Origin of the sequence: Curtobacterium sp. MCBD17_028 (assembly GCF_003234875.1) — a bacterium.
Lineage (GTDB): Bacteria > Actinomycetota > Actinomycetes > Actinomycetales > Microbacteriaceae > Curtobacterium.
This window is the reverse complement of the sequence record NZ_QKTQ01000013.1, coordinates 1-56580: the sequence shown is the minus strand read 5'-3', so window position 1 is coordinate 56580 and position 56580 is coordinate 1. Positions and strand designations below refer to the sequence as shown.

Genomic DNA, 56580 nt, shown 5'->3' with positions numbered 1-56580 from the left:
GGTGCGGTGCTCGGGAGCGCGGTGACCGCCGTCGTGCTCGCCGGTGCCGGTGGTGCCGCTGCGGCGCTCGGGGTGCTCGCCGTCGTGGCGGTGGGCGCGGTGGTCGCGGCGTCGCGGCTGCCGGTGGCCCCCGCCGAGGAGGGACGGGGGCCCGAGGACGCCGCCGGGGCCGCGCGGGTGCCGGACGCCGCCGGGGCCGCGCGGGTGCCGGACGCTCCCGGGGCCGCGCGGGTGCCGGACGCTCCCGGGGGCCAGTGGGTGCCGGACGCCGCCGGGGGCCCGCCGCCGCTGACGGGCGTCGTCGTGCACGGTGTGGCGACCGGCCGCGTGCTCGGCTACCCGACGGCGAACCTCGCGCTCGACGACCCCGACGCCCTGCCACCCGACGGCGTGTACCTCGGCCGGTTCCGTGCCGCGTCGTGGGCGACCCCGCGACCAGCGCTCGTGTCCGTGGGCGGCAACGAGACGTTCCAGGGCCGCGACCACACGGTCGAGGCGCACGTGCTGGACTTCGACGGCGACCTGTACGGCGAGCGGGTCGACCTCGTCGTCGAGCAGCTGCTCCGCCAGCAGCGCGCCTTCCCCGACGTCGACGCACTGGTCGCGGCGATGCGGGACGACGAACGGGAGGCCCGGCACCGGTCCGGCACGCCGGCCTCCGACCGGACCGTCCTGCCCGGGACGGAGGTCACCCGGTGATGCGCCCGGTCGTCGGTCCGGGGGTCAGCCCCGAGGCCGTCCGCGACGCGTTCGCGGAACACCCGAGCGGGGTCGCGGCGATCGGCGCCGTCGCGGGCGAGCTCCCCGTCGTGATGGTCGTGTCGTCGTTCAGCGTCGGGGTGTCGTACGAGCCGCCGATGGTGTCGTTCGCGGTCCAGCACACCTCGACGACGTGGCCCGACCTGCTCGACGCGCCTGTGCTGGGGATCTCGGTGCTCGGGACGGGGCACGTGGAGCGGACGCGGCAACTGGCGTCCCGTGACCGCTCGAGCCGGTTACGGGACCTGCCGTTCACGATCACCACGACCGGAGCACTCCTGCTCGACGGCGCGCCCGTGTGGCTCGAGTGCGTCGTCGCCGACGTGCTGCGGACGGGTGACCACGACCTGGTGGTGCTCCGCGTGCTCGCCGTGGCCTCGGACGACGAGGCCGAGCCGCTCGTGTGGCACCGGCGGACGGCGCGCGTGCTGGCGGATTGAGGGCGGCGTGCGGGAGTGCGCGCGTGGACGACGAAGTGCGCGCGTCAACGACCGCGCAGTTGTCGTTGGCGCGCTGCCTCCCGCGCCTCCGGGCCGCGGCCCGGTCAGCGGACGCTGCGCGCCTGCTCCGCGCTCCACGTGAGGGAGTGCCGCGCCTGGGCCGCCGTGATCCGCGTCACGGCACCGCAGTTCGTGCACTCGTTGACGTACGAGGTCGAGATCGGGAACAGCGGCACGAAGAACAGCGTCAGCTTCGTCGAGCGCTTGACCACCCGCTGCTGGGCGTGGACGCCGCAGTACCCGCACACGAACGCCACGAGGTTGAGGACGGCCTGGGTGGTGCGGGAGCCGAGGAGGAGGAACACCCCACGCAGCGTACGCCGTGGTCAGTGATCCCACGTATGACTGGACGACGAGGTGGTCGTGCGTCCGTCGGTGCCGCTAGGTTGACCGGAACGCCGGGAGACACCGGCACGAGGGGAGACCGGTGGGGGAACCGAGCGCGCTCCGGCCCTGGTGGCGCCGAGCCGTCCGCCGTCGTTCCGTGCTCGGGGTCACCGCGCTGACCGTCGCCGTCCTCGCACTCCTCGCCACGCTCGCGGTCGGGCTCGCGGTACGCGCCCCCACCACCGTCGCGCGGGAGGCCCTGCGCGCGACCCCGGACCGGCTCGCGTCCGTGACCATCGCGGTCGACGGCGACCCGGTCCGTCAGGACGCCGCGTTCCGGGCGCTCGTGCGCCGGACCTTCGGCGCCGCACCGGTCGAGGTCGAGCACCACGCCTCCGGCCGACACTCGTCCTGGACTGTCCGGCCGCGCGTCGACGCCGTCCGTGCCGGCGACCTCCGTGCCCTCGCCGAGGGGTTCGCCACCCTGCCCGACGCCGCGGCCCGCCGGTTCGCCGCCGCGGGCGGGACCACGACGCACGGCAGCGCCGCCCGGACCACGACGACCACCGCCGACGCCGTGGTCGCCCTGCACGAGGCCGTGCCCGTGCCGGTCACCGTGCTCGCCGTGGCCGGCGGCGTCGCCCTCACGATGCTCGCGCGGCTCCTCGTCGCGGCCCGCGTCGACGAGGACCGGCTCGTCCGTGCCCGCGGCGGCACCCCCGGCCTGCTCGTCCGGCTCGCGGCACTCGAGGCGCTCGCCGTCGCCGTGCCCGCCGCCCTCGTCGGCGCCGCCGCGGGCCAGGCGCTCCTCGCCGCCCGGTACGGGCCGCCGGCCGCCGTCGCCGAGGTCCTCGTCCCGGTGCTCGGCGTGGTCGCGCTCGCCGTCGGTGCGGCGACGGCGAGCGCGCTGGTGGGCACGACCTCCCGGCCGATCGTGCGGACGCCGCTCGTCGTCACGGTCCCGGCGCTCGTGCTCCTCGTCGCGGTGGCCGCGGTCGCCGTCTGGCGGTTCCGGACCGTCGCCGATCACGCGGACGGCGTCGACCCGATCGCGGTGGTCGCTCCCGCGGCCGCGGTCACGGCACTCGCCGCCGTCGCCGCGCTCGCGCTCGGGGGGCTCCTCACGCTCGCCGCGCACCTGGCCGCACGTCGGCGCGACCTCGGCGTGGTGCTCGCCGGGCGACTCGCCGCGCGGGACCTCCGCGTGCACACGCCGGCGGCGACGCTCCTCGTACTCGCCGTCGCGACCGGGGTGCTCGCGGCGGGCGTCGGTGGCACGTCGGCGGCGTTCCTGACGGCCTCGACCCGCATCGCGCAGGGCGGCGCGCTCCGGGCCACCGTCGGCGGCGGTGTCGCCCTCGACGACCCCGGCGATCTCGTGCCGGCACCGCTGCGCACCACGGCGGCGCTCCGACGCGGGACCGTCCCGGTGCTGCGGTTCACGGGCGGCACCCCGACCGGATCCGCGGCCGTGATCGGCGTGGCGGCCCCGGCGTTGCCCCGGCTCCTCCCGGTCGCGCGCACGGCCTTCGACGCCCCGGGCGCAGCGACGGCGCTCCGGAGCACCCCGGCCGGCGTCGCGCTCGGGCGGGGGCGGGTCACCCTCCGGCTGGTGTCGACGTCGGCGGCGCTCGGGCCCCTCGCGACGACCACGGGCGAGTTCGGCGTCCCCGTGAGCACGCCCGTCACAGCGGCCGACCGCGCCGTCCCGATCGCCGTCACCGCCTGGGTCGCGGACGCCCAGGGTGACCTCGCCCCGGTGTCCCTGCACGGCGGGGTCCTGCGGGTCGGCACGACGTCGACCTCGACCGCGGCGGGGTCCCTGCCGACGGGCGGCCCGTGGCACCTCGTCGCGGTCGATCTCGTCGCCCGCCCGACCGCCGACGTGCAGGACGTCCGGATCGCGATCGGGACGCTGCGGGTCGGACCACGGGTCGTGCCGTTGCCCGCGCGGTCGTGGACCACGGCTCCGGCGGCGTTCGGCCAGGGCGTCCTCGCGCGCACGACCGACCCCGGCCGGATCGCCGTCACGGCCCGCGACCTGTCGAGCAGCGTCGCCGGCGGTGACGGCATCCGCCTCATGCCGTCGGCCGGACGACGGGTGCCCGTCGTCGTCAGCGCGCGGCTCGCCCGCGCGGTCGGGCTCCACGTCGGCAGCGCGATGCAGATCACGGGGCCCTGGGCCGGGCTCGACGCCCGCGTCGTCGGCACGGTCCCCGTCGTGCCCGGCACCGACGGCGGTCCGGCCGTGCTCGCCGATCTCGACGCGCTCGACCAGGGCATGCTCGCCCAGGCCCGGCAACCGCAGCGCGTCCAGGAGGTCTGGGCCGCCGACGCCGGACAGCGCGACACCCTCCGCCACGCGTTCGACGGCCACGTCACGCTCACCACCCCCGCGAGCGACGTGCAGCGCCGTTTCCTCGCGCTCGACACCGACGTGCTCCTGCTCGGGGCGGCCGGAGGGCTCGCGTTCGCGCTCCTCACCCTGGTCGCGGCCGTCGCCGTGTCCGCCCGGGACCGCGTCGGCGAGACGATCGCCCTCCGTGCCGTCGGCGTCCGAGCCGGGACGCAGGGGGCCGTGCGCGCGGCGGCGCCCGCCGTGGTCGTCGTGCACGGACTCGTCGCGGGCGTGCTCGCGGGCGCGCTGACCGCCGCGCTCGTGGTGGCCGGGAGTGCCCGCACGAGCGTGCCGGGTGCGCCGCCCGCGCTGCCGGTCGCGGTCGCGGTCGCGCCGGGACCGATCGCGCTGACGGTCGGCGTCGTGCTCGTCGTCGGGGCCCTCGTCGTGCTCGGGCACGGCGTCGCCGTCACCCGCGGTGCCCGTCGGTCGGGAGGCCGGGGATGAGCGGCCCTCGCGCGATCGGTCGTCCGCACGGGCAGCTGGCACAGCCGTCGCGGCGGCACCTGGTGCTCCGGGGCCTGATCGGTCAGTGGGCCGCACTCGTCGCGGTCGCGGTGCTCGTGGCGGTCGTCACCGCCGCCGGGGCCGCCGCGCCGCGCCTGACGACCGCCCTGCTCGACGCGGACCTCGTGCACACGGTCGACAGCGCGAGTCCGGCCTACCGCGACCTCTCCGGCGCCGTGCAGCCCGACCCCCTGTCGGCGCTCGCACAGCTCGACGCCCAGACGGCGTCCTTCGCGCAGACGTGGACCAGCGTGCCGAGCCTGCTGCAGCGCGTGCGCACGGACGCCCCGCGCGCCGTGCGACGGGTGCTCGACCGGGGGCACGTCGCGGCCTCGGCGGCCGGCGTCGCGCCACCCGGGCGACCGACCCCGGACGGCTTCGCCGCGACCGGCCCCCGCGGCGGCGTGCACGAGCAGACGGCGTACCGGATCCAGACGTCCCCGGAGTTGCGGGCCGCCGGGCGCCTCGTCGCCGGCCACTGGCCACACGTGCAGACGGGCATCGGCGACGGGACCGTCCTGCAGGTCGTCGCGTCCCGCGCCACCGTCCGGGCCATGCACTGGCGCGTCGGCCGGCGCCAGGACCTCGTCGACGTCGGCGGCGACCGGTACCCCGTCCGGCTCGTCGGCGTGTTCGTGCCCCGGCACCCCGGCAGCGGCCTGTGGTCCCAGGACCCGAACCGCCGCACCCCGTCGACCATGTTCCTGCCGGACGGCACCCCGGTCCTCCACGGGTCGGTGTTCGTCGACGCGGCGACCTGGCCGGCGATCGCGCCGGCGATCGGCGGCACGACCGTCCAGGTGTGGTTCGGGTTGCACGTCGACCGCCTCGACGAGGCCTCGGTGCCGGCCGTGCGCCAGGCGCTGACCCGCATGCTCGCCGACCCCACGCCCGTCGACGCGACGAGCGGCGACCAACGCTCACTCCTCCTCGGCACGTTCCTGCCGCAGCTCCTCGCCCTGCACGAGGAGCGGGCCGCCGCCTCGGCCGCGGTGCTCGCCCTGAGCGCGACCGGTCCGCTCGGCGTCGCCGGGGTCACCCTGCTCCTCGCCGTCAGCGGGCTGCTGGCGCGACGGCGGGCGGTGCGGGCACTCCTCCGCGACCGCGGGGCGGGTGCCGGCGCCCTGGCCGGTGGTGCGGCCCGGGACCTCGCGGTCGCGAGCGTCCCCGGTGCCGCGCTCGGCGCGCTCGCCGCGGTCCTCACGATCCCCGTCGGCGGGTGGGACTGGACGCCCGCCGCGCTCGCCGCTGCGGCCGCCCCGCCGGCGCTCGCCGCGGTCGTGGCGCTCGCCGAGGTCCTCGGGCAGCGTCGGCGTCGACCGCTCCTGCCCCGGTTCCGGTGGGTCGCCGAGGCGCTCGTGGTCGCCATGGCCGTCGGGGCGACCGCGGTCGTCGCACAGCGCGCGGCGGCACCGACGGGAGGCGCGCGGCCGGTGGACGCGTTCGTCACGGTCACGCCCCTGCTGCTGGCGGCCGCGCTCGTCGTGCTGCTGCTCCGCGTCCGCCCGCGGTTGGCACGACTGGTGGTCGGGTTGGTCCGACGACGCGGTGCCGCCGCCTTCGTCGGGACGGCCGAGGACGTCCGGAGCGGCCCGACCGCCGGCTGGGTCCTCGCGACGATCGTCGGGGCGACGAGCATCGCGGTGACCGCCGGGGTGGTCGTGACGAGTGCGGCCGCGGTGGACCTCCCGGTCGACGGCCGCACGCGCGGCGTCGACACGCATCCGCTCGTCGGCGGACTCGTGGTGGTCGTGGTCGCCGGCCTCGTGCTGTCCGCGGCGATGACGGCGGCCGCGATCGCCCTGACGGTCGTGAGCGCGGCCCCCGTGCGGCAGCGCCGCGGGGCCATGCTCCGCACGCTCGGGCTCACCGGACGCCAGCGCACGGCCGTGACGCTCTGGGAGCTCGGCCCCCGGGTGTTGCTCGGGCTCGTCGCCGGGGTCGTCCTCGGGCTCGCCGCCGTGGTGGCCGTGGTGCCCGCGATCGTGCCGCGGACTGCCGACCACGCCGTGGCGGTCCTCACGGTGGACCCGCTCGCCACCACCGCGACGGTCGGGCTGCTCGCACTCGCGGCGGTCCTCGCCACGCTCGCCGCGGTCGTCGTCGACCGACGGCGGTCCGGGGTCACCGACGGAAGGGACGACACATGACGATTCGATGCCGCGACCTGGTCCGCGTGTACACGACCGAGGGCGTGGAGGTGCAGGCGCTGCAGGGCCTCGACCTCGACGTCGCGAGCGGGGAGCTCGTCGCACTCGTCGGTGCCTCGGGGTCGGGCAAGTCGACCCTGCTCGGGATCCTGTCCGGGCACGACCGACCGACCGCCGGCAGCGTCACGGTCGCCGGCACGGACCTCACGACGATGCGCGCCCGGGACCACCTGCACTACCGGCGTCGTGTCGTCGGGTTCGTGTGGCAGCAGACCGAGCGGAACCTCGTGCCGTACCTCACGGTCCGCGAGAACGTGTTCCTCGCGATGCAGCTCGGTGGGTCCCGGCAGCGCGAGCGCCGCGCGGCCGAGCTGCTCGAGCTGCTCGGCATCGGTGACCTGACGGAGCGGCTGCCGGCCGAGGTCTCGGGCGGACAGCGGCAGCGCGCGGCGATCGCGGTCGGACTGGCGAACGCACCCGCCGTGCTGCTCGCCGACGAGCCGACGGGCGAGCTCGACGAGGCCACGAGCGCCGACGTGCTCGAGACGATCCGCACGGTGAACCGGGAGCTCGGCACGACGACGCTCATCGTGACGCACGACCCGGCGGTGGCGGACCACGTCGAGCGCACCGTGCGCATCAGCGACGGGAGGACCGCGACCGAGGTCCTGCGCGGCGACCGGCTCATCGGGGCGGCGGGCGCGTCCGGTGCGCAGGAGTACACGGTGGTCGACGCGGTGGGGCGCCTGCAGCTGCCGCAGGAGTACGTCGAGACGCTGGGCCTCCGCGACCGCGTCCGGGTGCTCCTGCGCCCCGACCACGTGGGCGTCTACCGCGCCGAGGGCCCCGACGACATGACGGACGAGGGGACCCGCGCATGACGGACACGACGAGCGGGCGCCGCGCGGCGGCGACGCGGACCGAGACCCCGGTCGTCCGCGCTCGGGGTCTCACCCGCCTGTACCGCGACGGCCGGCAGCGCGTGCGGGGCTGCGAGGACGTCTCGCTCGACGTGGCGCCCGGCGAACTCGTCGTCCTGCGCGGGCGGTCGGGGGCGGGCAAGTCGACGCTCCTCCGGCTCCTCGGCGGTCTCGACCGCCCGACGTCGGGGACCGTCACGGTCGCCGGGCGCGAGCTCACCACGGCGACCGAGGACGAGCTCGTCGAGGTGCGGCGACGGGACGTCGCGTTCGTGTTCCAGGACTTCGGGCTGCTGCCGACGCTCTCGGCCGCCGAGAACGTCGAGATCCCGCTCCGGATCGACCGCACGCCCGTCGCGGAGCGCACCGCACGGGTCGCCGCGACCCTCGAGGCCGTCGGTCTCAGCCGTCACGGGCACCAGCGCCCGACGGAGCTGTCCGGTGGACAGCAGCAGCGCGTCGCGATCGCCCGCGCGATCGTGACGCCGCACCGGGTCCTGTTCGCGGACGAGCCGACCGGTCAGCTCGACAGCGTCACGGCCGACCAGGTGATGCGGCTGCTCGTGACGCTCGCCCACGAGCGCGACGTCGCGGTCGTCGTGTCGACGCACGACCCGCTCATCATGGCCCAGGCGGACCGGGTCGTGGAACTCCGGGACGGCCGGGTGGTGGGCGAGCACGCGGGCGGCGCCACCGGTGTGGAGGCCTGATTCCGGATCCCGCGTCGGCGGCGGAGTACGACATCCCGGGAATGCGACCGCCCGCGCTGCCCCGCGGTACCGTTCCGGCGCTCGGGGCGGTGAGCCCCCGGTCCGGGAGCGCACGTGGTCCCGGCACCACGACGTGGAGGGCAGATGGGGCGCCAGGCACAGCGACGACACCGGACGGTACGACGACGGACCCGGGGACGCCGACGCAGCGCGGTCGGCGCCGCGCTGCTCGTGGGCGCGATGGCCGCGATCGCGGTGCCGGACGTCGCCGCCGCAGCACCCGTGCCGCTGACACCCGCGGTCGGGATCGACGACCCGCCGCCCGTGCTGACCGCCGACGGCGTGGTCGGCGCGCGGCTGCTCACGCAGGACGGCGCCGCGGTCCCCGACCGACCGACCAGTGCGATGCCGTCGGGCCACTCCGTGTCCGAGTTCGCGTTCCGGGAGCCCGCCGCGGACCGTCGTGCGGTGCTGCCGAGCGCGGCGACCGGACGCTTCACGATGACGACCGACGGCGCTCCCGACGGGTGGAGCGCGGTCCACACCCCGGCGTCCGGCGGCGTGTTCGACGGCGGCGAGGAACAGCCGCCGACCGGGACGGTCCACTCGGACCTCTGGGTCAGCGCCGCGAACCCGGGCACCTGGACCTGGACGCTCGACTTCTCGTCGCTGCGCGGCGGTGCCCTGCCGACCGGCACGGTGCTGTTCGTCCACGACGTCGACATCTGCGGGAGCGCTGACCGCGAGTCCGTGCGGTTCGCCGGGCCGACGGGGCGGTGGCTCCGCTACGAGGCCGACACCGGTGCGGGCGGTCCGGGGGCGGTCACCGAGGACACCGCGGCCGGACGGTACGACGTCACGGCGACCTGCCCGGCATGGCACACCGGCGTGACGCAGACGTTCCGCACGACGACCCCGGTGGACCACCTGACGGTCACGGCGACGGGTGCGGAGCCCGGCACGACCCCGAACTCGGGGCTGTTCTGGGGCATGCAGCTCCCGGTGGACGGGGCTCGGCCGGCGCTCGACGTCACGACACGCACCGAGGGGCGGGACGTCGACGCGGCGCCGGGTCCGCGGGTGCCCGAAGGGCAGCGACTCCGGCGCGAGACCGTCGTGCGGAACACCGGGAACACGGTGCTGACGGACGTCCGGGTCACGGACGAACACGTCGACCGGCAGGGGCTGGCATGCGCGGGTGGGCCGGCCACCGTCCCCGTGCTCGAACCCGGGGCGTCGGTGGCCTGCACCGGCACCGTCCGGGCCGCCGCGGGGACGACGGCGAGCGGGGTGTCGGCCACGGGGACGCCCGCCCGGACCGACCGGACGCCACTCGTCGGGGTGCCCGCGCCGACCGCCTCCGACCGGACGTGGTGGACCGGGACGACCACGGGCTCCGGCGGTGGTGACGGCGACGGCGGGTCGGGTGCCAGCACCGGCCAGGGCACGGACCCCCGGCCTCTGCCGGCCACGCGCATCGAGACGGGCGGCGCGGTCGCGGGTCAGCCCGGACGGGACCGGGTGAGCACGGCTGGCACGGCGGCGGGTGCCATGGGTCTCGCTGCCGTCCTCGTCGCGGTGACCATCGCCACCTCGGCCGTTCGACGCCGCGGATGACCGCCGGCACGGACGGGCCGCCGCCACCGCCGGTCCCGCCTCGACCGCGGACGATCCTGCCCCTCCGCGTCGTCCTGCCGACGGCATCCGTCATCGTGGCCGGTGGGTGCCTCGCGGCCCTCTTCGGGTCACCCGGCGCGGGTGCCGCAGGTCCGTCCGCATCGAGCTCGGCCTCGGATCCGGCCTCGACCGGGCCGGTCAGCGGGCGGGACCTCGACGGACGGCCGGTCCGCGTGGACCCCGGGGCCTCGCCGCTCCCGGCCGCGTCGGCCGAGGCCTCGATCGGCGTGCGGCTCCGGGTCCCCTCGGTCGGCCTCGACGTGCCCGTCGGCGCCGTGAGCGCGGTGGACGGCGTGGTCGTGCCTCCCGGCTTCCGGTCCGCCTACTGGGTGCGGGACCGGGGGAGGCCCGTCGAGGACGCCGAACGAGGGACGGTCGTGCTCGTCATGCACGCGCTCGGTGGCGGGGGTCGCGCGCCGGGCAACGCGATCGTCCGCGAGGACGGCACCGTGCGCGTGCGCGCCGGTGACGAGGTCCGTGTGGGCGACCACCGGTACCGGGTGGAGGCCTCGCGCACGGTGCGGAAGTCGGGACTCGCCGCCGATGCACTGTGGAGCGACGAGCCCGGGCGGTTGCTCGTCGTCACGTGCCTGCCGAGCCCGGACGGGAGCGCCGCGACCCGCAACGTCGTCGTGGCGGCGCGGCTCGTGCCGGACGGCTCCTGACGACGCTCACACGGCGGCGATCCGCCGGAGGACCGGTCGAGACGCCCACAGCCAGCCGCGGAGCAGCAGGCGGAGGGTGCGACGTCGGAGCCCACCGCGCACGCGAGGCGCCCGGCGGGCGTGTGGGGGCAACGCCTCCGACAGCGTCAGCTGCGCGACGGGGACCACGTGGGCGGCGCGCAGGTCGGTCCGCGCCGGCGGCGTCAGGCCCCGGGTCCGGTACCAGGCGTCGTCGTCCTCTCCTTCGTGCCCGAAGACCGCCGGGTCCACGCCCGTCGAGCGGACCATCGCCCGGTGCCCGGCCTGGTGCAGCGACCGGTACTGGTAGTGGTGCAGGCGGATCCGCGCGCGTGCCGGTCGTCGGAGGTCGAGCGGCCACTCCGACCCGGCGGGCCAGGTCGTGATGGGGGTGTGCCGGACGAACCGCACCTCGGAGTGGTTGCACGTGAACCACCGGACGTCCCGCCAGGACGCCCGGGCATCGCCGTCGCGGAGGAGCCGCGCGTGGTCGTCCTCGGTCAGGTAGTGCTGGAACGACGCGCTCATCACGTGGTCGGCGGTGGGCTCGACGGCACGGAGGAACGTCCGCGGGTCGTCGACGTAGAACTCGTCGGCGTCGAGCCGGCACCACCAGTCGCCCGGCTCGGCGCGCGCCACGGCCTCGGTGTAGAGCCACTGCCGGAGCCAGTCACGGTAGGTGCCGAGGAACCGCCCCCACACGACGACGGGCTCGAGCTCGTCCGCCAGGGCGAGCACGGCCTCCCAGGTGCCGTCCGTGCTGCCGTTGTCCATGACGTGGATCGCGTCGGCCCACGTGGCTGCGGCGCGGAGGACGTCGCCGACGATGTCGACCTCGTCCTTGACGGTCATGAGGGCGATGATCTGCATGGTTCCTCCGGTGGTGCCGGGCGTCGGCCCGGTCATCCCACCGGCACCGCGGCCCGCCCGGGGGCACGCGACCACGGGCGGTGCGCCTCCTGCCGCCTCCGGTTCACCTCCGTCATCGCCCGCAGCGACGGGGTCAGCCGCCGACGGTCGACTCGCGGATCACCAGGGTCGGCTGCACGGCGAGCCGCCGCTCCGGTGTGTCGCCGTCGATGAGCGCGAGGAGCGCTCGGCCGGCCTGCCGACCGAGCTCCTCGAGCCGCAGGTTGACGGTGGTCAGGGGCGGGCGGCTCGCGAGGGCCATGACGTCCCAGTCGTCGAAGCCGGTCACCGCGACGTCGTGCGGCACCGAGCGTCCGAGTTCCCGGAGGCGGTCGCACACGCCGCGGGCGATCTGGTCGCTCCCGCAGGCGATCGCGTCGAGGTCGGCGCCACCGTGCACGAGCAGGTCGACGGCCTGACGGCCCCAGCGCTCGGACCACTCGCCGTAGAGCGGTTGCCCGACGAGGCGGTCCCCGAGCCGGGCCTGCGCGGACTCCGCGCGTCGGTGGGCCGCCGAGTGGTGCTGCGGGCCGGTGACGTACGCGACGCGACGGCGGCCGATCGCGACGAGGTGGTCCGCGAGCAGTGCCGCACCCGCGGCGTCGTCGAGGGTGATCGAGACGTCGTCCGGACTGGTCGAGGGCGTGAACGCGTAGACGACGGGCATGTCGACGCGGATCGGGGGTCTGGCCTCGGCGCTCCGGCCGGTGACGATGACACCGTCGACGCGGCGGGACGACAGGGACCGCACGTAGTGGTTCTCGCGGACGATGTCGTCCCGGGTGTCGCACATGAGCACGGCCATCTGCCCGGCGCTCAGGACGTCCTCGGCGCCGAGCATCACCGGGATGCTGAAGCGGCCGAACGAGTCCGTCGTGATCATGCCGACCGTGTAACTCCGGCCCGACGACAGGGCACGGCCGCGGGCGTCGACGACGAACCCGAGTTTCGCGGCGGCGGCTCGCACGCGCTCGCGGGTCTCCTGTCGGAGCTGACCGGTGTCGTTGAGCGCCTTCGAGGCCGTCCCGATCGACACCCCGGCCAGCGCCGCCACGTCGGTGATGCGCACGGTGCCGGCTCCGCTCGCGCGGCTGGTCGTCTCGCTCGTCACGGCGTCGTCCTCTCCGTCCGCACGCCGGGGTCGTCCGGTCCCCGGTCGGTCGGAGCGCTCGGCCCCGACCGGATCCTCGTCATCATAGAACCCTCACGGAAACAGGCTTGCGCAGCGCGGCACAACGGTCCTACTGTGACCGCAGAAACCGTTTTCTGGTTTTGCCGAGGCACGATCGCCGCGGTGACACCGGGAAGTTGCCCGGGGCAGCGTCGCCCTCCACGTCGGCGTCGCCTGTCCCTCCACATCGGGGAGTCACGCACCATGACCGCAACCGCACCGTCCGCCGTCGGCACCGCCGGCCAGCCGCGGACCGCCGAACCCGTCCGCCCCTCCGGGGACGCCCGGGTCGCGCTCCGCCCCCTCGCGCCCGACGCGGCGCGGATCACCGGGGGCTTCTGGGCCCTCCGCCAGGACCGCAACGGACGCGACGCGATCCGCTCCGGGTACGAGCAGCTCGAGACCGCCGGGAACTTCCGCAACCTCCGCATCGCCGCTGGCGTCGAGGAGGGCGAGGCCGTCGGACCGATCTTCATGGACTCCGACGTCTACAAGTGGCTCGAGGCCGTCGCCTGGGAGTACGGCCGGCAGCCCGCCGACGACCTCCTCGAGCTCCAGCGGCAGGTGACCGACCTGGTCGCCCGCGCACAGGCGGAGGACGGCTACATCGACTCGGTCCAGCAGGTCCGGTACCACGACCAGGGTCGCTACCACGACCTCCCGTGGAGCCACGAGATGTACTGCGCGGGCCACCTGTTCCAGGCCGCCGTGGCGCAGTCGCGGGCGACCGGTGACACCGCCCTGCTCGACGTCGCGATCAAGCTCGCCGACCACCTCGTCCGCACGTTCGGCGAGGACAAGCGCCACGACGTCGACGGCCACCCGGTCGTCGAGATGGGCCTCGTCGAGCTCTACCGCGAGACGGGCCGCCGCGAGTACCTCGACCTGGCCCACTACTTCGTCGACGCCCGCGGCCACGGCCTCATCGAGCGCTACGGCAAGGAGCCGACGTACTTCTCGGACCGGGTGCCGGTGCGCGAGGCCGAGACGGTCGAGGGCCACGCGGTCCGCGCCGTGTACCTGGCGTCGGGTGCCGTCGACGTCGCGATCGAGACCGGTGACACCGAGCTCATCGAGGCGAGCGAGCGGCAGTTCGCCTCGATGATGGCGACGAAGGCGTACATCACGGGCGGCCTCGGGTCCCGCTGGGACATGGAGGCGTTCGGCGACCCGTACGAGCTCCCCACCGACCGCGGGTACTCCGAGACCTGCGCGGCCATCGGCGGTGTCCAGTGGGCGTGGCGGCTGCTGCTTGCGACCGGCAAGCCCGTGTACGCGGACGCCATCGAGCGCCTCCTGTACAACGCGTTCATCGCCGGGGTCTCGCTCGCCGGGACCGAGTACTTCTACGTCAACCCGCTCCAGCTCCGCGACCGGGCACACCAGGACGAGAACCGGTCCCCGGCGCACGGCCGCCGCGGCTGGTTCGACTGCGCGTGCTGCCCGCCGAACATCATGCGGACGTTCGCGAGCCTGGACGGCTACGTCGCCACCCAGAGCGGTGAGGGCCTCCAGCTGCACCAGTACGCCACGGGCGACTATGCGGGGGAGCGCGGTGCCGTCCACGTCGAGACCACCTCCCCGTGGGACGGCACGGTGACCGTCACGGTGACCGAGAGCACGGGCGAGTGGTCCCTCGACCTGCGCGTGCCGGACTGGTCCGACGCGACGACGGTCACGGTCGGCGGCGAAGCGGTCGAGGGCGTGCAGGCCGGTCAGCCGGTCCGCGTCACCCGGGAGTTCGCGGTCGGCGACGAGGTCACGGTCACGTTCGACATGTCCGTGCACCTCTACGAGGCCGACGCCCGCATCGACGCGAGCCGCGGGCAGGTCGCGATCGAGCGCGGTCCGCTCGTGTTCGCGGTCGAGCAGGCCGACCAGGACGGGTTCCGCGTGGACGACGTGCTCGTCGACGTCGATGCCGCGATCGACGCCGAGTACCGCGCCGACCTCCTCGACGGCATCACCGTCCTGCACCTGCAGGGGCAGGCCCCGGCCGAGCACGCCGAAGCCGCGTGGCCGTACCGGCGGATCGGTGGAGGCGCGACCACCGTGGCGGAGCCGGCCCCGGCCCTCCAAGCCGTCACCATCACCGCGATCCCGTACTACGCCTGGGCCAACCGCGGCGTCGACGCGATGCGCGTCTGGCTCCCCCAGGCCCGGTGACCCATGGACCGCAGGACGTTCCTGGCGGGGTCGGTGCTCGGCGGCGCGGCGTTCGCGCTCGCCGGGTGCTCCGGATCACTCCCCGCGATCAGCTCCTCGGACGCCGGCTTCGGCGGCAAGGCGACCGGCACCGTGCAGGTCTGGTGCCGTGCCGCCACCCAGGCCGGGCTCACGGCCACGGTCGCCGACTTCAACCGTGACCACCCGGACCTCCACGTCGACCTGACGCCGGTCCCCGACGCGCAGTACGTCACGAAGCTCGCCACCGCCATCCGTGGTGGCGAGCCGCCGGACGTGGTCGACGTGGACGACATCAACTCGATGCTGTTCATCTTCCGCGACGCGTTCGCCGACCTCACCTCGGCGGTCAAGGGGCTCGACTACTTCGACCAGCTGTCGACCGGGCACCTGCACCTGCTCGAGCGCGGCGGCAGGTACTACGGCCTGCCGTACCTGGCGGACAACTCGATGCTGTACCTCAACACCGAGCTGTTCGACCGGGCCGGCCTCGACCCGACCGAGAGCACGAAGGACTTCGACGGGCTCCTCGACGCGGCGAAGAAGATCCGGGCACTCGGTGACGACGTCTACGGGTGGTCGATCGCCGGGAACTCCCCGGGCATCCTCGGCTTCGTCGTCCAGCCGCACATCTGGGCGACGGGCACCGACATGATGCTCGGCGCGGTCGGCAAGCAGCACGGCCACATCACCGGGAACGACGGGCTCGAACAGACGCTCGAGTTCTACCGTCAGCTGTGGAAGGACGGCCTCATGTCCCGCAACGCGTTCTCGGACGCGGGCACGACCTGGGGTGCGGACTTCCGCGCGGGGACCGTGGGCATCATGCCGACGAACTACGGCAGCACCTGGAACGCCTCGACGAAGAGCATGCAGAAGAAGATGGCGACCGCGCTCATCCCCGGGCCGACCGGTGGCCGCGCGTTCTTCGACGGCGGTGACAACATGTGCATCCCGAACGGTGCGTCGAACCCGAACGGCGGGTGGGCGTTCATGCAGTACGCCAACTCGCTCAAGCCGCAGCAGAACCTGCCCACCGGCGGGTACTTCCCCACCCGGGGGGACGCGGCGACCGCCGAGTACCGGCGGAAGTTCCCGCTCGCCTCGCGCCCGCTCGACAACCTCGACAAGGGCTACGCGCCGCAGACCCTGGCGTACAACCTGCTCGTGAACCAGCCCTCGGCACCGTTCTTCACGATGTTCCGCACCGCGGTGTTCGGCGCCGGGGTGCAGCAGGCACTGCGGGCCGCGGCGCCCGAGTACGACCGGATCCTCGACCAGGCCCAGGCCTGACCCCGCACGCAGACACCATCCGTGACCGCCGAGCGGTCGACCCAGGACCGTACAGCGGTCGTCCGACCGCGCCGCGGTCACCAGCACAGAGAGGTGCAACGATGTCGTCACTGACAGGGACCCGACGGGTCCCGGTGTCGCAGCGGACGGAGCGACGGAGTCCCCGTCCCCGGAACTCGCTCACCCATCCACCGGCCGCCGGGCTCGCGCTCGTCACGCCCGCGATGCTGTTCGTCGGCGTGTTCGTGCTCGTCCCGCTCGTCTTCGCGGTCTACATCTCGTTGACGAACTGGCCGCTCATCGGCGCCTACCGGTTCATCGGGCTCGAGAACTACGCCAACCTGTTCCAGGACCCGGCGTTCGTCCACGCGATCGGCTACACGCTGCTGTACACCGCGATCGTGACGGTGCCGATCCTGGCGCTCGGGTACTTCCTCGCGGTGCTCATCCGGGCGCGGCGCAAGGGGTCCACCGTGCTCCGGACGATCTTCTTCCTGCCGTACGTCGTGGGCCTGACCACCCTGAGCTTCATGCTCGTCCTCGAGGCGCAGCCGAACTCGGGCGCCGTCAACCTGGTCCTCAGGGCGCTCCACGTCACCGACGGGACGACCGCTTGGCTCGTCAACGCGCCGCTCGCCACGTTGCTCATCTGCGTGCTCGTCGTCTGGGCCGTGTCCGGGCTGACGATGGTGCTCATCATGTCGGCCATGCAGGGCATCCCGGACGAGGTCTACGAGTCGGCCGCCCTCGAGGGGGCGTCCTGGTGGCAGCAGGAGCGGCTCATCACCATGCCGATGATCCGGTCCACGCTCGCGCTCAGCGTCATCATCTCGGTGATCGGCTCGCTGCTCGCGTTCAACCAGTTCTTCATCCTGACCCAGGGCGGGCCGGGCACGGCGACGACCACGATCGTCAACTACATCTACGACCGCGGGTTCGTGAACCTCCAGCTCGGCGCGGCGACCGCGGAGTCCATCGCGCTCGTCGTCGTGACGGGTGCGGTGACCGCGTTCCAGTTCTGGGCGCTCCGCGAGCGCGACTGAGGAGACGACGACATGAGCACGACGAGCACCAGCCGAGCCGCGGGCCTCGCCCTCGCACCCGAGATCGCCCCGGACGTCGTCCCCGGACGCCGCGGCGGTCGACACCACCAGGGGAGCGTCGCCCACCCCCGCGACACCCGGGTGAAGCGCACGCTGTACGTCATCGCCGGGGTCGGGTCCGCCCTGGTCTTCGGGGTCCCCCTGCTGTGGGCGATCCTCCGGGCGTTCCAACCGGAGACGGTGATCACGGCCCCGCCGACGTGGTCGACCTTCTTCCACCTCGAGATGGCGAACTTCCGGACGATCCTCGGGCCGGGGTCGCACCTGCTCCAGGGCCTCGTGAACTCGCTCGTCGTCGCGATCTCGGCGTCGGTCCTGACGGCCGTGATCGCGACCCTCGCCGGCTACGGCTTCGCGCGGTTCCGGTTCCCCGGCGCCAAGTGGGTGTTCGGCCTCATCCTGCTGACGATGATGGTGCCGTTCCAGGCGATCCTCACCCCGCTGTACCTCGAGCTCAACGCCATGAAGCTCACGAACTCGCTGTTCGGGCTCGTGCTCTTCTACGTCACGGTGAACCTGCCGTTCGGCGTGTTCGTGATGCGCAACGCGTTCGAGGCGATCCCCACCGAGCTCGAGGACTCGGCGTTCGTCGACGGCGCCTCCCGGACCCGGCTCATCCTGTCGGTGCTCCGGCCGCTCCTCATGCCCGGCGCGGCGACCGCGGCGCTGTACACGTTCCTCGTCTCGTGGACCGAGTTCCTCGGTGCACTGACGTTCCTGACCAAGGACTCGCTGTACACGCTGCCGGTCGCGCTGCTCAACCTGCAGACCGGGGCGTACGGACAGGTCGACTACGGCTCGCTCGCCGCGGGTGCCGTCGTCGCGATGATCCCCTGCATCGCCCTGTACATCGGGCTGCAGCGGTTCTACGTCGCCGGCCTGTCGTCGGGCGCGATCAAGGGGTGACGCCGCGGCCGGGAGGCACCGCTCCGGTCGCCGACGTCGGTGACCGGTGGCGTGCCTCCCGGCCGCCGGACCGGGGGTACCTTGATGTCGAGACACCGCGACAGGGCGGGCACGAACGAGGGAGTCGACGCCGGCATGGCCCAGATCATCTACACGCTGACCGACGAGTCCCCGCGGATGGCGACGGCGTCGCTGCTGCCCGTCGTCCAGGCGTTCGCCGGGGTCGCGGGTATCGACGTCACGACCCGCGACATCTCCCTCGCCGGACGCATCCTCGCCCAGTTCCCGGAGCGTCTCACCGCCGAGCAGCGGGTGCCCGACGCGCTCGCCGAGCTCGGGGCCCTGGCCGACCGCCCCGAGGCGAACATCGTCAAGCTGCCGAACATCTCGGCGTCCGTCCCACAGCTCAAGGCCGCGATCCGCGAGCTCCGCGAGCAGGGCCACGACCTGCCGGAGTACCCGGACGCACCGACGACCGACGAGGAGCGCGACGTCCGCGCCCGGTACGACAAGGTCAAGGGCAGTGCCGTGAACCCCGTGCTGCGCCAGGGGAACTCCGACCGCCGGGCACCCGCGTCCGTCAAGCAGTACGCCCGCAACCACCCGCACAGCATGGGTGCCTGGAGCCCCGAGTCCGCCACCGAGGTCGCGACGATGTCCAGCGGGGACTTCCGGTCGAACGAGCAGAGCGTCGTCGTGCCCGCGGCCGACAGCCTCCGCATCGTGTTCACCGCGGACGACGGCTCCGAGCAGGTCCTGCGGGACGCCGTGCGCGTCACCCCGGGCGAGGTCGTCGACGCCACGGTCATGCACGTCGCGGACCTCCGGGCGTTCCTCGCCGACCAGGTGGACCGAGCGCAGGAGGCAGGGGTCCTGTTCTCCGTGCACCTCAAGGCGACCATGATGAAGGTCTCGGACCCCATCGTCTTCGGCGAGGTCGTCCGGGTGTTCTTCGCCGACGTGTTCGACCGGTACGACGACGCGCTCGCGGCCGCGGGCCTCCGCGCCGACGACGGCCTGGCGGCGCTGTTCGCCGGGCTCGAGCAGCTGCCGGACGGCGCGGAGATCCGCGCCGCGTTCGACGCCGCGCTCGCCGCGGGGCCGGCGCTCGCCATGGTCGACAGCGCGAAGGGCATCACGAACCTGCACGTGCCGAGCGACGTCATCGTCGACGCCTCGATGCCCGCGATGATCCGTGCGTCGGGCCACATGTGGGGTCCGGACGGCGAGCCCCACGACACCCTCGCGGTGATCCCCGACTCGAGCTACGCGGGTGTCTACGCGGCGACCATCGAGGACTGCAAGACGAACGGCGCGCTCGACCCCGCGATCATGGGGTCGGTGCCGAACGTCGGGCTCATGGCGATGGCGGCCGAGGAGTACGGGTCCCACGACAAGACGTTCCGGATCCCGACCGACGGTGTCGTGCGGGTCCTCGACGGCTCGGGCGCGACGCTGCTCGAACACCCGGTCGGGACCGGGGACATCTGGCGGGCCTGCCAGACGAAGGACGCCGCGATCCGTGACTGGGTCGGTCTCGCCGTCACCCGCGCGCGAGCGACCGGCACCCCGGCGGTCTTCTGGCTCGACGACACCCGGGCGCACGACCGCGTCCTCATCGACCTCGTCCACCGGTACCTCGCCGACCACGACACCGAGGGGCTGCGGATCGAGGTGATGTCCCCGGTCGACGCCACCCGGTTCTCGCTCGAGCGCATCCGCCGCGGCGAGGACACGATCTCGGTCACCGGCAACGTGCTCCGCGACTACCTGACGGACCTGTTCCCGATCCTCGAGGTCGGCACCTCCGCCAAGATGCTGTCGGTCGTGCCCCTGCTCGCGGGTGGTGGCCTGTTCGAGACGGGTGCCGGCGGCTCCGCCCCCAAGCTCCTGCAGCAGCTCCTGACCGAGGGGTTCCTGAGCTGGGACAGCCTCGGCGAGTTCCTGGCGCTCGCGGTCGCCTTCGAGCAGTTCGCAGCCGTCGCCCAGGAGCCCCGCGCGCAGGTCCTCGCGGACACGCTCGACCGCGCCACCGGCCGGTTCCTCGAGGAGAACCGATCGCCCGGACAGGTCGTGGGCGAGCTCGACACCCGGGGCAGCCACTTCTACCTCGCGGCGTACTGGGCGGACGAGCTCGCGCGGCAGACCGACGATCCCGCCCTCGCCGAGGCGTTCACCGCCCTCGCCGCGACCCTCCGCGACCAGGAGTCCGTGATCGTGGCGGAGCTCGCCGCGGTGCAGGGCCGACCGTCGGACCTCGGCGGGTACTACCGGCCCGACCCGGACGCCGCCGCCGCGGTCATGCGCCCGTCGGCGACGTTCACCGCCGCCGTCGACGCGCTCGTCGGCTGACCGACACGGTGCGCGGCGGGTGCAGGCTCGGACCATGACCGACGTCGAACGTCCCGGCGCCCAGGAGTGGGTGCCCGAGCACCCCGACCTGACCGCGCTCCGTGCGGCCGCCCCCGCGTGCCACGGATGTGAGCTCCATCGGGAGGGCACACAGGTGGTGTTCTCCGCAGGGAGTGCGGACGCCCGGATCATGCTGGTCGGGGAGCAGCCCGGCGACCAGGAGGACCGTGCGGGGGAACCGTTCGTCGGGCCGGCCGGGCGCTTGCTCGCGAGTGCGGTCGAGCGCGCCGGGATCGACCGGAGCACCGTGTACGTCACGAACGCGGTGAAGCACTTTCACCACGAGCAGCGGGGGAAGCGCCGGATCCACCAGAAGCCGTCGGTGGCGCACGTCGTCGCGTGTCACCCGTGGCTCGAGGCCGAACTCGCCGTGGTGCGCCCCGAGGTGGTCGTCGCACTCGGGGCGACCGCGGCGCGATCCGTGCTCGGCCGCAGCGTGACCATCGGACGCGAGCGCGGACGCCTCCAGGAACTCGACGACGGCTCGCGCCTCCTCGTGACCACCCATCCGTCGGCCCTGCTCCGCATGCCCGACGAGGACGCCCGCCACGCTGCGTTCGACGAGCTCGTCGCCGACCTCCGGACCGCTGCAGGGGCGCTGCGGTGAGCGCGCCGTCGCTCCCCGGGATGCCGTGATGCGTGCCACGTCCGTGGTCGTGGTCGGCGGCGGGGTGCTCGGCGCCTCGACGGCCGCGCACCTCGTCCGCCTCGGCGCCGCCGTCACGCTCGTCACGGAGGCCGGTCCCGCGTCCGGCGCGTCCGGTCGCTCCCTGTCCTGGCTCAACTCGGCGGGAGCGCGGAGCGACGCGTACCACCGGCTGCGCACGATCGGGATCGACCGCTACCGCACCGTCCAGCAGCGGCTGGACCGCCACGACGTCGTGCGGTTCGACGGCGGCCTGACCTGGGCCGCTCCCGGAGAGTCGTACCGGGAGCGTCACGAGCACGAGCTCCGCATCGGTTACGACTCCGTGTGGATGTCGCGCGAGGACGTCGCCCGGCACGTGCCCGGAGTCGATCCGGCGGCCGTGCATCCGGAAGGCGCCGTCCTCAACCCCGGCGAGGGGTGGGTCGACCTCGCGCTCCTCGTCGACCACCTGCTCGCCGAGGTCGTGGCCGCGGGCGGAACGGTGCGCACCGGAGCCGGACGGAGCCTCCCGACCGTCCGCGACGGCCGGGTGACCGGCGTCACCACGGCGAGTGGAGAGCACCTCCCGGCCGACGCCGTCGTGCTCGCGACCGGTCCCTCCGTGCCGCGGGACCTCGCCACGCTCGGCGTCACCATGCCCGACCAGACCCCGATCGCACTCCTCGTCCGGAGCGAACCCGTCGCGACGCCGCTCCGCGTGGTGCTCAACACACCCCGGGTCGCGGTGCGCCCGGCACCCGGCGGCTCCCTCGTGTTCGACGCCGGCTGGAGTGAGCGCGAGGTCCGCGTGCTCGATGACGGCCGGTACGACGTGCGGGACTCGACCGTCGCGGGGTTGGTGGCCGAGGCGCGCGCCGTCCTGGCCGGGCATCCCGTGCTCACCGTCGCCGGCGTCGGGGTGGGCCCCAAGCCGATCCCTGCCGACGGCGACCCGGTGGCCGGTGCCGTCGACGGCATCACGGGCCTGCACGTGCTCTTCACCCACAGCGGCGCCACGCTCGGCCTCGTGCTCGGTGAACTCACCGCCTGGGAGGTCGTGCACGACGCCGCGCATCCGTTGCTCGCGGACTTCCGCCCCTCGCGGTTCGTGACCGCTGGGGGATGACGGGCGTCGGTGCCGTGGGTGTCGGCGGCGGCGAGGCCCGCGTGGCCGCCGGCGACGAGTTCTGCGTGGCCGCAGGTCAGCGGCGCGGGCGGGGCGTCCCCAGCAGCGCCGTGAGGAGCAGCCACACGAGCAGGCCCGCGCCCGTGAGCACCGCGCCGAGGGCCACGAGCGTCCAGTAGCCGCTGAGCACGGTCTGCGGCTGCGTGATCGCCGACGGCCACCAGTCGCTCAGACCCGCGATCTGCGCCGGGAACGGGTCGAGGCCGAACAGCGCCAGGCCGGCGAGCAGCAGCAGCACGCCGACCAGGGCGACGGCACCCCGTCGGTACGTCCGGAAGCCCCGGACCGTGGCGGCGACCACCCCGAGGATCCCGACGACGGCGAGCCCGAACGCGATCTGCGGGACGGGCGTCACGGCGAGGGTGAACCATGCGACGACGGCGTACGGCACGACGAGCAGCCCGCCCGCACGCGCCCACTGCTTCGGACGGCGCCATTCCTCGTACACCCGGGGCACCGTAGCGGGCGTGCCAGGACGGTCGCTGGGACCGTGCCCGCAGGGTGCTGCCGGTGCTCCCGATGCCCGGGAACCGGAGCGCGGCTAGCATCGTCCGGTGCACGTGCCAGACGCCGAGATCGACGTGGACGAGGCACTGGTGCGACGACTCCTGCTCGACCAGCACCCCGATCTCGCCGGCCTGCCGCTGCGACCCCTCGCCGAGGGTTGGGACAACGTCGTGCTGCGGCTCGGCGACGAGCTGCTCGTCCGGGTGCCGCGGCGCGAGGCCGCCGCGCACCTCGTCGAGCACGAGCAGCGGTGGCTCCCCGGCATCGCCGCGCGCGTCCGACACGTCGTCGCCGTGCCCGAGCCCGTGCGCATCGGTCGGCCGTCCGCGGTGTTCCCCTGGTCGTGGACGGTCACCCGGTGGGTGGCCGGTCGCCCGGCTGGAGCGTCGACGGACCTCCCCCGCGACGCACCGGAGACGCTCGCCGCGTTCCTCCGAGCCCTGCACGTCACGGCGCCGGAGGACGCGCCGCACAACCCAGTGCGCGGTGGCCCGCTCAGCGGACGCACGACGGCGGTGGCGCGACGACTGCGGTCGGGACGCATCCCGCGCACCGCCGACCTGGAGCGTTCGTGGACGCAGGTCGCCGCCGCCCCCGCCTGGCAGGGGCCGGCGCTCTGGCTCCACGGCGATCTGCACCCGTTCAACATCGTGGTCGACGACCATGCGCTCGTCGCGGTGGTGGACTTCGGTGACCTGACCGCAGGGGATCCGGCCACCGACCTCGCGACGGCATGGCTCACGTTCGGCCGGGAGGCCCGGCAGCGATTCCGCGCTGCCCTCGCGCCCGACGACGACACGTGGACGCGCGCCCGCGGGTGGGCGATGTCGATCGCGACCGCGCTCGCCGCCTCGCCCGACGGCTCGGACCAACGGGCCGCAGGGCTCCGTGCGCTCGAGGCCGTGCTCGACGACTGACGCCGTGCCGGACCCTCGCGAGCCCGGGCCGGACCGACCCGGAGCCGTGCCGGACCACCGCGGGAAACGGGGGTATCGCCCTCCGAGGAGAACGGGACTACCGTGACCCCACACCGTTCCGTGCCACCGATCCGGAGGGACCGTCATGACCCTCGAGTTCCGCGTCCAGCACGACGTCGACAGCGACGCCTCTCCTGTCCGGGAGACCACCACGCCCCGCCGCTCGGGACTCTTCGGTTGGGTCGATCGACACCACGAACGGCGTGCAGCCGCCCGGGGCCGACGCGTGGCCGCCCAGCTCGCGGAACTCGCGTCGCTCGAGCACCTGTTGTCCGACGCTCGTGACGTCGTGGACCACGGCTGGATCCAGCATGCGTGGTTCGCGTACCTGGACGACCGGGGCCGCACGCGCAAGGCGTCGAGCGCCGCGGCGCTCGACGTCGCCGGTCGACCGCTCGTCGGGGCGTGCCTCGTGGGCGCGGTCGTGTACGCCGCGGGCGGGCCGCACGCCGTCCACTCGCAGCCGGTCCAACGTGCGCTCGACCTCGTCTGGCACGCGCTCGCCGTCGAGGAGGGCGCCCCCGTCATGTGGTGCCCCGCCCCCGACGTCCGGATGGGCCGCGTCCGCGACCTGACGAGCTGGAACGACGCGCCGTCACGCACTGCCACCGATGTCGCCTCCTTGCTGTTGACCGCCGAGCGGGTCGCCGTCCATGAGTCCGATCGGATCGTGGCACGGGCCGCAGCGCGCGAGGCGGTCCCGGCCTGACGCTGGGGAGGACAGCGCGCGTCCACATGCCGTTGACATCGCACCCAGCAGGTTCGCACCCGGGCCGGGCAGGGCGCCGCTAGCGTTGCGGCATGCCCACTCCCGTGCTCGAGGCCCGCGGCCTCACCCGCACCTACGGCCGCGGTGACGCCCGCTTCGACGCGCTCAAGGGGGTGTCGCTCGCGGTGGACCGGGGCGAGAGCCTCGCGATCGTCGGCAAGAGCGGCTCCGGCAAGTCGACCCTCATGCACCTGCTCGCCCTGCTCGACCGGCCGACGAGCGGTCAGGTGCTCCTCGACGGTCAGGACGCGGCGCGCCTGTCCGCGCGCCAGGTGAACCGGACGCGCAACGACACCTTCGGGTTCGTGTTCCAGCAGTTCTTCCTGACACCCCGGACGAGCGTCCTCGACAACGTCGTGCTGCCGCTGACGATCGCCGGGGTGTCGTCGCGCGATCGCCGCCGCCGCGGGATGGAGGCGCTCGACGCGCTGGGCCTCGCCGACAAGGCACGGAACGACGCCAACGACCTGTCCGGCGGGCAGAAGCAGCGGGTCGTCATCGCCCGCGCGCTGGTCAACGAACCCGCGGTGATCTTCGCGGACGAGCCCACGGGCAACCTCGACACCACGACCGGTGAGCTCGTCGAGGCCATGCTGTTCGGACTGCAGCGGGAACGGGGGATCACGCTCGTCGTCGTCACCCACGACCCCGAACTCGCCGCGCGGTGCGATCGCAGCGTGAACGTCCGCGACGGTCTGATCGTCGACACCACGGAGGCCGCCGCGTGAACCTCGTCGACCTCCTGCGCACCGCGATCGGGAACACGTTCCGGTCCAAGCTCCGCACCACCCTCACGGTGATCGCGATCTTCATCGGCGCGTTCACGATCACCCTGACCTCGGCGATCGGCACGGGGGTGTCGTCCTACATCGACACGCAGGTCGCATCGATCGGCACCACCGACTCGCTCACCGTCACCAAGGCCGCGACGACGTCGAGCTCGGACGACGGGCCGGCCAAGTACGACCCGTCCGAGTCGGGACAGACCTCGCAGCGCGGCCCGGCGTCGGTGTCGTACCTCAGCCCGACGGACATCAGCGCGATCCGGCGGACCACGGGCATCGCGTCGGTGCAGCCGGCCGTGGCGCTGTCACCGAAGTGGCTCGAGTACGGCGACCACGGCAAGTACGTCGTCGGCATCGCCGGCGACGCGGACGCGATCGACGCTGACCTCGCCGCAGGACGCCAGCTGTCGTCGACGTCGTCCGAGCGTCAGCTCCTGCTCCCGACGAACGACCTCAAGGCCCTCGGCCTGGGGAGCGCGCGCAACGCCGTCGGCACGACCGTCACGATCGGCATCGACGACTACCTCGGGCAGGAGCACCAGGTCCGGGCGACGGTCGTCGGTGTGCAGAACGAGTCGCTCTTCGGCGGTGGTGCGGGTGCGAACGCGGCGTTGACCGAGGCGCTCCGCACCGCCCAGGAGACCGCGAAGCCGACCGCGGTCTCGACGGGCTACGCCTCCGCGACGGCGACGGTGGCGTCGGGCGCCGATGTCGCCAAGGTCAAGTCCCGCCTGTCGGCGGCGGGCTACACGGGACAGACCATCGCCGACCAGCTCGGGCAGTTCGAGACGGTCATCAACGGCATCGTCGGCGTCCTCAACGCCTTCGCCGTGATCGCGCTCATCGCCGCCGGGTTCGGGATCATCAACACGCTGCTCATGAGCGTGCAGGAGCGCACCCGCGAGATCGGCCTCATGAAGGCCATGGGCATGGGTGGCGGTCGGGTGTACACGCTGTTCAGCCTCGAGGCCGTGTTCATCGGGTTCCTCGGCAGCGCGATCGGCGCGGGGGTCGCGATCCTGCTCGGCACCGGGATCTCGAACCTCCTGGCCCGCACGGTGCTCAAGGACCTCCCCGGCCTGCACCTGTTGCAGTTCGCGCCCGGCTCGGTCGCGACGATCATCATCGTCGTGATGCTCATCGCGTTCCTCGCGGGCACGTTGCCGGCCCGTCGGGCTGCTCGGCAGAATCCGATCGAGGCCCTGCGGTACGAGTGACGAGCAGCCGCCGTCGAGCGCCCTCCCGACCGCGGCTCGGTATCGTCGAGGACGGTCGCTCCGCGCGGGCGACCACGACGGGGCGGGAGGACGATGGTGGCGGTCTTCGGCAAGCGACCGAAGCACGAGGACGTGCGTGAACGGCCGGTCGACCCCGACGAGCTGCGCCGGTCGGTCGACGAGGGCATGCTCATCGCCCGGTCCGCGATCGTCATCGCCGTCGCGAACCGCATCATCCTCAGCGCACTGCAGCAACACGAGTCGTTCGACGCCCGCGTGGTCGCCGAGGTTGCGCGCGAGGAACTCCGTCGGTTCGCCGCGGAGCAGCGCGAGGACGCCGAGCGGATGCGCGAGATCCGAGCGGTCGCGCAGAACGCGCGGGGGCGGTCCCGCCACCAACACGACTACAAGCGCGGGGACGACCTGAAACTCCGCACACGCGAGGCGACCTACACCGAGCTGGCGGAGCGGCTCGAGGCGAGCAGCGAGGATCCGTCCTTCGTGGACGCCATCGTCATCGCCGCGCGGCAGCGGGCCTGGGACGACATCGGTTCGACCGTCATCGGGCGGCTCGGATGGGCGGCGGGTCCTGCTGACGACTACGAGGTCGGGCTCGAGGACCGCCTGCAGGAGCTCGCGGCGGACATCGATGCACTCCGGCCCGGACACCCGCCCGCGTCGGACTGACCGGGCCCGGGCCGATCCGGCGACGCGGTTGGACCGATCCGGTGGCGCGGTTCGACGGCGGACCGCTGCCGCGCTTCCGGTGCCCCGGCGTCAGGCGCGGTAGTCGTCCCGGCGCTCGATGCGGTTGCCGTCGGCGTCGTAGCCGGTGCGGGTCGTCGAGGTCGAGCTCGATCCGCGCAGGCCGACGACCAGACTGATCACGAGCAGGATCACGCCGGCCACCATGAGGATGTAACCGATCATGCTCAGGTTGAACCAGGCGACCTGCACGTTGACGGCGAACGCGAGGATCGCGCCGATCACGAGCAGTGCGATGGCGGTGCCGATGCGCATGGGGTGCTCTGCCTTCCTCGAGGGACGCCGACGGTTCCGTCCGGCTCCCGGGACGCTACACCGATGGCTCCCGTGCCGCCCGCGACCGGCAGGGCCGGCCGACCAGCCGTCGAGTCGACACAGGTCGAGTCGACGCAGTTCGACCTGTGGAGGGGGACGCCATCCACGACGTCGCCTCGCTGTGGGCGCGCGACGAGCCGGACCCGTAGCGTGGGGGTCCAGACGAAGGGAGCGCTCGTGGTCGATGCGGTCGTGGTCGGTGCCGGACCGAACGGGCTGGCCGCAGCCGTGACCCTCGCGCGCGCCGGACTCGCCGTCACCGTGTACGAGCGGAACGACACGATCGGCGGGGGTGCGCGGACCAAGGAACTCACCGAGCCGGGGTTCCTCCACGACGTCTGCTCGGCCGTGCACCCGATGGCGCTCCAGTCCGAGTTCTTCCGTCGATTCGGCATGGAGGACCGGATCGAGCTCCGCCTGCCTGAGGTCCAGTTCGGACATCCCCTCGACGCCGGTCGTGCCGGGCTCGCGTACCGGGACATCGACCGGACGGCTGACGGACTCGGGATCGACGGCCGCGCGTACCGCGACCTCATGGGTCCGCTCGCGCGTCACGCCGACGAGGTCTCCGACTTCGCGACGAACGCGCTGCTGCACGTGCCGCGCCACCCGGTGACGGTCCTGCGCTTCGGGCTGCGTGCCCTCGAGCAGGGCACCGCACTGTGGAACCGCCGGTTCCAGGACATCGTGGCGCCCGCGATGATCACCGGCGTCGCCTCGCACTCGATCCAGCGGATGCCGTCGCTCGCCACGGCCGCGGCCGCGTTGTCGCTCGGTGTCTACGCGCACGCCAGGGGGTGGCCGGTACCGATCGGGGGGAGCCAGGCGATCGTGGACGCGCTGGCGGCCGACCTCGTCGCGCATGGCGGGACGATCGAGGTCGACACCGAGGTCCAGCGCATCGAGGACCTCCCCGACGCCCGCGCCGTGCTGTTCGACACGAGCGCGCAGGGCATGCGTCGGATCGCCGGGTCGCGCCTCCCGTCCTCCTACCAGCGAGCGCTGCGGCGCTTCCGGTTCGGCAACGCGGCCGCCAAGGTCGACTTCGCACTGTCCGACCCCGTGCCGTGGACGAACCCCGGCCTCCGGAAGGCGGGCACCGTCCACATCGGCGGAACCCGCGCCGAGATCGCCGCCGCCGAGCGCGCGGTGTCCCAAGGCCGCCGCCACGACCACCCGTACGTGCTCGGGTCGGAACCGACGGTGGTCGACCCGAGTCGCGCGCCCGAGGGCAAGCACGTGTTCTGGGCCTACGCGCACGTGCCGGCGGGTTCCCAGCACGACGAGACCGAGGCCATCATCCGGCAGATCGAGCGCTTCGCCCCGGGGTTCCGGGACACGATCATCGCCAGCTCCAGCCGGACGGCGGTCGAGATGGAGCAGTACAACCCGAACTACGTCGGCGGCGACATCGCCGCGGGTGCGGCCACCTTCGGGCAACTCGTCCGGCGCCCCACGCTGTCGCCCGATCCCTGGCGCACACCGGCCGACGGCGTGTACCTGTGTTCCGAGTCCGCCGCTCCCGGTCCCGGCGTCCACGGCATGGCCGGCTGGCACGCCGCACGGAGCGCCCTGCGGCACACGTTCCACCTGTCCGAGGACGTCGATCTGTCCCCTCGGCCCTGAGAAGGAGGTCCCCATGGCCCGCAACGTCCGAGTCTTCGAATGCCCGCCGGAGGCCGTGTTCGACGTGTTCCGCGACGGCTGGTTGTTCCCGGTCTGGGTGGTGGGGGCCTCCCGGATGCGTGCGCTCGACCGCAGCTGGCCGGCGGAGGGTGCCCGGATCCACCACTCGTTCGGCTCCTGGCCGTTCCTCATCGACGACACGACGTCCATGCTCGAGTGGGATCCGCCGTACCGCATGCGCATCCAGGCGCGCGGTTGGCCGCTCGGGGAGGCCCAGGTCGAGTTGACCGTCGAACCGCACCGCCGCGGGTGCAAGGTGACGATCCGCGAGAACCCGAGCAAGGGTCCCGGCACCCTCGTACCGGGCTTCGTGATGCAGCCGATGCTGTTCCTCCGGAACATCGAGACCCTGCGTCGGCTCGGTCTCGTGGCGGTCGGCCGATGGGCGCTTCGGACCGGCGCTGAGCCCGGGGCCTGAGTGCGGCGGTCAACCCGAGTGTCCGCACCGGACGCACGCAATACGGTTGCACGATGGGGTCGAACAGCGAGGATCTCGGATCGGGATCCGGTTCGGTCGTGCTGTCGCGCCCGGTCCGTGCAGCGATCCGGTTCATCCGCGAGAACGCGCGCTCGCACATCCGCCTGCAGGACATCGCCGCAGCGTCGGTCCTGACCCCGCGCGGCCTGCAGGCAGCGTTCCAGCGCGAGGTCGACGTGTCGCCGATGGAGTACCTGCGCAGCGTCCGGCTCGAGGGCGTGCACCGTGACCTCCGGAACGCCGAGCCGGGTCAGCGGTTGACCGTCGCCGAGGTCGCCCGGCGCTGGCGGTTCAGCAACGTGGGCCGCATGGCGACCGCGTACCGCTCGGTGTACGGCATCGCGCCGAGCACGACGCTCCGCTTCCTGTCCGGCGAGGACATGGACGGCCGTACCGCTCCCGTGGACGTGGCCGGTGTCGCGCGTGAGGACCGGCCCCATTTCCGTCTCGTGCTCGACTGCGAGGTCGAGATCGACGACGCCGACGTGATGCGCGCCAGCATCGACGAACAGCTCGACCAGGGCCAGCGCGCATGGCCGGGCTACCGGCCCTCGGGCGGCGTCGACGACCTGGTCGCGTTCGTGCTCGGCCGTGCGCTCCGCCGAGCGGCCTCCGACGTCGAGGGCATCACGTTACGTTCCGTGAACCCCATGGTCCGTGTTCCCGACCCGCAGGGTGACTACCCGTCGGCGGAGCTCCCCTCGTGGGCCGGCGCGGCTCCCGACGAGCACCTCGACGGCGACCACGAGGCGAGCGACCCGCTGGAGGAGACCGCATGAGTGGCGAGTTCGAGCGAACCCTCAGCGCACTCCGGTCCGGGCGTGTACGGGACGCGGACCTCAGCGTCCCGTTCGTGCGGCTGCTCCCCGTCCGAGGGTGCTCCGTCTCGTCGTTCGGGGTCCCGTTCGGCAACGAGACCATCTCGGCGTCGGACATCACGGCGTCCCGGATCGACGAGATCCAGTTCGACCTGCACGAGGGCCCCTGCTGGGAGGCGATCCGGCGTGCGCAGCCGGTCCTCGAGGACGACATCCGACACCGCGCCTCGCGGTCGTGGCCAGCGTTCACCGAAGCAGTCCGGCACGAGGCCGTCGGCGCGCTGTTCGCGTTCCCCGTCATGTTCGGACCGCTCCGACTCGGTGCGGTGGACCTGTACGCGCCGGAGCCGACCCCCCTCGAGCCGGAGCAGGTCGAGCAGGCGAGCCTGCTCTCCACCGCGGTGGGCCGGCGGATCCTCCAGCGGTCCATCGCGTCGATCGGCGTCGGCGGGGCGGTGCTCGACCGCGCTCCGTCCTCGCGCCGGATGGTCCACCAGGCGACGGGCGTCGTGCTGGCGCAGCTCGACATCACCGCGGAGGACGCCTACCTGCTCCTCCAGGGGCACGCCTTCGCGCGACGCCGACCGACGCGCGAGATCGCCGAGGACGTCCTCAGCGGGAAACTCCGTTTCGAGCGCCGCGGCGGACTCATCGAGGAGTCGGAGTGAACGCGGATCAGCGCCGGGGCGTGGCGGACTCCGCGCGGGACCGCGCGGTGGCGTCGCCCCGCGTCCGCTGGGACGGGCCTCCGCCGGCGGTCACTCCGCGCGGCTGAAGGCCGACGCGCGCGCCACCTGGTCCGCGGTCACGGCGACGCCCGTGTACCGCTCGAACTGCCGGGCGGCCTGGAGCGCGATCACCTCGGAGCCCGTGATGAGGTGCCTCCCGGCGACACGGGCGGCGGCGACGAGTGGTGTCTCCGCCGGGAAAGCCACGACGTCGACGACCGTGTGCGCGTCGGCGATGCGCTCCTCGGGGAACGCGAGCTCGTCGGCGGCGTCGCCGTGCATGCCGATCGGCGTGACGTTCACGAGGACGTCGGCGTGTCCGGCCCCGGCGCCGTCGGCGAGCCATCGGTAGCCGTACCGCTCCGCCAGTGCGGTGCCCGTGTCCCGGTTCCGTGCCACGACGGTGAGGTCGTCGAACCCCCTGCCGCGGAACGCCGCGACGACCGCCTTCGCCATCCCACCGGACCCGCGGAGCAGGACCGAGGAGCGGGGGTCCACGCCGTGGTCGGCGAGCAGGGCGGCGACCGCCTCGTGGTCGGTGTTCGACGCCGTCAGCACGCCGTCGTCGTTGACGACGGTGTTGACGGAGTCGATCGCGGCCGCGGACGGTTCGAGCGTGTCGACGAGCGGGATGATCGCCTCCTTGTACGGCATGGACACCGAGCACCCGCGGATGCCGAGCGCGCGGATGCCGCGGACCGCGCCCTCGAGATCGGTCGTCGTGAACGCCTTGTACACGAAGTCGAGGCCGAGCTCGTCGTAGAGGAAGTTGTGGAAGCGGGTCCCGATGTTGCTCGGGCGACCGGCGAGCGACATGCACACCTGCATGTCCTTGTGGAGGATCGGCATGGCCCCAGCATGCCCGGCGGAACGAGGGCGCGGGGACCGGTCAGGAAGCCAGGGTGCGGGCCAGGCGCAGGTACTCCGGGTGCTCCGGATCGCGCTCGGTGGGGCGGAAGCCGACGCGCGCGTAGGCCCGCAGCGCGGGTTCGTTGCCCGGGACGACGAACAGGGCGACCTCCTCCATGCCGATCGACCGGGCCGCGTCGAGGGCGAGCTCGAGCATCGGGGTCGACAGGCCCCGGCCGCGCTGCCCGGGTGCCAGGGCGATCCGAGCCAGGCGCCCCGTGGTCGGGGTGACGAGCGCGGTCTCGACGTGGCCGAGCACGGCGTCGGGGGCCTCGACGGCGGTGACGGTCCATGCCTGGCGACTCGGATCGTCGATCGAGGCGAGGAGCGCGGCCGCGGTGTACGGCCAGGGCGCACCCGTCCCGGCGAACGCGGAGGCCTGCTCCGGGGTCGTGAACCAGGTCACGACGACGGCGGCGTCGGCGGGCGTGAACGGGCGGAGCGCGAGGACGGGTTGCGGCGGTGCGGTCATCTCGGACATCGTCTTACAAACGTAACAAATCGGAAAAGAACTGCCCTTACTGTAATCATCACTACGGATCGCGCCGCCTCCGGACGGCACCGGTCCTCCCCGCACCGCTCCCGAGTCCGAAGACCGGCGTCGTCCGACGTCGGGGAAGTGAAGAGGCACATGAAGCAACGCACCCGCGTCGCGGTCGCCGCCGTCGCCGCCGCAGCGGCGGTCGTCGTCGCCGTCGGCACCGGCGGCGCCACCGCGTCCGCAGCCACCACGAAGGGCGGCACGCTGACGATCGCCCGGTCCGCCGACATCATCTCGATGGACAACACGACCACGTTCGACAACAACTCCATCCACGTGCAGCAGCAGATCATGGAGCCGCTGTTCAACGTCAGCGCGAACGGCAAGAAGCTCACCCCGTGGCTCGCCAAGAGCTACTCGATCTCGTCGGACAAGCTCGACTACACGATCCACCTCCGCAAGGGCGTCGAGTTCTCGAACGGTGACCCGGTCACGGCCAAGGACGTCAAGTTCTCGCTCGACGCGGACACCGCCACGGGCTCGAGCGGCTGGGGGTACATCAACGCCGCGATCGACAACGTCACGGCCGTCGACGACGCGACCATCGACATCCACCTCAAGCACGCATGGGCCCCGCTCATCGCCGACCTGTCGCTGTTCAGCAACGCGATCGTCCCCGACAACTACGGCGGCGAGACGAAGGCGGAGTTCTACACGCACCCGGTCGGCACCGGCCCGTACAAGTGGAGCTCGTGGAAGAAGGGCCAGTCGCTGACCCTCGTCAAGAACACGCACTACTGGCAGAAGGGCAAGCCGCACCTGAACAAGATCGTGTTCACGGTGGTCCCCGACGCGAACACCCGGAAGCTGCAGCTGCAGGGCGGTCAGATCGACATCGACGACACGCCGGACTGGTCGAGCCTGTCCTCGCTCGCGAGCGCGTCGGGCGTGACCGCCAAGACGTTCAAGTCGACGCAGATCGACTACATCGCCTTCAACGAGAAGCGCAAGCCGTTCGACGACGTGCACATCCGGCGCGCTATCGCCTACGCCATCGACCGCAAGGCCATGGTCAAGGCGATCCTGTTCGGGCACGGGTCGGTCGCGAACTCGCTGCTCTCCCCGGGGACGCCGTACTACGACAAGAACGCCCACGGCCCGACGTACAACGTGAAGAAGGCCAAGGCCGAACTCAAGCAGTCGTCGCAGCCGAGTGGCTTCACGACGACGCTGCTCATCCGCTCCGGTGACCCGAACGAGACGTCGATCGCGCAGATCATGCAGTCCGAGCTCAAGAAGATCGGCATCACCATGAAGATCAAGCAGCTCGACCCGACCGCGAACAAGCAGGCTCGGCTCGCGGGCGACTTCGACATGGCGTGGTCCGCGTGGACGATGGACATCCCGGATCCCGACGAGTGGACCTCGTTCGCGGTCGACCCCAACGGTGGCTCGAACTCGGCGTTCACGAACTACGACAACGCCGCGGTGGTCAAGCTCAACAGCCAGGCCCAGCAGTCGGTCGTGTCGAGCAAGCGCAAGGCGCTGTACGCCCAGCTGCAGCAGCAGACCGGCGACGACGCGTTCCTCGCGTACCTGTACTACTCGCCGTACGTCTACGGGATCTCGGACAAGGTGTCCGGATTCCACGTGACGCCCCTCGGGAACTTCCAGCTCGAGAACGTCAAGAAGCAGTCCTGACGGACTGACCGACGGCCGGGAGGGACGGGTCGTGCCCGACCCGTCCCTCCCATCCATCACCACCCGCCCCCTGCGGAAGGCACCCCATGCTCCACCGCCTGCGCTTCATCCCCGGACGCCTCATCCAGGCGATCCCGGTCGCGTTCGGCGTGACGATCATCGTCTTCTTCCTGTCGCACCTCCTGCCCGGGAACGCCGCACTCGCGCTCCTCGGCGAGCGCGCGACGAAGGCGAGCGTCGCCGCCCTGACCCAGCAGCTCGGCCTCGACCAGCCGCTGTGGAAGCAGTACTTCCTGTTCCTCGGGCAGATCCTGCACGGGAACCTCGGCACGAGCCTCACGTACCAGCTCCCCGTCACGCAGCTCGTCATGCAGGCCGTGCCCGTGACGCTCTCGCTGCTCGGCCTCGCACTCCTCATGGCGCTCGCGATCAGCATCCCGCTCGCGTCGTTGGCGGCCTCGCGGCCCAACGGCGGCCGTGACCTCGCTGCCCGCGCGGTCACCCTGCTCGGGCAGGGCATGCCGCAGTTCTGGGTCGGCATCATGCTCATCCTGCTGCTCGCGGTCGACGTCAAGGCGTTCCCGGTGGGTGGCTACGGCAACGGCGCCGGCGGTCACCTGTACTCCCTGTTCCTCCCCGCGCTGACGCTCGCGATCGCGATGTCGCCGACGATCATCCGGAGCCTCCGCTCGTCGATGATCGGCGTGCTCGAGTCGGAGTACGTCGGCACCGCCAAGTCGAAGGGCGCGTACGGGGTCCCGCTCTTCCGCGACCACGTGATCCGCAACGCGGCGATCCCGACGGTGTCGATCATCGGCGTCAACCTCGGGTACCTCGTCGGCGGATCGCTCGTCATCGAGAAGGTGTTCGCGCTCCCCGGCCTCGGGTCGCTCATGGTGAACGCGATCTTCGCCCGTGACTTCCCGACGATCCAGGGCGTCACGCTCTTCGTCGCCATCTTCGTCGTCGTGGTCGGGATCCTGACCGACGTCGTCTACACGATGCTCGACCCCCGGGTCGACCTGGCCGGAGGGAACGCCGCATGACCACCCCCACGGCGACGTTGGTCGGCTTCAAGAACCGGCGCCGCGCCTCCCGGACACGCTCGCTCAAGGCCTGGTACCGGAACGGCTCGCTCATGGCGGGCATCGTCATCGTCGGGCTGCTCGTGGTGGTGGCGGTCGCCGCGCCCGTCATCGCGCCCTACGACCCCGTCAAGCAGCACCTGGAGGCGGCGCTCGAGTCGCCGAGTTCGGCGCACTGGCTCGGGACCGACAAGTACGGCCGTGACGTCCTGTCCCGCCTCATCTGGGGCGCGCGGGTCGACCTGCGGGTCGGGTTCCTCGCGGTGCTCATCCCGTTCGTCGTCGGCAGCGTCGTCGGCGCGATCGCCGGGTACGTGGGCGGCATCGTCGACACGATCCTCATGCGCATCGTCGACGTGTTCTTCGCGTTCCCCTTCTACGTCATGGTCATCGTGCTGGTGTTCGTCCTCGGGGCGGGCGAGGCGAGCATCTACCTGGCGATCGCCGCCGTGTCGTGGGTGTCCTACGCCAAGATCGTCCGCGGCGAGGTCCTGGTGGCCAAGCAGCAGGACTACGTCGTCGCGGCCCGACTCGGGGGCATGTCCCACGTGCGGCTGCTCGTCCGGCACATCGCCCCGAACGTCATGACGCAGGCGATCATCTACGCGATGAGCGACATCGTCATGGACATCATGGCGATCGTCACGCTCGGGTACCTCGGCCTCGGCATCGAACCGCCGACCGCCGAGTGGGGCTCGATGATCGTCGACGGCCAGGAGTTCATCACGACCCAGTGGCAGCAGACGACGATCCCCGGGCTCGTCGTGGTCGTCACGAGCCTCGGCCTGTCCTGGCTCGGCGACGGCATCAGCGACCTGCTCAGCCCGGACCGGAGGCGCTGACATGGAGGGACGACACGACATGCCGACGACGACCACGACCGCGGCGACGAACGCGAGCGCCACGACGACCGCACCGTTGCTCGAGGTCGAGGGCCTCACCATCGGCATCCGACGCCGGGGGCGCCCCGACGTCCGGATCGTCGAGGACCTGGGGTTCAGCATCGCCGAGGGCGAGCGGTTCGGGATCGTCGGCGAGTCCGGCTCGGGCAAGTCCCTGACGCTCCGGGCGATCGCCGGGCTGCTGCCGAAGGGCGTCACGGTCCTCTCGGGTGCGATCCGCTACCGCGGGCGAGACCTCGCGGGCCTCGGCGCGAAGGAACGCCGCCGCCTCATGGGCCCCGAGATCGCCATGGTGTTCCAGGAGCCGATGACCGCGCTCAACCCGGTGCTCCGCGTGGGCGACCAGATCGCCGAGGGGCCGCGTCGGTACCTCGGGCTCTCGCGCGCCGCGGCCCACGACCTGGCCGTCGAGATGATGCGCCGGACGGGCATCCCGGATCCCGATCGCCGCGCCGCCGCCTACCCGCACGAGCTGTCGGGCGGGCTCCGGCAGCGCGTCATGATCGCGATGGCGCTGTCGTGCTCACCGAAGCTCGTGCTCTGCGACGAGCCGACCACCGCGCTCGACGTGACGGTCCAGCACCAGGTGCTCCAGCTGCTCGAGGAGCTCTGCGACGCCACGGGTGCCGCGCTCGCGTTCGTCACGCACGACCTCGCCGTCGTCAACCAGACGTGCAGCCGGGTCGCGGTGATGTACGCCGGCCACCGGGTGGAGACGGGCCCGGTCAAGGCCGTGTTCGCCGACCCGCGGCACCCGTACACGAAGGGTCTGCTCGACTCGGCGCCGGACTTCGACGACCCCGACCGAGCACTCGTGCCGATCCCCGGGTTCCCGCCGAACCTGGCCGCCCGGCCGTCCGGCTGCCCGTTCGCGCCGCGCTGCCCGTTCGTCGTCGAGGCGTGCACGACCGCCATGCCGCCGCAGGAGGACGTCGGGCCCGGCCGCACCGCCGCCTGCATCCGCACGCACGAGGTGTTCGAGGGAGTCCCCGCATGACCACGATCGCACCCACGGCGCCCGACACCGGCGCCGTCCTCAGCGCCACGGGCGTCACGAAGCGGTACGCCCTGCCCGTCACCGTCGTCGACCGCGTCCGACGCACCGAGCGTCCGGCGCTCAAGGCCCTCGACGGCATCGACCTCGACCTCCGGCGCGGCGAGGTCCTCGCGCTCGTCGGCGAGTCCGGATCGGGCAAGTCGACGCTCGCCAAGATCCTCGTCGGCAGCGTCACCGCGACGACGGGTCGGGTCGACGCCGACGGTGCCCCGCTGCCGGTCCACCGCGACCGCGAGGCCTCACGCCGCATCCAGATGGTGTTCCAGGACCCGTACTCGTCGCTCAACCCGCGGATGAGCGTCGGCTCGATGCTCCGCGAGCTCCTGCTCCTGCACCGCATCGTGCCGCGGAACGAGGTGCGGGCCGAGAGCATCCGGGTCCTCGGGCTCGTCGGCCTCGACGAGGACGCGCTCGACGCCTACCCGAGCCAGTTCTCGGGCGGCCAGCGGCAGCGCATCGCGATCGCCCGCGCCATCGCCGTCCGGCCGGACGTGCTCATCGCCGACGAGCCGGTGTCAGCGCTCGACGTGTCGGTGCAGGCGACGATCCTCGAACTGTTCGCCCGCCTCCAGCGCGAGCTCGGCCTGAGCATCCTGTTCGTCGCCCACAACCTCGCGGTCGTACAGCACCTGAGCCAGCGCGTCGCGGTCATGTACCTCGGTCGCATCGTCGAGGTCGCCGACACCGCCGAGCTGTTCCGGAACCCCCGGCACCCGTACACGCGGGCGCTCATCGACTCGATCCCGCGCATGGGCACCGAGGACGCCATGAGCCGCCTCGCGCTGCAGGGCGACCCGCCCAGCCCGTTCGACGTCCCGAGCGGCTGCCGGTTCCACCCCCGCTGCCCGTACGCGGTCGACGCCTGCCGCACCGTCGACCCCGCGCTCGAGCCGGTGCCGGTCGTCATCGGCGCACGTCCGACGTCCGCCGGCGGCCTGCCGGGAGGCGACGGAACGTCCGCCGCGCACGTCGCCGCCTGCATCCGGTCGGCCGAGCTCGGCGACGTCGACCCGCTCCGCGAACCGGCGATCGAACTCGACGACCCCGCACTCACGGAACCCGAGGTCCTGCTCGACCCCGACGCGCTCGTCGAGGGCGATCCCGTCGACCGCCCCCAGACCGCCACCCCGGCCGACCCCGCCCAGCACCGCACCGCACCGCACCACCCGGCCGAGCCCCATCAGCCGACCGCGCCCCACGAAGGAAGGCCCGCATGAAGATCTGGATCTCGTACGACATGGAGGGCGTCGCCGGCATCGTCGACTGGGACCAGTGCCGTCCCGGTGCGCCCGGGTACGCCCTGGGATGCGACCTCCTGCTGGCCGAGGTGAACGCCGCGATCGAGGGCGCGGTCGCCGGCGGCGCCACCGAGGTGCTCCTCAACGACTCGCACAGCCGCATGGCGAACCTCGACCCGCGGGCGATCGCGCAGCCCGAGGTGGTCCGGATGATCACGGGCCGCCACAAGCCGATGTACATGGTGCAGGGGCTCGATGCCTCGGTCGACGCGGCGTTCCTCGTCGGCTACCACGGCAGCATCTCCGGCGCGCCGTCCACGCTGTCCCACACGTACAACCCCGAGGTGTTCACCGGGGCCCGGGTGAACGGCGCCTGGGTCGGCGAGAGCGGCATCAACGCCCTCGTCGCGGCGCACCACGACGTCCCGATCGCGCTCGTCACCGGCGACGAGGTCACCTGGACCGAGACGGAGCCGTTCGCTCCCGACGCCGAGCACGTCGTCACGAAGACGTCGATCACCCGCGCGAGCGCCGACGCCCTGCACCCCGCCGTGTCGTGCGCACGGATCCGGGCCGCCGCGACCGCGGCCGTCGCGAAGGTGACCGCGGGCGGCATGCGCGCCCCGGACCTCCCGGCCGACACGACGCTGGAGCTCGACGTGCTGACGTCCGACATGGCGGACGTCGCCACCTGGGTCGGCGGCGTCGATCGGGTGTCCGAGCGCACCATCGCGATCAGCGGCGGCGACCTGCTGTCGGTGTTCACGCGCTTCGTCGCCGTCAACTACATCACCCGGCAGGCGGGCGGCCGATGACCGGGGCTGCAGCCGAGCAGGCGGGCCGTCGCGACGAGGAGGCCATCGCGCGCCCGCAGGGCACCCGGATCTGGGACATCGCGCCGACGCGCGGCTGGTCCCTCGCCCTGCACGGCGGCGCGGGCGGTCGGATCGCGGAACTCGCCGACGAGGACCGGCAGCGGTTCGAGGCCGGGCTCGCGGCCGCGTACGCGGCCGGGTCGGCGGTCCTGGGCGCCGGTGGTCCCGCGCTCGACGCCGTGTGTGCGGCCGTCGAGCAGCTCGAGGACGATCCCCTGTTCAACGCCGGACGCGGGGCAGCGCTCACCGCCGAGGGCGAGGCACAGCTCGACGCGTCCGTCATGGACGGCGCGACCGGCCTGGCGGGCGCGGTCGCGGCCTCCCGGCACGCACGGAATCCGGTGCTGCTCGCCCGCGCCGTCATGGAGCGGTCCGCGCACCTGTTCATCGTCGACCCCTCCGAGGACCTCGTCGCCGGCTGGGGGCTCGAGACGGCCGCGCAGGAGTACTTCATCACCGAGGCGCGCCAGCAGCAGCTCGCCCGGATCCTCGCCGACCGGCTCGTCGCACCGCGGCACGGCACGGTCGGTGCGGTCGCCCGGGACACCTCGGGCACGGTCGCCGCGGCGACCTCGACCGGAGGCATGTCGGCACAGGAGGACGGCCGCGTCGGCGACTCGCCCGTCATCGGCGCCGGCACCTACGCGCGGAACGGCCAGGCCGCGGTGTCCTGCACCGGCGAGGGTGAGGCGTTCATCCGCGGAGTCGTGTCCCACGACATCGTCGCCCGCATGCGGTACGGCGGGGCCAGCCTGCCCGACGCGGTCCGTGCCACGATCGACGAGGAACTCACCGCGCGCCACGCCAGCGGCGGCCTCGTGTCCGTCGACGCGGACGGCCGGGTCGTCGTGGCGCACAACTCGCCGACGATGTTCGCGGCGTTCCACGACGGCGATCGGCTCGTGCTCCGCACCTGAGGCCGTCGGCCCGGGACCGGACACACCAGGAGGGACATGCCGATCAACGACGAGATCTTCGCCCGCATGGACGAACTCAGCCCCGCCGAGAAGAAGGTGGCGCGCACCCTGCTCGCCGCGTGGCCGAGTGCGGGACTCGACAGCGCGGCGAGCCTCGCGCGCTCCGCCGGCACGAGCACGCCGACGGTGCTCCGGCTCGTCGCGCGGCTCGGGTTCGGCACGTACCCCGCGTTCCAGGCGAAGCTCCGCGACGAGGTCGCCCACCACATGGGCAGCCCCGTCCAGCGCACCCAGGAGGGCATCGCCCACGACGGCGGCAGCGGGACCTTCGCCCGGGCCATCGCCGAGCGGGTCGGGCTCATCGAGGCGCTCCGGACGTGCGTGCCGCCGAGCGAGTTCGACCGCGCCGTCGCCGTGCTCGGGGAGCGGCCGAAGCACGTGGCCGTCATCGGGGGGTACTTCAGCCGCTACTTCGGCATGGTGTTCGCCGCGCAGCTCGACCAGATCCTGCCCGACGTCGCGTTCCTCGCCGAGCCGCTCGGGCACGATGTCGGGCGCTTCCTGCGGCTGCGCCGGGGTGCGGTCGTCGTCGTCATCGACTTCCGGCGCCACGAACTCGCCGCGCAGGAGGCGGCCGCCGCCGCGAAGGAGCAGGGCGCCACGGTCGTCGTCATCACCGACACCACGCTGTCCCCGGCGGCCGAGAGCGCCGACGTCGTGCTGCCGGTCACGGTGGACGGGATCCCGTTCGACTCGATGGCACCGCTGCTCGTGCTCATCGAGGCGCTCGTCGAGGGCGTGCTCCGCGCGAGCGGTCGCCGCGGCCTCGCACGCATGAAGGAGTGGGAGGACTCGGTCCGGATCTCCCGCGCACACCGAGGGGAGCCGACGACCGGCCCCCGGGCCGTCGGCGCCGGCAACCTCGGCGCCATCGAACTCGAGGAGGAACGATGAGCGACGAGTTGCCCACCACGACCGGACAGTGGCCCCTGGCCGCCTCGGCGCGTACCGCCGCGCGGAGGCCGGACGGCACGCCCTCCCCGGCGCCGGAGCCCGTGCCGTCGGCCACGGGACCGCTCGCCGGCCAGGTGGCCGTGGTCACCGGGACCGCGCAGGGCATCGGACGGCGCACGGCTGACGACCTCGAGGCCGCCGGCGCCGTCGTCCACCGGCTCGACCGCGACGACCTCGACCTCGCCGACAGCGCCGCCGTGGACGCCTGGTTCGCCGCGCTCGGCCGCTGCGACGTGCTCGTCAACGTCGCGGGCGGCGTCGTGGGCCAGACCCACACACCCATCGAGGACCTCACCGACGCCGCCTGGGACGCCGTCTGGGCGGCGAACGTCCTGACCGCCAGGAACTGCACCCGCGCGGCCGCCCGCCTCATGAAGCCCGCCGGCTACGGGCGGATCGTCATCGTGTCGTCCGGTGCCGGCCGCAGCGTGAGCCTCACCGGCATCCAGGCGTACACGACGTCGAAGGCCGCGCAGATCGGGTTCACCCGGCAGATGGCGCACGAGCTCGGCCCTCACGGCATCACCGTCAACTGCATCGCGCCCGGGTTCGTCCTGTCGAACCCGACGACCCAGGCGCAGTGGGACTCCTACGGCCCCGACGGGCAGCGCGCCCTCGTCGAGCGGATCGCGGTCCGCCGCACCGGCACCCCCGAGGACATCGCCCGCGGGGTCGCGTTCTTCGTCGCACCCGACGCCGGATGGGTCAGCGGTCAGACGCTGTCCATCGACGGCGGACACCAGCTCTTCTGAGCCACCCGTTCCCGAGAGGACAGCATGACCACCACCCCACCGGACACCGACGTCCACGCGCAGCTCGCCGACCTCGGCGAACGGTACTTCGCCGCCGAGCACACCTACGACCCCTACAACGCGACCCTCCTCGGCATCGCGGAGTTCGACCACCTGCCCGGTGACCCGAGCGAGGACGCGAGCGAGCGTGCCGCCGCGGACCTGGCGGCGATCGCGGAGGCCGCCGCGGGCCTCCCGGTCGACCGGCTCGACGACGCGGGCCGGGTCGACCACGGCGTGCTCACCGCACTCGTCCGTGGTGCGCAGCAGGACGCCGAGCACAGCCTGTGGGCGGCGAACGCGAGCGCCAAGGGGTACGTCAGTCGGCAGGGCCTCGTGTTCCAGGCCGTCCCCGCGATGACCGTCGCCGACCAGGCCGCTGCGGACCGGTACCTGGCCCGGATCGGCGGCCTCGGCGGGACCTTCGCCGCGCTCGCCGACCGGTACCTGCTCGAGGCGTCGCGCGGGCGCGTGCCCACCGCCATGGGCGTGCGCCACTCGATCGAGCAGCTCGAGGGCTACCTCGCGCTCCCGCTCGACGACGACGCCCTGCTCACCGCCGTGCGCGGGACGCCGTGGTTCGACGCCGCCCGGGCACTCGTCGACGAGCGGGTGCGCCCCGCGATGTCGGCGCTCGCCGAACGGCTCCGGGTCGAGCTGCACCCGCTCGCGCGGCCGGACGACCGCGTCGGGATCTCGACGATCCCCGGCGGGGCCGAGGGCTACGCCGCCGCGGTCGCCCGGCACACGACGACCGCCCTGACGCCGGACGAGATCCACCGGATCGGCCTCGACGAACTCGAGCTGCTCGGGGAACAGTGGGCGACGATCGGACAGCGCGCGCTCGGGCTCACCGAGCCGGTCGAGATCGCCGCGCGACTGCGCACGGACCCGGCGCTGCGGTTCCGGACCACGGACGAGATCATCGGGTACGCGCAGGCCGCGCTCGACCGGGCGGAGGCCGCGCGCCCCGCGGCCTTCCCCGCGTACGACATCACCGCGTGCACCCTCGAGCCGATCAACCCGATCGACGCGGGCAGCAGCGCCCTCGGCTACTACCGGCCCCCGGCGGTCGACGGCAGCCGCCCCGGCGCCTTCTGCCTGCTCGCCGACGAGCCCGAGCAGCGCTACCGGTACGAGTACGAGGCCCTGACGTTCCACGAGTCGGTGCCCGGCCATCACATGCAGCTCGCGATGGCGCAGCAGCTCGACGTGCCCCGCTACCGCCGCTACCTCGACGTCGAGGCGTGCAGCTTCAACGAGGGATGGGGCCTGTACTCCGAGGAGCTCGCCGACGAACTCGGGCTGTACTCGGACGACGTCGCCCGCCTCGGGATGCTCTCGATGCGCGCGCTCCGGGCCTGCCGGCTCGTCGTCGACACGGGCATCCACCACCTCGGGTGGTCCCGGGAGCAGGCCGTGCAGTTCATGCTCGCGAACACCGCCGCCACCGAGGAGCACGTCCGCAGCGAGGTCGACCGCTACATCGCCTGGCCCGGGCAGGCCCTGGCCTACATGATCGGACGCCGCGAGATCCTCCGGCTCCGGGCAGCCGCGCAGGGTGCGCTCGGGGACCGGTTCGACCTGATCGGGTTCCACGACACGGTGCTCGGGAACGGCGCGGTGCCGCTCACCGTGCTCGGCGGAGTCGTCACGCAGTGGCAGGAGAGGACAGCAGCATGAAGGTCACCATCATCGGCGCCGGCGCGATCGGCGGCACCATCGGGGCTCGGATGCACCGCGCCGGACACGACGTCCTGCTCTGCGACGCGGATGCGGCACACGTCGCCGCGATCAACGACGACGGCCTGCACATCGAGGGGCCGGTCGAGGAGTTCACCGCGCACGTTCCGGCCGTCACGCCCGACGACCTGCCCGACACGATCGAGCACGCGATCGTCGCGGTGAAGAGCCTGCACACGGCGTCCGCCGCGGCGCTCCTGGAGGGACGGCTCGCCTCCGACGGGTTCGTCCTGACCGTGCAGAACGGCCTGACCGCCGACACCCTGCAGGCCGCCGTCGGCGCGGACCGGGTCGTGTCGAGCTTCGTCAACTTCGGTGCCGACTACCTCGGCCCGGGCCGCATCCTGCAGGGCAACGTCGCGACGTTCCGGATCGGCGAGATCGGCGGCGGACCGATCACGCCACGGGTCGGCCTGCTCGTGGACAGCCTGCCGTACGCACTGCCGACCGAGAACGTGCTCGGTTACCTGTGGGGCAAGGAGGCCTACGGCGCGATGCTCTGGGCCGGCGCGGTGTCCGACCTGACGATCGCGGACTCCCTGTCGCTGCCGCCGTACCGGGCGCTCATGACGGCCGTGGCGCAGGAGGCCATCGACCAGGCACCCGTTCCCGTCGAGTCGTTCGACGGCTTCGTGCCCGACGACCTCGACGGGTCGCTCGATCGGCTCGCCGCGTTCAACCGCAAGAGCGCCAAGGCCCGCAGCGGCATCTACCGCGACCTCATGGTGCGCAAGCGCAAGACCGAGGTCGACGAGGTGCACAAGGACATCCAGGGGCCGGTGTTCGACCGGATCGTCGCGATGATCCACGACATCGAGGAGGGCCGCCGCACGTGCGAGGTCGCGAACCTGGAGGAGTTGGCGGAGTTCGCGGCCTCCCGCTGACCACGGCGGGATCGAACCGCTCTCGTCCGTTCGCACCGCGCGCTCCGGGTGTTCCACCGGAAGCGCGCGGTGTGACCGCGGACGAGCACGCGGCCCTGCCGCAGCGCGCGCGGTGCCGTCTCCGCTCAGACGGAACCGCTGAGGGAGGTCAGGGTCGCGACGTCGGCATTGCTCGCGCGTGCCCCTGCTCGTCGAGGTGGTCGCGCCACGAGCGCTTCGGGCTCCAGCCGAGGAGTCGCCGCGCCTTCGCGATCGAGATCCCCGACGCGTCGACGCGGTCGAGTTCGCGGAGCTCGATCGCGTCGCCGTGGTGCTCGCGCAGCGTGGCGGCGAAGTCGTGCCCCCCGGCGTTGTCGGCCGCAGCGATGTAGAACACCTCGTGCCCGGGCAGGTCGGACTCGGCCGCGAGCACCAGGGCATCCGCCAGGTCCTCGGCGTCGATGTAGCTGCCGAAGTTCGCGCTCGTCCGGGACGGCTCGCGCACCTGCGGACCGAGGTTCGACTCGTAGTTGTCCTCGTTGTGGACGGTGCTCGGCCGGATCGAGATCGCACGGATGTCGGAACGACGCACCGCGGCGTCCATGAGCTGCTCGCCGAACGCCTTCGACAGCGCGTACGGGTCCTGCGGGTACTGCGGGTGGTCCTCGTCGACCGGCAGGTAGTCGGGCAGGAACGGCCGTTCGGGGAAGAAGTTCCCCACGATGCTCTCGCTCGACACGTTGACGAACCGGCGGACGCCGAACTGCACCGCGGCCTCGATCAGGTTGAACGTCGACATCAGGTTCGTCTGGAACACCACGTGTGGCGGGTTGCCGGTCGGCTGCGGGATCGCGGCGACGTGCACGACGACGTCCGCACCGGCGACCACGGCGTACGCGGAGCCCGCGTCGGTGAGGTCGGCCTGCACGTACCGTCCGGGGACGACGACCCCGGCGTCGAACACCGGGCGGACGAGGTCGACGCCGAGCACCTCGTGCCCCGCGTCGACGAACGCCTGGACGGTGGGGCGTCCGACCTTGCCCCGGGAACCAGTGACGACGACCTTCATGGTGTGTTCCTCCTGCGCGGGCGGCCCGCGGTCCGTCCGACCGGGAGGGCCGGAACCAGTCCGAACGTACGCGAGATCGCACTCGTTGCCGTTCTGGGCGCCTCCACAACGGCGACGAGTGCGATCTGGAGCGACCGCCCGACGCAGCCGTGCTCCGTCACGGCGTGCGGGAGCTCCAGGGGAGGTCCACCGTCTGGAGGGTCGCCCGCTTGGGCTCCCGGCCGTCGCCCGACGAGCGGCCGGTGAGACGACGGCCGATCCAGGGCAGCACGTGTTCGCGCCAGTAGGCGGCACGCGACTGCCGGACCACCTCCGGTGGGAGCTCCTCCGGGAACGGGGGGAGGGGAACCTCCAGTGCGGCCAGCACGTTGCCCGCCACCCGCCGGTGCCCGAGGGCGTTGAGGTGCAGTTTGTCCGGTGACCAGTAGCGCGGCTCCATCAGTTCCTCGTCCGACCAGTTGTCCACCACGGTCACGTGGTCCTTGCTGGCCCACTGCCGGATCGCGCTCGCGAACTGGTTGCCGCGCCCCTCGACGAGGCGCCCGGCCGGCAGGTTCCGCGTCATGTTCGCCACCGTGACGAACACGACCTCGGCGCCGGAGGCCACCGCACGGTCGATCGCGGCCTCGAGCCGGGCGGTGACCGCGGCAACCGAGACGCGGGCGCGGATGAGGTCGTTGTTCCCGCCGCTGATGCTCAGCAGGTCGGGACGGAGTGCGATGGCCGGCTCGAGCTGCTCGTCGAGCAGGGGTGCGAGCAGGCGGCCGCGGATGGCGAGGTTGGCGTACGTGACCGGGCCGGCCGCCGCCGCCGCGATCCCCTGGGCGACGAGGTCCGCCCACCCGCGAGGAGTGCCGTCCGGCCGTTCGTCACCCATCCCCTCGGCGAAACTGTCACCGATGGCCGCGTAGCTGCTCAACGATCTCTGCACGGGTCGATCCTGCTCCTGCGGTGACGCGCCCGTCCGTAAGCTGCCGCCATGACCGCCCCGGGCTCGACCGCGACGGGTCCGTCCGCGGGTCCTGCTGCTCAACGGCACGGTCGGCGCGGACAAGACGACCACGGCCGACGCGGTCGGTGCACTGCTCCGCGAGCGGGGTCTGCCCCATGCGGTGGTGGATCTCGACGCCCTCCGTCGCGTGTGGCCCGCACCGCCCGACGACCGGTTCAACGGAGCGCTCCTCGCGCGGAACCTCGCGGCGGTGGCGCGGAACGCGTGGGACGCCGGTGCCGAGCGGCTCGTGCTCGCGGGCGTCGCGGAGACCGTGGAGGACCGGAGCGCGCTCGAGGAGGCCGTCGCCGAGACGATCGTCACCTGTCGGCTGGTGGTGACGGCCGGCGAACTCCGACGGCGACTGCTCGTGCGGCACGCGCCCGGAGCGGAGCGCGACTGGCACCTCGACCGCGCGGAGGAGCTCGACGCGGTCCTCGACGGTGCTGACGTCCACGATCACGCGGTGTCGGTCGACGGCGACGACCCCGGGAGGGTCGCCACCGCGGTGCTCGATGCGGTCGGGTGGGGCCCTCCAGTGCGCTGAGCGTCGGGCAGACCATCCGCTCGCAGGGTCGTCGTCGCGGTCAGATGCCCAGGACGAGCCGGATGCCCGCCGCGACCTGCGTCATCAAGTTGCGCTGCAACGCGATCGAAGTGTTCGAAGTCGCTGTCCGGAACCGAGATCGCGGTCTTCATGGGGTGAGTACAACCGGTCGTACCGGTCTCGCCGCATGCGGCCCGCACGTCACGTCAGTGAACAGGCCAGGATCGTGTGCATGGCCGACGCTCCGTTCCGCACCGGGTGGGTGATCGTCCGCGCGCGGTACCCAGAGCTCGTGAGCGTCGAGGTCCGCCGACGGCGCACGATCATCGCTGGCAGCGTGGCCACGGCGGTCGGGACGGCAGCCTCGCTGACCGAGATCGTCTGGCACTGGGCGACGACGCCGGCCCCGCTGGTGGTCGTCGGCCTGGTGCTCATCGCGGCCGCGTTCGGTTCGGGCGCCGCCGCGTCCCACCGCCTGTCGCTCGCGTCGCCACCGCTCTGGGCGTTCATCCCATCGGGCAACTGGCGCCGCCAGGAACGTATCGCCCGACAGTTCGCCCCGCGGCCACCGGCGATGGCTCCGGAGGACCGCGACCTGGTGATCGCCGCCGCTGAGCGTGCGCGCGACGGGCTCGTCCTGAGCGCGGCCCGGACACTGTGGGTCCCGGCCGCATGGGCACTCGTGTGGCTCGGCGTGGCCGCCGTTGGTCTCGAGGGGCGGTTCGCCTTCTCCTTGTTCACACCGCTCGGTCTCGGGCTGCTCCAGTCCTCGACGTTCATCGCCGCGGTGACCGGACTCGGCCGCATGGAACTCGCCCGACGCCGCGCCGAGGCCCTGCCGCCGCTGCCGGAGGTCGCACCACCGCGTCGGCCCACCGGTCGTGGTCCGAGCGGATCGAAGCTGTCGCTCCCCGGCGAGTGACCGTCCCGCTCCGCGCGAGTGACCGTCCCGGCCCCGCCGACCCGCGCCCTCAGGCCGCGTTCCGCCGCCGCATCGGGGATCCGTCGCGGAAGAAGTCCTCGTACCGGACGGTGTCCTCGGTCGTACCGGTGGGCCGTCGCGGCGGAACGGCCGCCGCCTTGCGGAAGAAGCGGATCTGGGCGGGTGCCACACCGGGTTGCATCTCGTATCGGCTCATGTCGTTCCTCGGGTCCCTGGCCGATGCGGCGCTGACGCCCTGTCGTCAGCTGACGCCGCATTCGTGCGAGTGATGCTCAAACAATAAGGGTGATCCTGGCCCGCGAACAGGGGTAGACAGCGTGCGCGTTCCGTGCAAGCGCTGCGCCTGACGTCCTGCTCCGCGACGGTGGACGGCGAGCGGGGTCGTGGGTAGCGTGAACGCCACCACTCCTCAACGACGAGAGAGAAGCAACCGTGCGCCGAATCCTGGCGACCGTGATCGCGGCCGCAACGCTCATCGGGGCCCCGGCCCTGTCCCTCCCGGCCATGGCGGCACCGGCCGCGGCCCCACCGCGGACCGCCGCCGTCCCCGCGCATCGCGGCCCGACGACGCCCGCGAGCTACCAGAACCCGATGGCCCTGCGCCTCCCGGACGGCCAGACGGCCGCGAGCTGCGCCGACCCGACCGCCATCCACGGCGCCGGGCGCGACCGGAACTGGTACCTGTACTGCACGTCGGACGCGCTCACCGCGACCGAGACGAACGCCGACGGATCGCTCGTACAGCACACCGTCCCGACCTACCGCTCCACGGACCTGACGCACTGGACGTACGTCGGAGACGCGTTCACGACGAAGCCGGCCTGGGTCGGTGCGGCGAACGGGATCTGGGCCCCCGACGTCGTGTACCGCGCGGGCGCCCACGGGCGTCCCGGCACGTACTTCATGTACTACGCCGCGTCGGACACGCCGACCGCGACCGCGGCAACCGGCGGCGGGTCGGCCGTCGGCGTCGCGACGAGCACGAGCCCGACCGGACCGTGGACCGATTCAGGAGGCCCGGTGGTCGCCCCGCAGGAGGCCGCGAACGGTCAGGGGAAGCGCTGGGAGTTCGACCCCGAGGTGATCACCGCCAACGGCGCGACGTACCTGTACTTCGGCAGTTACTACGGCGGCGTCAACGTCCGGCAGCTCACGGCTGACGGCCTCCGGTCGCTGCCCGCCACCGAACAGCCGATCGCGATCGACAACCGGTACGAGGGCACCTACATCACCCAGCACGACGGCTGGTGGTACTTCATGGGCTCCGCCACGAACTGCTGCAACGGTGCCCTCACCGGGTACGGCGTGTTCGTCGCGCGGTCCCGCAGTCCGCTCGGCCCGTTCCTCGACCAGGACGGCGTCTCGATCCTCAGCACCCGGGTTGGAGGCACGCCCCTCCTCGCGCAGAACGGCAACCGCTGGGTGGGCACCGGGCACAACACGGTCGTCACGGACTTCGCCGGGCAGGACTGGATCATCTACCACGCGGTCGACCAGAACGACCCGTACTACGCGGGCCAGCCGACGTACACGAAGCGACCGGCGCTCATCGACCCGCTCGACTGGGTGAACGGCTGGCCGACCGTCCGCGGGGGTGCCGGACCGTCCGATCAGCGTGAGCCCGGGCCCGTGGCGCAGCCGGGGGAGCGGCCCACCTACCGGCCGACCCTCGCGCCGGTCACCGTGCCCGGCCGTCCCGTCCGGGCGGCCTCGACCGACTTCGCCGGGACGAGCCTCCCGTCGTCGCTCGCGTGGACGCGGCAGCCGGACCCGTCGACGTACTCGGTGAGCGGTGGCGCGTTCCGCTGGCAGACGCAGGCCGCGGACCTGCACCCGCCGGCGACGCCGCTCGCCTCGGTGCTCACGGAGCCCGCGCCGGCCGGTGACTACGTGGTCGAGACGAAGGTGTCGGTGGACACGCCCGCGACCGGCGATGGCGTGAACTACGCGCAGGGCGGTCTCATCGTGTACGGGGACGACGGCAACTACATCCGCCTCGTGTCCAACTCGATCTACGACACCCGGCAGACCGAGTTCGGCAAGGAGGTCACCCCGCAGCCGGCGGGCGCCCCGAACTACGGGAACATGGTGGTCGGTCCGGTCGGCGACTGGACGACGCTCCGGATCGTGCACCACACGGTCGAGGGGAAGAGCGCCTACACCGCGTACACGAGCGTCGACGGGCGGCACTTCGTCAAGGGCGGCACGTGGACGGCCGCTCTCGGGGCGCACCCGCGGATCGGGCTCATCTCGCTCGGGGCCTCCGGGTTCACGAGCACGTTCGACTACCTGCACGTCAGCGGGGCGGTGACGCTCGGGCGCTGACCCCCCGCACCCGCACCCGCACCCGCGACACTTGCGAGATCGCAGCTGTTGTCGTTCTGGCACCACCCAGAACGGCAACGACTGCGATCTCGCGGAGAAGCGGAGCAGCGGTGAGGGGGCGCGGGGTAGCGTCCCCCGCGTGACCGACTCCACGCCAGACAACCACACCCCCACCACCGCCCGCGACGCCGACCTGCCCACGACCATGCGGGCGGTGCGCTTCGACGCGTACGGCGACCGCTCGGTCCTCCGGGTCGACGAGGTCCCGGTGCCCGAGGCCACGGGTGACCGCGTCCTCGTTCGCGTGCGCGCCGCGGGCACGAACCCCGGCGAGGCAGCGATCCGGCAGGGCGCGATGGCGGAGCAGTTCCCGGCGACGTTCCCGTCCGGACAGGGCACCGACCTGGCGGGCGTGGTCGCGGCGATCGGCGAGGACGTCACGCAGTGGGCCGTCGGGGACGAGGTCCTCGGGTGGTCGTGGGAGCGGTCGAGCCAGGCCGAGTTCGTCAGCGTCCCCGAGGGGCAGCTCGTCGCCAAGCCGCGGCGCCTGTCGTGGGAGATCGCGGGTGCGCTCGACGTCGCCGCGACGACCGCGTACGCCGCCGTGCGGGCCGTCGACCCCCGCCCGGGCGAGACCGTCGTCGTCTCGTCCGCGGCGGGTGGCGTCGGCGGCATCGTGACGCAGCTCCTCGTGGCGAAGGGCGTCGACGTCATCGCCGTTGCGTCCGAGGCGAACCACGAGTGGCTCCGCTCGGTCGGCGCGCGTCCGGTGGCGTACGGGGACGGCCTGGAGGACCGGGTGCGGCCGGCGGGTACGAACGGGATCGACGCGCTCATCGACACGCACGGGCCGGAGTACGTGCGGCTGGGCATCGCGCTCGGGGTCCCCGCGGCGCGCATCGAGACGATCATCGCGTACGAGGCCGCGGCCGAGGTCGGGGCGAAGACCGACGGGAGCGTCGACGCCGCGTCCCAGGAGGTCCTCGCCGAACTCGCGGGCCAGGCCGCCGACGGCACGATCACGGTGCCGATCGTCGCCACGTACCCGCTCGACGCCGTGCAGGACGCCTACGCGGAGCTCGAGCAGGGTCACGCGCGCGGCAAGATCGTGCTCGTGCCCTGACCGGTCATGCCCGGCGCACCGCCGGGCGGATCACGCGCGGCTGAGCAGCCGGAGCACGGCGACCGCGTCCCCGACAACCGCGACGTCGGCGCCGCGCATGATCGGGGCGTCGGGGTCGCTGTTCACGGCGACGATCGTGCCCGCGTCCCGCACGCCCGCCAGGTGCTGGGGCGCGCCGGAGACCCCGAACGTCACGTAGACGTCCGGGCTGATCGTCGTGCCGGTCTGCCCGATGAGCCGGTCGAAGGGCACCCAGCCCGCCTCGACCGGTCCGCGCGCGGAACCGAAGACGGCGCCGACCGACTCCGTCCACCGGCGCAGGGCGTCCGCCTGCGCGGCGGATCCGAGCCCCCGGCCCGCGGCGACGACGACGCGGGCACGCGCGAGCGGAGCGCCGACGGCGTCCTCGTCGACGACGGACGCGACGCCCACGGCGGGCACCGCGGTCGGTGCCGCGGGGAGCCGGCGCACGATCGGTGCAGCGACCGCACGGAGCCCGTCGGTCGGGACGTCACGACCGGCCCGTGCGCCGCCGCCACCGTCTGCCCCGTCGTGCGCCGGGTCGGCATCGACCGGGAGGCCCGGCGCGGCCAGCAGGAGCACCGGACGCCCGGCGGTCGACCGGACGGCCGTGGTGCCGTCACCGGCGTCGACCACGACGACGACCCGGCCGTCCGTGCGACGGACCTGCTCGACGCCGGTCACCAGGGGAGCCCCGAGGCGGACGGCGAGACGCCCCTGGACCTCGCGGCCCCAGGGGGTCGGCGCGGCCACGACGACGTCGGCGTGCCTGCCGGTGTCGGCACGTGTCGGTTCATCGGCAGGTGTCCGGCCGTCGGCAGGTGTGCGGGCGTCGTCGGGGTCCGGGCCGAGCAGCTGCGCGAGCGTGGCGGCGACCTGCGCCGCATCGGCTGGTGGCCCGGACGGGTCGGCCGTGAGCGCGGCGACCTCGGCGACCCCGGCGGCGGCGAGTGTCGCGAGCACGTCGGGGCCGGCGTGCGAGACGACCGCGAGCACGTCCCCGAGCCCGACGGCGAGCGCGAGCGCGCCGAGCGTGCCCTCGGGGACACCGGCCTCCCCGGTCTCGAGGACGACGACCGTGCTCATGCGGGGACCGCGGCGACCGCGGGGGCGAGGCCGAGCGAGGCGAACAGCGCGAGGACGGCCGCCTCGTCGTGACCGGCGACCCGCCGACCGGCACGGCGCACGACCGGGCGGGGGACGCGCTCGACCTCGTGCCACGCGGGCACCGTGGGCCCGACGCCGAGGTCGTCCGCGTGCCACCGCTCCACGGGCGTCGTCGTGGCGCGCCGGAGATCCGCGGCTTCGAGCGGGCCGACCTCCGCGCCGTACTCGGCCACGCTGACGACCGCGGGCAGGGGCGCCGACACGAGGTGCGTCGCGGTGTCGGTGCGCTGACGGGCCGTGAGCGCCGTCCGTGCGGGGGTCGGGCCTCCCGGACGTGTGCTGCCGGTGGCGCTGATGCGGTCCGCGGCCGCGAGCAACGGCCATCCCAGGACCCCGGCGAGCATGGCGGCGAGGACGCCGCTGCGGGTGTCGGTGGCCTCGCGACCGAGCAGGACGACGTCGGGGCGGATCCGCGTGATGACGGCGGCCAGCCGGTGCGCGGCGGTCGCGAGGTCGCAGGCGCCATGCGGATCGAGGACGTGCACCGCGCGCCGGGCGCCGAGCGCGAGCGCTTCGCGCAGGGACGCGACGGACCGGTCGGGTCCGAGGGTCACCGCGGTGACGGGGGTGGGGCCGGCGAGGGCGACCGCAGCGGCGACCGCGAAGGGGTCCACCCCGCTCATCGCCGTCCCGCCGGGTGCGTCGATGTCCTTGACGAGGACGAGGACGTTCACGCGGCGTCCTCGCGGAGCACGCGCGCCAGGAACGTCCGGGTCGACTCGTGAGCGGGCGCGACGAGCACCTCGGACGGGGAACCCTGCTCGACGATGCGGCCACCGTCGAGGAACACGACCGAGTCGGCGACCTCGCGGGCGAATCCGATCTCGTGCGTGACGACGATCATCGTCATCCCGTCGGCCGCGAGGTCCTGCATGACCGACAGCACCTCGCCGACGAGCTCCGGGTCGAGTGCCGACGTCGGCTCGTCGAAGAGCATCACCGAGGGTTCCATCGCGAGCGCGCGGGCGATCGCGACGCGCTGCTGCTGGCCACCGGACAGTTGCCGCGGGTAGTGGTCGGCGCGGGCGGCCAGGCCGACCCGGTCGAGCAGGGCGCGTCCGCGCTCGGCGGCGTCGGCGGCGGACCGTCCGAGCACGCCGACCTGGGCCTCCACGACGTTCTCGAGCGCGGTCATGTGACCGAAGAGGTTGAAGCGCTGGAACACCATGCCGATGGCACGCCGCTGCCGAGCGAGGTCGCGGTGCCCGAGCGGGTGGAGCTTGCCGCCGCGCTCGCGGTAGCCGATGCGCTCGCCGCCGACGAACACCTCGCCGTCCTCGAACGTCTCGAGCTGGTTGATGCACCGCAGCAGGGTGGACTTGCCCGAGCCCGACCGGCCGAGCAGGCAGCAGACGCTGCCGGTGTCCACCTCGAGGTCGACGGACCGGAGGACCTCGTCGTGCCCGAACCGCTTGCTCAGGCCCCGGATCTCGACCATGGGATCGGTCGCGGTCGCCCGCGGGGTCATGGTGTCGGTCATACGGCTGACCCGCCCTTCGGTGCGAGGACCGCCCGGCGGCTGACGCGGGCGCTGAACGAACGGCCGTAGTGCCGCTCGAGGAAGTACTGCCCGACGCTGAGGACGGACGTCACGACGAGGTACCAGATCGACGCGGTGAGGAGCAGCGGGATGGTCTGGTAGTTGTCCGAGTAGATGAGCTGCGCCGAGTAGAGGAGCTCGGGGAACGCCAGGACGGACACCATCGACGAGGACTTGAGCAGCCCGATGAGCTCGTTCGCGGTGGGCGGGATGAGCACCGGCATGGCCTGCGGCATGACGATCCGGACGAGGGCCCGGCTGGGGTTCATGCCGAGCGCTGCCGCCGCCTCGCGCTGCCCGGGGTCGACCGACCGGAGTCCGGCGCGGACGATCTCGGCCATGTACGCGCCCTCGTTGAGGCCGAGCCCGAGGATCGCGGCGATGAACGGCGTGACGACGTCGTTTGCCGAGAAGTGGGCGAACGCGGGGCCGAACGGGATGCCGACCGTGATCACCGGGTACAGCGCCGAGATCGAGCCCCAGAACAGCAGCTGGACGAACACGGGCGTGCCGCGGAACAACCAGACGTAGAACCACGCCACCGCCGCCACGACGGGGTTGCTCGACATGCGCATGACGCCCACCACGCCCCCGAGCACGACCCCGATGAGCATGGACACGGCGGTCAGTTCGAGGGTCCGCAGGAGTCCCAGCAGGATCCGCGGCGAGTGGAACCACGTGAACGCGACGCCCCACTCGTAGCGGGGGTTGGTGACGAGCGAGTGCGCCACGACGGCGGCGACGAGCAGCAGGATCACGGCCGCCGTCCACCGGCCGTAGTGACGGCGTCGGGCAATGGGTGGGCGCTGCGCGCTGGTGCGTGTGGGCGTGGTGGTTGCCATGGTGTCCTCTCGTCCGCCGGCCCTAGGAGAGCGGCTGGCCGTTCACGAGCGGGGCGTCGATCGCAGCCTCGCTCATGCCCCACTTCTTCAGGATGCGGGCGTACGTCCCGTCGTCCATGATCTTCTGGAACGCCTTCGCGAGCGGCTTCGCGAGACCGCTGCCCTTCTTGACCGCGATCCCGTGGTAGACCGCGCCGTAGGGCTCGCCCGCGAGCTCGAACGCGCCCTTGCTCTTCCGGACCTGCCAGGCGGCGACGGGGGTGTCGGCGATGGAGACGTCGGCGCGGCCGGACTTCACGGCCAGGTTGGCGGCGCTCTGGTCCGGGAACACCTGCACGGACACCGATCCCTTGCCCTGCGCGGTGCACTGCTTCGCGGCCGTCTGGGCGTCGGTCTGCTCCGAGGTGCCCTTCTGCACCGCGACGGAGTGGCCGCACAGCTCGGCGGTCGTCGTGGGCTTGTCCTTCGTGCTGGTCGACCCGAAGATCGACGCGCCGTCCTTGCTGTAGTCGACGAAGTCGACGACCTTCCGCCGCTCGTCGGTGTCGTTGATCCAGGACATCCCGACGTCGTACTTGCCGCCGGCGAGGCCGGGGATGATCGAGTCGAACGAGGCGTTGACCTCCTTGACCTGGATGCCGAGCTCCTTGCCGAGCGCGTCTGCGAGGGCGTAGTCGACACCGGTCAGCGTCGTGCCGTCCGCCTCGTAGTAGCCGATGGGCGGGTACGACGCGTCACCGGCGACCGTGATCGAGCCCTTCTGCGTGACGGCGGCGGGGAGCTCGCCGGTGAGCTTCGTGCTCGTGACGGCGTCCGACGACGAGCTCGAGGTGCCGCAGCCGGCGAGGAGCACGGAGGCAGCCGTGGCGGCCACGAGGACCGAGGCGATGCGGGCGGGACCGAGACGCGGGGCGCGGGGTGTGCGGGGCATTGCTGGACCTCCTGGTCGGGTGCGGGCGGTGCGGGGG

At 73.1% G+C, this 56580-nt stretch carries 54 protein-coding genes (1 of these 54 only partly in view); 39 read left to right on the top strand and 15 right to left on the bottom strand.

Going from position 1 to position 56580, the window contains the following annotated elements:
• Both DEI86_RS13080 and DEI86_RS13075 read left to right on the top strand, forming a co-directional pair.
• Nucleotides 1-699, top strand: the final stretch of a protein-coding gene (locus DEI86_RS13080; protein WP_146244935.1) for an MDR family MFS transporter. 1236 nt of this gene lie to the left of the window's left edge; 699 of the gene's 1935 nt are visible here — the last part of the coding sequence; its start codon lies beyond the left edge, outside the window; the stop codon is at nucleotides 697-699.
• Nucleotides 699-1199, top strand: a complete 501-nt coding sequence (locus tag DEI86_RS13075) for a flavin reductase family protein (RefSeq protein ID WP_111049815.1) — start codon at nucleotides 699-701, stop codon at nucleotides 1197-1199. The genes DEI86_RS13080 and DEI86_RS13075 overlap by 1 nt, the downstream gene beginning before the upstream one ends.
• A 104-nt stretch (nucleotides 1200-1303) precedes the next feature.
• On the opposite strand, the gene DEI86_RS13070 is transcribed toward DEI86_RS13075, so the two are convergent.
• Nucleotides 1304-1564: a zinc-ribbon domain-containing protein gene (locus DEI86_RS13070; RefSeq protein ID WP_111011482.1), complete on the bottom strand. Its 261-nt coding sequence runs from the start codon at nucleotides 1562-1564 to the stop codon at nucleotides 1304-1306.
• A 122-nt stretch (nucleotides 1565-1686) separates the two neighbouring features.
• Between DEI86_RS13070 and DEI86_RS13065 the strand changes: the two genes are divergently transcribed.
• The 6 genes from DEI86_RS13065 (at nucleotide 1687) to DEI86_RS13040 (ending at nucleotide 10613) form a co-directional block, all read left to right on the top strand.
• A complete protein-coding gene (locus DEI86_RS13065) occupies nucleotides 1687-4431 on the top strand; it encodes a hypothetical protein (protein ID WP_111049814.1) in 2745 nt (914 codons plus the stop codon).
• Entirely contained in the window at nucleotides 4428-6641 is a 2214-nt protein-coding gene (locus tag DEI86_RS13060; RefSeq protein ID WP_111049813.1) for an FtsX-like permease family protein, read from the top strand. Before DEI86_RS13065 ends, DEI86_RS13060 begins: the two co-directional genes overlap by 4 nt.
• The gene (locus DEI86_RS13055) at nucleotides 6638-7522 is read left to right on the top strand and encodes an ABC transporter ATP-binding protein (RefSeq protein ID WP_111049812.1); all 885 of its coding nucleotides are present in this window, start codon (nucleotides 6638-6640) and stop codon (nucleotides 7520-7522) included. The genes DEI86_RS13060 and DEI86_RS13055 overlap by 4 nt, the downstream gene beginning before the upstream one ends.
• The gene (locus tag DEI86_RS13050; protein ID WP_111037401.1) at nucleotides 7519-8271 is read left to right on the top strand and encodes an ABC transporter ATP-binding protein; all 753 of its coding nucleotides are present in this window, start codon (nucleotides 7519-7521) and stop codon (nucleotides 8269-8271) included. Before DEI86_RS13055 ends, DEI86_RS13050 begins: the two co-directional genes overlap by 4 nt.
• A gap of 144 nt (nucleotides 8272-8415) precedes the next feature.
• A complete protein-coding gene (locus DEI86_RS13045; protein ID WP_111049811.1) occupies nucleotides 8416-9888 on the top strand; it encodes a hypothetical protein in 1473 nt (490 codons plus the stop codon).
• The gene (locus tag DEI86_RS13040) at nucleotides 9885-10613 is read left to right on the top strand and encodes a class F sortase (RefSeq protein WP_258376551.1); all 729 of its coding nucleotides are present in this window, start codon (nucleotides 9885-9887) and stop codon (nucleotides 10611-10613) included. The genes DEI86_RS13045 and DEI86_RS13040 overlap by 4 nt, the downstream gene beginning before the upstream one ends.
• 6 nt (nucleotides 10614-10619) lie before the next feature.
• Here the strand turns inward: DEI86_RS13040 and DEI86_RS13035 are convergent, their stop codons facing one another.
• Nucleotides 10620-11501, bottom strand: coding sequence for a glycosyltransferase family 2 protein (locus DEI86_RS13035; RefSeq protein WP_181435237.1), 882 nt, complete (start codon nucleotides 11499-11501; stop codon nucleotides 10620-10622).
• 133 nt (nucleotides 11502-11634) lie between these two features.
• The gene (locus DEI86_RS13030; protein ID WP_258368775.1) at nucleotides 11635-12651 is read right to left on the bottom strand and encodes a LacI family DNA-binding transcriptional regulator; all 1017 of its coding nucleotides are present in this window, start codon (nucleotides 12649-12651) and stop codon (nucleotides 11635-11637) included.
• Nucleotides 12652-12915: 264 nt separating this feature from the next.
• Here DEI86_RS13030 and DEI86_RS13025 point away from each other — a divergent pair, with 264 nt between their 5' ends.
• From DEI86_RS13025 to DEI86_RS12995, 7 genes are all read left to right on the top strand, one after another.
• The gene (locus tag DEI86_RS13025) at nucleotides 12916-14877 is read left to right on the top strand and encodes a glycoside hydrolase family 127 protein (RefSeq protein WP_111049809.1); all 1962 of its coding nucleotides are present in this window, start codon (nucleotides 12916-12918) and stop codon (nucleotides 14875-14877) included.
• 3 nt (nucleotides 14878-14880) lie between these two features.
• Nucleotides 14881-16188 (top strand): sugar ABC transporter substrate-binding protein, encoded by a 1308-nt coding sequence (locus DEI86_RS13020; RefSeq protein ID WP_111011487.1) that lies wholly within the window; start codon nucleotides 14881-14883, stop codon nucleotides 16186-16188.
• A gap of 101 nt (nucleotides 16189-16289) precedes the next feature.
• Complete coding sequence (locus tag DEI86_RS13015; protein ID WP_111011488.1) at nucleotides 16290-17231, top strand: carbohydrate ABC transporter permease; 942 nt, start codon at nucleotides 16290-16292, stop codon at nucleotides 17229-17231.
• A 12-nt stretch (nucleotides 17232-17243) separates the two neighbouring features.
• A complete protein-coding gene (locus DEI86_RS13010) occupies nucleotides 17244-18197 on the top strand; it encodes a carbohydrate ABC transporter permease (RefSeq protein WP_111011489.1) in 954 nt (317 codons plus the stop codon).
• A 135-nt stretch (nucleotides 18198-18332) separates the two neighbouring features.
• Complete coding sequence (locus DEI86_RS13005; protein WP_111049808.1) at nucleotides 18333-20549, top strand: NADP-dependent isocitrate dehydrogenase; 2217 nt, start codon at nucleotides 18333-18335, stop codon at nucleotides 20547-20549.
• Nucleotides 20550-20583: 34 nt separating this feature from the next.
• Nucleotides 20584-21216, top strand: a complete 633-nt coding sequence (locus DEI86_RS13000; RefSeq protein WP_111011491.1) for a UdgX family uracil-DNA binding protein — start codon at nucleotides 20584-20586, stop codon at nucleotides 21214-21216.
• 28 nt (nucleotides 21217-21244) lie between these two features.
• Nucleotides 21245-22363 (top strand): FAD-binding oxidoreductase, encoded by a 1119-nt coding sequence (locus DEI86_RS12995; protein ID WP_111049807.1) that lies wholly within the window; start codon nucleotides 21245-21247, stop codon nucleotides 22361-22363.
• 76 nt (nucleotides 22364-22439) lie between these two features.
• Here DEI86_RS12995 and DEI86_RS12990 read toward each other — a convergent pair whose 3' ends face one another.
• Entirely contained in the window at nucleotides 22440-22871 is a 432-nt protein-coding gene (locus DEI86_RS12990; RefSeq protein WP_111049806.1) for a hypothetical protein, read from the bottom strand.
• Between the two features lie 106 nt (nucleotides 22872-22977).
• On the opposite strand from DEI86_RS12990, the gene DEI86_RS12985 reads away from it, so the two are divergent.
• From DEI86_RS12985 to DEI86_RS12965, 5 genes are all read left to right on the top strand, one after another.
• Entirely contained in the window at nucleotides 22978-23847 is an 870-nt protein-coding gene (locus DEI86_RS12985; RefSeq protein ID WP_111011494.1) for an aminoglycoside phosphotransferase family protein, read from the top strand.
• Nucleotides 23848-23992: 145 nt separating this feature from the next.
• Nucleotides 23993-24616 (top strand): hypothetical protein, encoded by a 624-nt coding sequence (locus DEI86_RS12980; protein WP_111027749.1) that lies wholly within the window; start codon nucleotides 23993-23995, stop codon nucleotides 24614-24616.
• A gap of 92 nt (nucleotides 24617-24708) precedes the next feature.
• A complete protein-coding gene (locus tag DEI86_RS12975; RefSeq protein WP_111014205.1) occupies nucleotides 24709-25404 on the top strand; it encodes an ABC transporter ATP-binding protein in 696 nt (231 codons plus the stop codon).
• Entirely contained in the window at nucleotides 25401-26678 is a 1278-nt protein-coding gene (locus DEI86_RS12970; protein WP_111049805.1) for an ABC transporter permease, read from the top strand. The genes DEI86_RS12975 and DEI86_RS12970 overlap by 4 nt, the downstream gene beginning before the upstream one ends.
• 93 nt (nucleotides 26679-26771) lie before the next feature.
• Nucleotides 26772-27365, top strand: a complete 594-nt coding sequence (locus DEI86_RS12965) for a hypothetical protein (protein WP_111049804.1) — start codon at nucleotides 26772-26774, stop codon at nucleotides 27363-27365.
• Between the two features lie 90 nt (nucleotides 27366-27455).
• Here DEI86_RS12965 and DEI86_RS12960 read toward each other — a convergent pair whose 3' ends face one another.
• Nucleotides 27456-27698, bottom strand: a complete 243-nt coding sequence (locus tag DEI86_RS12960; RefSeq protein ID WP_111011499.1) for a DUF6458 family protein — start codon at nucleotides 27696-27698, stop codon at nucleotides 27456-27458.
• 210 nt (nucleotides 27699-27908) lie between these two features.
• Between DEI86_RS12960 and DEI86_RS12955 the strand changes: the two genes are divergently transcribed.
• From DEI86_RS12955 to DEI86_RS12940, 4 genes are read left to right on the top strand one after another with little or no spacing between them, the layout of a single operon-like run.
• Nucleotides 27909-29384 (top strand): NAD(P)/FAD-dependent oxidoreductase, encoded by a 1476-nt coding sequence (locus DEI86_RS12955; protein ID WP_258368776.1) that lies wholly within the window; start codon nucleotides 27909-27911, stop codon nucleotides 29382-29384.
• Between the two features lie 13 nt (nucleotides 29385-29397).
• Entirely contained in the window at nucleotides 29398-29862 is a 465-nt protein-coding gene (locus tag DEI86_RS12950; protein ID WP_111011501.1) for an SRPBCC family protein, read from the top strand.
• Between the two features lie 53 nt (nucleotides 29863-29915).
• Entirely contained in the window at nucleotides 29916-30701 is a 786-nt protein-coding gene (locus DEI86_RS16735) for a helix-turn-helix transcriptional regulator (RefSeq protein ID WP_111037391.1), read from the top strand.
• Entirely contained in the window at nucleotides 30698-31408 is a 711-nt protein-coding gene (locus DEI86_RS12940) for a GAF and ANTAR domain-containing protein (RefSeq protein WP_111037390.1), read from the top strand. Before DEI86_RS16735 ends, DEI86_RS12940 begins: the two co-directional genes overlap by 4 nt.
• Nucleotides 31409-31498: 90 nt before the next feature.
• On the opposite strand, the gene DEI86_RS12935 is transcribed toward DEI86_RS12940, so the two are convergent.
• Entirely contained in the window at nucleotides 31499-32317 is an 819-nt protein-coding gene (locus tag DEI86_RS12935; RefSeq protein ID WP_111049800.1) for a shikimate 5-dehydrogenase, read from the bottom strand.
• A 40-nt stretch (nucleotides 32318-32357) separates the two neighbouring features.
• The gene (locus DEI86_RS12930) at nucleotides 32358-32849 is read right to left on the bottom strand and encodes a GNAT family N-acetyltransferase (protein WP_181435236.1); all 492 of its coding nucleotides are present in this window, start codon (nucleotides 32847-32849) and stop codon (nucleotides 32358-32360) included.
• A gap of 159 nt (nucleotides 32850-33008) precedes the next feature.
• Between DEI86_RS12930 and DEI86_RS12925 the strand changes: the two genes are divergently transcribed.
• From DEI86_RS12925 to DEI86_RS12875, 11 genes are all read left to right on the top strand, one after another.
• Nucleotides 33009-34559, top strand: coding sequence for an ABC transporter substrate-binding protein (locus tag DEI86_RS12925; protein ID WP_111027743.1), 1551 nt, complete (start codon nucleotides 33009-33011; stop codon nucleotides 34557-34559).
• A gap of 86 nt (nucleotides 34560-34645) precedes the next feature.
• Nucleotides 34646-35605 (top strand): ABC transporter permease, encoded by a 960-nt coding sequence (locus DEI86_RS12920; RefSeq protein ID WP_111027858.1) that lies wholly within the window; start codon nucleotides 34646-34648, stop codon nucleotides 35603-35605.
• On the top strand, nucleotides 35602-36486 hold the full coding sequence (locus tag DEI86_RS12915; RefSeq protein ID WP_111011507.1) for an ABC transporter permease: 885 nt from the start codon (nucleotides 35602-35604) through the stop codon (nucleotides 36484-36486). Before DEI86_RS12920 ends, DEI86_RS12915 begins: the two co-directional genes overlap by 4 nt.
• Before the next feature lie 19 nt (nucleotides 36487-36505).
• On the top strand, nucleotides 36506-37543 hold the full coding sequence (locus DEI86_RS12910) for an ABC transporter ATP-binding protein (protein ID WP_220038522.1): 1038 nt from the start codon (nucleotides 36506-36508) through the stop codon (nucleotides 37541-37543).
• Nucleotides 37540-38820, top strand: a complete 1281-nt coding sequence (locus DEI86_RS12905) for an ABC transporter ATP-binding protein (protein WP_111049797.1) — start codon at nucleotides 37540-37542, stop codon at nucleotides 38818-38820. The genes DEI86_RS12910 and DEI86_RS12905 overlap by 4 nt, the downstream gene beginning before the upstream one ends.
• Nucleotides 38817-39656, top strand: a complete 840-nt coding sequence (locus tag DEI86_RS12900; protein WP_111027856.1) for a M55 family metallopeptidase — start codon at nucleotides 38817-38819, stop codon at nucleotides 39654-39656. The genes DEI86_RS12905 and DEI86_RS12900 overlap by 4 nt, the downstream gene beginning before the upstream one ends.
• Nucleotides 39653-40633, top strand: coding sequence for an isoaspartyl peptidase/L-asparaginase family protein (locus DEI86_RS12895; protein ID WP_111037546.1), 981 nt, complete (start codon nucleotides 39653-39655; stop codon nucleotides 40631-40633). The genes DEI86_RS12900 and DEI86_RS12895 overlap by 4 nt, the downstream gene beginning before the upstream one ends.
• A 36-nt stretch (nucleotides 40634-40669) precedes the next feature.
• Nucleotides 40670-41587: a MurR/RpiR family transcriptional regulator gene (locus DEI86_RS12890; protein ID WP_111011638.1), complete on the top strand. Its 918-nt coding sequence runs from the start codon at nucleotides 40670-40672 to the stop codon at nucleotides 41585-41587.
• Nucleotides 41584-42399 carry an SDR family NAD(P)-dependent oxidoreductase gene (locus tag DEI86_RS12885; RefSeq protein ID WP_111012903.1) on the top strand — a complete coding sequence of 272 codons (816 nt, stop codon included), beginning with the start codon at nucleotides 41584-41586 and terminating at the stop codon, nucleotides 42397-42399. Before DEI86_RS12890 ends, DEI86_RS12885 begins: the two co-directional genes overlap by 4 nt.
• A 24-nt stretch (nucleotides 42400-42423) precedes the next feature.
• Entirely contained in the window at nucleotides 42424-44121 is a 1698-nt protein-coding gene (locus DEI86_RS12880; RefSeq protein WP_111049795.1) for a DUF885 family protein, read from the top strand.
• The gene (locus DEI86_RS12875; RefSeq protein WP_111049793.1) at nucleotides 44118-45065 is read left to right on the top strand and encodes a ketopantoate reductase family protein; all 948 of its coding nucleotides are present in this window, start codon (nucleotides 44118-44120) and stop codon (nucleotides 45063-45065) included. The genes DEI86_RS12880 and DEI86_RS12875 overlap by 4 nt, the downstream gene beginning before the upstream one ends.
• Nucleotides 45066-45213: 148 nt before the next feature.
• On the opposite strand, the gene DEI86_RS12870 is transcribed toward DEI86_RS12875, so the two are convergent.
• Nucleotides 45214-46113, bottom strand: a complete 900-nt coding sequence (locus DEI86_RS12870) for an NAD(P)-dependent oxidoreductase (RefSeq protein ID WP_111011642.1) — start codon at nucleotides 46111-46113, stop codon at nucleotides 45214-45216.
• 157 nt (nucleotides 46114-46270) lie between these two features.
• Complete coding sequence (locus DEI86_RS12865; RefSeq protein WP_258370108.1) at nucleotides 46271-47044, bottom strand: SGNH/GDSL hydrolase family protein; 774 nt, start codon at nucleotides 47042-47044, stop codon at nucleotides 46271-46273.
• A gap of 184 nt (nucleotides 47045-47228) precedes the next feature.
• On the opposite strand from DEI86_RS12865, the gene DEI86_RS12860 reads away from it, so the two are divergent.
• Together DEI86_RS12860 and DEI86_RS12855 are read left to right on the top strand one after the other, a co-directional pair.
• Complete coding sequence (locus DEI86_RS12860; protein WP_111049791.1) at nucleotides 47229-47651, top strand: hypothetical protein; 423 nt, start codon at nucleotides 47229-47231, stop codon at nucleotides 47649-47651.
• 232 nt (nucleotides 47652-47883) lie between these two features.
• A complete protein-coding gene (locus DEI86_RS12855; protein WP_111049789.1) occupies nucleotides 47884-48573 on the top strand; it encodes a hypothetical protein in 690 nt (229 codons plus the stop codon).
• Nucleotides 48574-48622: 49 nt separating this feature from the next.
• Here DEI86_RS12855 and DEI86_RS16600 read toward each other — a convergent pair whose 3' ends face one another.
• Nucleotides 48623-48790: a hypothetical protein gene (locus tag DEI86_RS16600; protein WP_181439778.1), complete on the bottom strand. Its 168-nt coding sequence runs from the start codon at nucleotides 48788-48790 to the stop codon at nucleotides 48623-48625.
• 236 nt (nucleotides 48791-49026) lie between these two features.
• On the opposite strand from DEI86_RS16600, the gene DEI86_RS12850 reads away from it, so the two are divergent.
• Nucleotides 49027-50919, top strand: a complete 1893-nt coding sequence (locus tag DEI86_RS12850) for a family 43 glycosylhydrolase (RefSeq protein WP_111049787.1) — start codon at nucleotides 49027-49029, stop codon at nucleotides 50917-50919.
• A gap of 139 nt (nucleotides 50920-51058) precedes the next feature.
• Nucleotides 51059-52042, top strand: a complete 984-nt coding sequence (locus DEI86_RS12845; RefSeq protein ID WP_258376550.1) for an NADP-dependent oxidoreductase — start codon at nucleotides 51059-51061, stop codon at nucleotides 52040-52042.
• A gap of 30 nt (nucleotides 52043-52072) precedes the next feature.
• Here the strand turns inward: DEI86_RS12845 and DEI86_RS12840 are convergent, their stop codons facing one another.
• The 5 genes from DEI86_RS12840 to DEI86_RS12820 are packed head-to-tail and all read right to left on the bottom strand — an operon-like array spanning nucleotide 52073 to nucleotide 56543.
• Nucleotides 52073-53149, bottom strand: coding sequence for an electron transfer flavoprotein subunit alpha/FixB family protein (locus DEI86_RS12840; protein WP_111049785.1), 1077 nt, complete (start codon nucleotides 53147-53149; stop codon nucleotides 52073-52075).
• A complete protein-coding gene (locus DEI86_RS12835) occupies nucleotides 53146-53904 on the bottom strand; it encodes a hypothetical protein (protein ID WP_111037539.1) in 759 nt (252 codons plus the stop codon). Before DEI86_RS12835 ends, DEI86_RS12840 begins: the two co-directional genes overlap by 4 nt.
• Entirely contained in the window at nucleotides 53901-54710 is an 810-nt protein-coding gene (locus tag DEI86_RS12830) for an amino acid ABC transporter ATP-binding protein (RefSeq protein WP_309146562.1), read from the bottom strand. Before DEI86_RS12830 ends, DEI86_RS12835 begins: the two co-directional genes overlap by 4 nt.
• A complete protein-coding gene (locus DEI86_RS12825) occupies nucleotides 54707-55612 on the bottom strand; it encodes an amino acid ABC transporter permease (RefSeq protein WP_111049783.1) in 906 nt (301 codons plus the stop codon). Before DEI86_RS12825 ends, DEI86_RS12830 begins: the two co-directional genes overlap by 4 nt.
• A gap of 22 nt (nucleotides 55613-55634) precedes the next feature.
• Nucleotides 55635-56543: an ABC transporter substrate-binding protein gene (locus DEI86_RS12820; protein WP_111049781.1), complete on the bottom strand. Its 909-nt coding sequence runs from the start codon at nucleotides 56541-56543 to the stop codon at nucleotides 55635-55637.
• Nucleotides 56544-56580 lie beyond the last annotated feature (37 nt).

Coding starts and splice junctions, on each gene's coding strand:
- DEI86_RS12870 (WP_111011642.1), bottom strand. CDS start 46,113: ATGAAGGTCGTCGTCACTGGTTCCCGGGGCAAGGTCGGACGCCCCACC.
- DEI86_RS13025 (WP_111049809.1), top strand. CDS start 12,916: ATGACCGCAACCGCACCGTCCGCCGTCGGCACCGCCGGCCAGCCGCGG.
- DEI86_RS12820 (WP_111049781.1), bottom strand. CDS start 56,543: ATGCCCCGCACACCCCGCGCCCCGCGTCTCGGTCCCGCCCGCATCGCC.
- DEI86_RS13055 (WP_111049812.1), top strand. CDS start 6,638: ATGACGATTCGATGCCGCGACCTGGTCCGCGTGTACACGACCGAGGGC.
- DEI86_RS12840 (WP_111049785.1), bottom strand. CDS start 53,149: ATGAGCACGGTCGTCGTCCTCGAGACCGGGGAGGCCGGTGTCCCCGAG.
- DEI86_RS13010 (WP_111011489.1), top strand. CDS start 17,244: ATGAGCACGACGAGCACCAGCCGAGCCGCGGGCCTCGCCCTCGCACCC.
- DEI86_RS13060 (WP_111049813.1), top strand. CDS start 4,428: ATGAGCGGCCCTCGCGCGATCGGTCGTCCGCACGGGCAGCTGGCACAG.
- DEI86_RS12920 (WP_111027858.1), top strand. CDS start 34,646: ATGCTCCACCGCCTGCGCTTCATCCCCGGACGCCTCATCCAGGCGATC.
- DEI86_RS13005 (WP_111049808.1), top strand. CDS start 18,333: ATGGCCCAGATCATCTACACGCTGACCGACGAGTCCCCGCGGATGGCG.
- DEI86_RS13050 (WP_111037401.1), top strand. CDS start 7,519: ATGACGGACACGACGAGCGGGCGCCGCGCGGCGGCGACGCGGACCGAG.
- DEI86_RS12885 (WP_111012903.1), top strand. CDS start 41,584: ATGAGCGACGAGTTGCCCACCACGACCGGACAGTGGCCCCTGGCCGCC.
- DEI86_RS12825 (WP_111049783.1), bottom strand. CDS start 55,612: ATGGCAACCACCACGCCCACACGCACCAGCGCGCAGCGCCCACCCATT.
- DEI86_RS12915 (WP_111011507.1), top strand. CDS start 35,602: ATGACCACCCCCACGGCGACGTTGGTCGGCTTCAAGAACCGGCGCCGC.
- DEI86_RS16600 (WP_181439778.1), bottom strand. CDS start 48,790: ATGAGCCGATACGAGATGCAACCCGGTGTGGCACCCGCCCAGATCCGC.
- DEI86_RS13020 (WP_111011487.1), top strand. CDS start 14,881: ATGGACCGCAGGACGTTCCTGGCGGGGTCGGTGCTCGGCGGCGCGGCG.
- DEI86_RS13000 (WP_111011491.1), top strand. CDS start 20,584: ATGACCGACGTCGAACGTCCCGGCGCCCAGGAGTGGGTGCCCGAGCAC.
- DEI86_RS13040 (WP_258376551.1), top strand. CDS start 9,885: ATGACCGCCGGCACGGACGGGCCGCCGCCACCGCCGGTCCCGCCTCGA.
- DEI86_RS12930 (WP_181435236.1), bottom strand. CDS start 32,849: ATGACCGCACCGCCGCAACCCGTCCTCGCGCTCCGCCCGTTCACGCCC.
- DEI86_RS12965 (WP_111049804.1), top strand. CDS start 26,772: ATGGTGGCGGTCTTCGGCAAGCGACCGAAGCACGAGGACGTGCGTGAA.
- DEI86_RS12910 (WP_220038522.1), top strand. CDS start 36,506: ATGCCGACGACGACCACGACCGCGGCGACGAACGCGAGCGCCACGACG.
- DEI86_RS12935 (WP_111049800.1), bottom strand. CDS start 32,317: ATGCCGATCCTCCACAAGGACATGCAGGTGTGCATGTCGCTCGCCGGT.
- DEI86_RS12940 (WP_111037390.1), top strand. CDS start 30,698: ATGAGTGGCGAGTTCGAGCGAACCCTCAGCGCACTCCGGTCCGGGCGT.
- DEI86_RS12855 (WP_111049789.1), top strand. CDS start 47,884: ATGGCCGACGCTCCGTTCCGCACCGGGTGGGTGATCGTCCGCGCGCGG.
- DEI86_RS16735 (WP_111037391.1), top strand. CDS start 29,916: ATGGGGTCGAACAGCGAGGATCTCGGATCGGGATCCGGTTCGGTCGTG.
- DEI86_RS12895 (WP_111037546.1), top strand. CDS start 39,653: ATGACCGGGGCTGCAGCCGAGCAGGCGGGCCGTCGCGACGAGGAGGCC.
- DEI86_RS12995 (WP_111049807.1), top strand. CDS start 21,245: ATGCGTGCCACGTCCGTGGTCGTGGTCGGCGGCGGGGTGCTCGGCGCC.
- DEI86_RS12950 (WP_111011501.1), top strand. CDS start 29,398: ATGGCCCGCAACGTCCGAGTCTTCGAATGCCCGCCGGAGGCCGTGTTC.
- DEI86_RS13015 (WP_111011488.1), top strand. CDS start 16,290: ATGTCGTCACTGACAGGGACCCGACGGGTCCCGGTGTCGCAGCGGACG.
- DEI86_RS13035 (WP_181435237.1), bottom strand. CDS start 11,501: ATGCAGATCATCGCCCTCATGACCGTCAAGGACGAGGTCGACATCGTC.
- DEI86_RS12880 (WP_111049795.1), top strand. CDS start 42,424: ATGACCACCACCCCACCGGACACCGACGTCCACGCGCAGCTCGCCGAC.
- DEI86_RS12905 (WP_111049797.1), top strand. CDS start 37,540: ATGACCACGATCGCACCCACGGCGCCCGACACCGGCGCCGTCCTCAGC.
- DEI86_RS12925 (WP_111027743.1), top strand. CDS start 33,009: ATGAAGCAACGCACCCGCGTCGCGGTCGCCGCCGTCGCCGCCGCAGCG.
- DEI86_RS12900 (WP_111027856.1), top strand. CDS start 38,817: ATGAAGATCTGGATCTCGTACGACATGGAGGGCGTCGCCGGCATCGTC.
- DEI86_RS12975 (WP_111014205.1), top strand. CDS start 24,709: ATGCCCACTCCCGTGCTCGAGGCCCGCGGCCTCACCCGCACCTACGGC.
- DEI86_RS12830 (WP_309146562.1), bottom strand. CDS start 54,710: ATGACCGACACCATGACCCCGCGGGCGACCGCGACCGATCCCATGGTC.
- DEI86_RS12960 (WP_111011499.1), bottom strand. CDS start 27,698: ATGCGCATCGGCACCGCCATCGCACTGCTCGTGATCGGCGCGATCCTC.
- DEI86_RS12980 (WP_111027749.1), top strand. CDS start 23,993: ATGACCCTCGAGTTCCGCGTCCAGCACGACGTCGACAGCGACGCCTCT.
- DEI86_RS12875 (WP_111049793.1), top strand. CDS start 44,118: ATGAAGGTCACCATCATCGGCGCCGGCGCGATCGGCGGCACCATCGGG.
- DEI86_RS13045 (WP_111049811.1), top strand. CDS start 8,416: ATGGGGCGCCAGGCACAGCGACGACACCGGACGGTACGACGACGGACC.
- DEI86_RS13075 (WP_111049815.1), top strand. CDS start 699: ATGCGCCCGGTCGTCGGTCCGGGGGTCAGCCCCGAGGCCGTCCGCGAC.
- DEI86_RS12890 (WP_111011638.1), top strand. CDS start 40,670: ATGCCGATCAACGACGAGATCTTCGCCCGCATGGACGAACTCAGCCCC.